This window comes from Pseudoflavonifractor intestinihominis (assembly GCF_040096055.1).
GTDB classification, from domain to species: Bacteria; Bacillota; Clostridia; order Oscillospirales; family Oscillospiraceae; genus Pseudoflavonifractor; species Pseudoflavonifractor intestinihominis.
On sequence record NZ_JBBMFK010000011.1, the window covers coordinates 1 to 57,671 of the forward strand.

The window sequence follows — 57,671 nt, forward strand, 5'->3', positions numbered from 1 at the left end:
AACCCGGCCCGGGCCATCGGCATCTACAGCCGGTGCGGCAGCCTGGAGAGCGGCAAGTGGGCCAACGTGGTGCTGCTCAACAGAGACCTGTCCATCCGCAACGTGATCTTCAAGGGCGAAGTAGTGAAATAACCGCACAGTTGTGCAAAAATAGCCGTCCCGGTTGGGGACGGCTATTTTTTTATCCGGGCGGAACAGGGCGCGGCCTGACGATTGCCGGGAACGCGCCGTTGTGGTAAGATGGTCCACAGCACAGGGGCGGCGCCATGCCGTCCCGGACAGGGAGGCATCATATGAGCCGCTTTGAAATCAGAGAGCAATTCTACCTGGACGGCGCGCCCTTCAAAATCATCTCGGGCGCCATCCACTACTTCCGGGTCCACCCGGCCTACTGGCGGGACCGGCTGGAGAAGCTGCGGGCCATGGGCTGCAACTGCGTGGAGACCTATGTGCCCTGGAACCTCCATGAGCCTGCGCCGGGACAGTTCCGCTTTGAGGGCGGGCTGGACCTGGCCGCCTTTCTGCGCACGGCCCAGGCGGTGGGACTGTACGCCATCGTCCGCCCCTCGCCCTACATCTGCGCCGAGTGGGAGTTCGGCGGTCTGCCCGCCTGGCTGCTGTCCGGGGAGGATATGCCCCTCCGGTCCTCCGAGGGCCCCTTTCTCTCCCACGTGGCCAGGTACTACAGGCGGCTCTTCCAGGAGCTGGCCCCCATGCAGATCGACCGGGGCGGGCCGGTGCTCCTGATGCAGGTGGAGAATGAGTTCGGCGTCTGGGGCAGGGAGGACCCGGCCTACCTGGAGGGCCTGGCCGGGCTGATGCGGGAGAACGGCGCCACCGTGCCCTTCATCACGGCGGACAACCTGGACGAGCACGCCCTGGACCGGGGCGGCATGGTCGGCGCGCTGTCCACCGTCAACTTCGGCTCCGGCGCAGCGGAGAAGCTGGAGGTGCTCCGGCCCCACGCCAAGGGCGGCCCGCTGATGGTCACCGAGTTCTGGGTGGGGTGGTTTGACGCCTGGGGGGACGTGCACCACACCGCCGGGGCGAAGGAGAACGCCGCCGACCTGGATGAGATCCTGCGCCGGGGCAGCGTGAACTTCTACATGTTCCACGGCGGCACCAACCCGGGGCTGTACAACGGCTCCAACTACTTTGACCACCTCACCCCCGACGTGACCTCCTACGACTACGGCTCCCCCCTCACCGAGGACGGCCGGGAGACGGAGAAATACCGGGCCTTCCAGCGGGTCATCGGGAAATACGCCCCCATCCCCCGGGTAGAGCTGACCACGGAGATCGTCCGCCGGGGCTACGGCGCTCTGGAGGCGTCGGGCCGGGTGGGCCTCTTTGACGCCCTGGACAGTCTGGGACAGCCCGTGGCGCTGGACACCCCCAGATCCATGGAGCGGCTGGGCCAGAGCTGCGGGTATATCCTCTACCGGACCACCCTGCCCGCAGGGACCCGGGCCAAGTGTCTGGAACTGACAAACGCGGCGGACCGGGCCTTGATTTTCCTGGACGGCGTGCCGGCGCTCACCCTGATGGACCGGGCGCTGGAGGGCCCCCACAGCGTGGACTGGGCGCTGGAGCGTGACACCCGCCTGGACATCCTGGTGGAGAACCTGGGCCGGGTGAACTACGGCCCCAGGATGGCCCGGCAGCGCAAGGGCATCGACGGTCCGGTGCTGCTGGACGGCGTGCCGGTGACCGATTGGCAGGCCTGGCCCCTGTCCATGGAGGGACTGAAGGGCCTGAAGTTCGGAGGCCGGGCGGCGGGCCCCGCCTTCTACCGCTTCACCTTCCGCCCGGAGGAGCGGGGGGACACCTTCCTGGACACCACGGGCTGGGGCAAGGGCTGCGCCCTGCTCAACGGGGTGAATATCGGCCGCTTCTGGGACATCGGCCCCCAGCGCAGGCTGTACATCCCCGGCCCCATGCTCAGAGAGGGGGAGAACGAGCTCATCCTCTTCGAGAGCGAGGGGAGGGCGCCCGGAACCGTGACCCTGGCGGCGGAGCCCGACCTGGGCTGAGGGGGCGGATTGCCTTTTTCCCGCCGCCGGGTTATACTGTTGCTATGACTTCGAAAAAGGAGCGTGAGGACGGTGTCCAAGACGCTGGTACTGGCAGAAAAACCCTCTGTGGGCCGGGAGCTGGCCCGGGTGCTGGGCTGCAAACACCAGGGAGAGGGCTGCCTGGAGGGGGACCGATATGTGGTCACCTGGGCCCTGGGCCATCTGGTGGAGCTGTCGCCCCCGGAGGAGTACGACAAGGCCTGGGCCAAGTGGGACATGCTCACCCTGCCCATGCTGCCCGAGAAGATGAAGACCCAGGTCATCCCCCAGACCGGCCGCCAGTTCCGGGCCGTCCAGGCCCTCATGCGCCGGGGAGACATCTCCGACCTGGTCATCGCCACCGACTCGGGCCGCGAGGGCGAGCTGGTGGCCCGGTGGATCATGGAGAAGGCGGGCTGGAAGAAGCCGGCCAAACGGCTGTGGATCTCCTCCCAGACCGACAAGGCCATCAAGGAGGGCTTCGCCCACCTGCGCCCGGCATCGGAGTACGACAACCTGTTCCGCTCCGCCCGGGCCCGCAGCGAGGCCGACTGGCTGGTGGGCCTGAACGTGACCAGGGCCCTGACCTGCAAGTTCAACGCCCAGCTCTCCGCCGGGCGGGTCCAGACCCCCACCCTGGCCCTTATCGTGGACCGGGAGCAGGAGATCCGCCGGTTCGTGCCCAAGGACTTCTTCACCCTGGTGGCCAAAACTCCCGGCTTCACTGCCACCTGGCGGGACAAGAAGGGCCAGGCCAGGATCTTTGACCGGGCGCAGGCCGAGGCTCTGGCCAAGAAGCTGGAGGGCAAGACCGGCGTGCTCACCCAGGTGAAGAAGACCTGGAAGCAGACCCCGCCGCCCCCGGCCTACGACCTGACCGAGCTCCAGCGGGACGCCAACCGGAAGTACGCCTACTCCGCCAAGGAGACGCTGTCCATCATGCAGAATCTCTACGAGATTCACAAGGTGCTCACCTACCCCCGCACCGACTCCCGCTACATCTCCGACGACGTGGTGCCCACCCTGCCGGAGCGTCTACGCAGCGTGATGGTGGACGAGTACAAGCCCCTGGCCCAGCAGATCATGCGCAATCGTCCCCTCCAGACCCGGTATCTGGTCAACAACGCCAAGGTCACCGACCACCACGCCATCATCCCCACCGAGGAGCAGCCCGACCTGTGGCGGCTCACCGGGCCGGAGCGGAACATCTACGACCTGGTGGTCCGCCGGTTCCTGGCGGTGCTGCTGCCCCCCTTCACCTACGAGGAGATCCGCCTGACCATGACGGTGGACGGGGAGACCTTCACCGCCCGGGGCAAGATCGTGAAGGACCAGGGCTGGAAGGCGGCCTACAGCCGCTTCACCCTGGAGGAGGACGAGGGCGCCGCCGAGGACGAGGACGCGGAGCAGAACCTGCCGCCCCTGAGCCAGGGGGACAAGATCAAGCTGACCGGGCTGCAGATCAACGCGGGCAAGACGGCGCCCCCCAAGCGGTACACCGAGGCCACCCTCCTCACCGCCATGGAGCACCCCCAGGCCCAGGTGAAGGACGCGGAGCAGTCCCGCATCCTGGAGGAGACCGGCGGCCTGGGCACCCCGGCCACCCGGGCGGACATCATCGAGAAGCTGTTCTCCGCCTTCTACATCGAGCGGCGGGGCAAGGAGCTCTATCCCACCTCCAAGGGTATCCAGGTGGTGGAGCTGGCCCCTTCCGACCTGCGCAGCGCCCAGCTCACCGCCAAATGGGAGAAGCGGCTGGGGGATATCGCCCAGGGCAGGGAGAAGGAGAGCGCCTTTGTGGGGGAGATGCGGTCCTACGCCTCCCGGCTGGTGAGCGAGGTCAAGGCCAGCGACGCGTCCTACCACCACGACAACCAGACCCGCACCCCATGCCCCGACTGCGGCAAGTACCTGCTCAAGGTCAAGACCAAGCGGGGGGAGATGCTGGTGTGTCCCGACCGGGAGTGCGGCTACCGCCGCAGCGTCAAGCAGATCACCAACGCCCGCTGCCCCAACTGCCATAAGAAGATGGAGCTGCGGGGCGAGGGGGAGAAGCAGATGTTCGCCTGTGTGTGCGGCTACCGGGAGAAGCTGAGCGACTTCAAGAAGCGCCGCTCGGAGAAATCAGCAGGCAAGGGGGATGTGCGCCGCTATTTGGAGCAGCAGGACCGCCGGGAGGAGCAGGGCTCCTCGGCCATGGCGGAGCAGCTGAAGAAGTGGCTGGAGCAGAACAAATAGAATACGGGGCACAGGATGAAACAGAATGGAGCCATGGGAAGACCATGGCTCCATTTTTTGAACATCGGGTTGGACCGTGTAAGAATTGGGCCATAAGGAGGGCTGATATGCTTTTTGCACAATGTCGGAAAAATAACACGCATTGATTTGGTAATGTTCAACAGGAGGGCGGCGTGCTAAGATGAGGTCAATCAAAAAAGAGAACCTTTCCATAGGGAAAACAGCAGAACAGAAAGGATGGAACTCATTATGTACGAGGAAAAAATCACCATTCAGAATCAGAGCGGCCTGCACGCCCGTCCGGCCTCCGAGCTGGTCGAGGTCAGCTCCAAGTACGCAAGCGACATTATCCTGGTCCATGAGGACGACGAGATCAATGCCAAGAGCATCATCAGCGTGCTCTCCGGCGGCATCCTGCCCGGTATGGAGGTTATGCTCCAGGTGGAGGGGAGCGATGAGCGGGAGGCGGCCCAGGCGGTCTCCGCGCTGCTGCACAATCTGCCCGACTGACGAGACAAATGGAATGGAGGAGCGCAAGTGGAATTAAAGAGCCGACAGACCTATATCCTGCGCAGTCTGCTGGATGCGGAACAGGGCCTGACCTCCTCCTACCTGCTTCAGGTACTTGGCATTGCCAAACGGACCTTTTACTATGACGTGGAGAAGATCAACGACTATCTGGCGCAGTACCGGATGGGCCGCCTGGTGATCGGCGGGCAGCGCATCCGGGCGGAGATCTCCGACCGGGCGGCCCTGGACCGCCAGCTGCGCAAGAACAGCAGTTACTTCTTCTCCGTCGCCGAGCGCCGGGCCATGGAGATCCTCTACATCGCAGTGGGCGCCCCCGTCGTCCTCACCGGCGAGGAGATGGCCGCCGTCCGGGTGCGGATGCAGAGCTACGGCCAGGCCAAGAAGCCCGGCGAGCCCAAGGATACGGTGGGCTACTGAGCGCGTAACAGGGCGTGAGCCCATCCGGTGTCCGCAGGCGGGTTTCCGCCTGCGGACATACTTAATCAGGGAGGCTGACAGATGAACGGAACCATGAAGCAGGCCATGCTGTTCGGCGTGGAGGACATCCGCATAATAGAGCAGCCCATTCCCGATCCCGGCCCGGGGGAGGTGCTGGTAAAAAACAGGATCTCCACCACCTGCGGTACGGATGTGAAAAATTTCAGGCGGGGCTACCCGCTCCTCAAGCCGCCCCACCCCTATGGACATGAGTTCTCCGGCGTGGTGGCCGCCGTGGGCGCGGGCGTGGAGCACGTGAAGGAGGGGGACCGGGTGGCCTGCCACAACACCGCCCCCTGCGGCCGCTGCTACTACTGCAAGCACGGCCAGCCCTTCATGTGCGAGACACTGACCTACTGCCGGGGGACCTACGCGGAGTATGTCAAGGTCCCGGCGCCCATTGTGGCACAGAACATGTTCGTCATTCCGGACAGCCTCTCCCACAAGGCGGCCTCCCTGATGGAGCCCTTCTCCTGCGCGGTCTACGGCATTGAGAACTGCCCCATTGCCCTGGGCGACTTTGTGGTGGTCAACGGCGCGGGACCCATCGGCCTGATGTTCGCCCGGCTGGCGGTGCTCCGGGGCGCCAAAGTGCTGGTGACTGACATGGTGCCCAGCCGCCTGGAGACGGCCCGCCGTCTGGGCGTGTGGAAGGCGCTGGATCTCACCGGCGTGGAGGACACGGTGGCCGCCGTCCGGGCGCTCACCGACCGGGAGCGGGGCGCCGACGTGGTCATTGAGGCCACCGGGCTCATTCAGGTCTGGGAGACCAGCGTGAAGATGGCCCGGAAGGGGGGCTTTGTGCTCCTCTTCGGCGGCACAAAGGCGGGCAGCGTGCTCCACGTGGACGCCACCCTGCTCCACTACTCCCAGCTCACCGTCAAGGGCGTGTACCACACCACCCCCCGCCCATGTGGCGGCGGCGCTGGAGCTGCTGAAGCTGGGGGTCATCTCGGCGGAGGATTTTATTCAGAACGAGTATCCCATGGACCAGCTGGAGGCCGCCATCCGGGAGCACGCCTCCGGCGCGGTCATCAAAAACTGTATTGTCTACGATTAAGAAGGAGGCATTCCCATGTATGGTATCAAGCTGGGCTGCGGGCATATGTACTGCGGCCAGGATGCGGTCAAGGCCCTGGCGGAGCTGACTGGGGAGCGGAAGCGGGCCTATATCGTCATGAGCGGCACCATCCAGCAGGAGCTGGGCCAGCTGAAGATGGTCACCGATGTGCTGGAGGGGGCGGGCTTCACCTGCCGGTCCTACACGGACGTGGAGCCGGAGCCCAGCTTCCAGACGGTGCTGAAGGGCGCGGCGGACATGGCCGAGTTTGCGCCCAACTGGGTCATCGGCTTTGGCGGCGGCTCCGCCATGGACGCGGCCAAGGCCATGTGGGTGTTCTACGAGAACCCGGAGTACAAGGAGCTGGAGGACGTCATGCCCCCCAACGAGATCAAGAACCTCCGGGTCAAGGCCAATCTGTGCTGCATCCCCACCTCGGCGGGCACCGGCAGCGAGGCCACCCGGGCGGCCCTCATCAAGGACACGGTAAAGAAGAAAAAATACTCCATCCGCTGCATGAAGGGCCGCCTGGTGCCCGACGTGGCGGTGCTGGACCCCATCTTTACCACCACCATGCCCAAGGGCCTGACGGCCTCCTCCGGCATGGACGCCCTGACCCACGCCATCGAGTCCTATGTGACCCCCCAGGCCAACCCCTACTCCGACGCCATGGCCATGGCCTCCTTCCGGTACGGCTATGAGAACCTGGCCGAGTGCTATGAGCACGGGGACAATCTGGAGGCCCGGGCCAACATGCTGGCCGCCTCCTGCATGGGCGGCATCGCCTTCTCCAACTGCGCCCTGGGCATCGTCCACTCCATCGCCCACACCTTCGGTGCCGAGTACGGCGTGCCCCACGGGCTGGCCAACGCCATCGTCCTGCCCTACGGCCTCCGCTTCAACATGGAGGACCCCAAGACCGCCAAGCGCTACGGAGAGCTGGCCGCCCTGGTGGGGGAGACCGACCTGCTGGAGGCGGTGATGAAGCTGCGCCGCAGGATCAACGTCCCCGAGACCATGCGCGAGGTGGTGAAGGACGAGGCGGACGTGATGGCCAAGCTGGACGCCCTGGTGGACAAGGCCTTTGCGGACGTGTGCACGCCCTTTACGCCCCGGATGCCCAGCCGGGAGGAGATGCGCAGCCTGATCCTGGAGGTCTACTACGGCGAGCGCCGGTAAGCGATCCCATAAAAAAACGGAGAAGCACAGGAAAACCTGTGCTTCTCCGTTTTTTTAAGCCTTGTCGCCGTCAGAGTCCCGGTCCCGGAACAGGAGGGAGATACACCACACGGCAGCCAGGCCGATCAGGGTGTAGATCACCCGGGAGATGGCGCTGTCGGAGCCGCCGAAGGCGAAAGCCACCAGGTCGAATCCGAAAATGCCGATGCTGCCCCAGTTGAGCCCGCCGACAATGGCCAGGATCAGGGCGATTTTATCCACAAACATTGCGAAGAGACCTCCTCAGATTGGATTCCGCGGATAGCTTCTCCCGGAAAAGGGAGGATTATACGCCGCCGCGGCAAAAAAACACTGCTGAGGCAAAATGCCGGAGACTCCAAAAAGAATTTTATTTTCCAAAATAATATAAAGTAAAATCTGGGTAAATATCCTGGAAAAGCTTTGAAAGATGCATTGAAAAAGGAAAAACACAGTGCTATATTGTCACTGGTTCCATCAGACCAAAACCAAACCGCAAAGGAAGTTGGATGAAATGCAGACAAGGAAAAAGATTCTGGCCGGTGTGCTCAGCGGCGCGCTGCTCCTGGGTGTGGGCCCTCTGGCCATGGCGGCCACTGCCAACTATAACGACGGCAGCGTCACCGGCGGCTCCGCCGAGTGGCAGGCCTGGGTGAGCGAGTGGGAGAGTGTGGCCACCGATTACACCCACGTGTCCCTGACCCCCGGCGCCAACGAGACCCAGCTCAACTTCGCCTGGTACAGCAAGACGGAGAGCGGCAAGGCGGCCACTCCTGTGGTCCACTTCGGAACAGACAAGAACAATCTGACCGCCTTCACCGGCATGTCCGCCCAGGTGGACGACAGCCTGACCGACGGCGTGGCCTATGACTACAACCACGTCACCGTCACCGGCCTGAAGGCCAACACCACCTACTACTACACGGTGGAGAAGAACGGCGTCCAGACCGAGGTCCAGGAGTACAAGACCGGCAGCTTTGACCAGGTCAAGATGCTCTACGTGGGCGACCCCCAGATCGGCGCATCCAAGGGCCAGCCCCAGAACGGCGAGGCTCTGGTAGGCGACTCCGGCGCGGCCAACACCGCCGCCCGCAACGACGCCTTCGGCTGGAACCGGACCCTGGAGATCGCCACCGAGCAGAACCCGGATGTGAACTTCATCATCTCCGCCGGCGACCAGGTCAATAAGACCGGTAAGCCCAAGGAGGAGGAGTACGCCGGCTACCTGGCTGCCGACGCCCTGGCCAGCCTGCCCGTGGCCACCGCCATCGGCAACCACGACTCCCTGAACCCCGACTACACCTACCACTTCAACAACCCCAACGCCACCGAGTACGGCCAGACCCAGGCCGGCGGCGACTACTACTACTCCTACGGCGACGGTCTGTTCATCGTGCTCAACACCAACAACTACAACGTGGCCGAGCATGAGAAGGCCATCCAGGAGGCCATTGCCTCCGACCCGGACGCTACCTGGCGTGTGGTCACCATCCACCAGGACATCTACGGCACCGGCCTGGACCACTCCGATACCGACGGCATGATCCTGCGCACCCAGCTGACCCCCATCTTTGACGAGTACGACATCGACGTGGTGCTCCAGGGCCACGACCACACCTACAGCCGCTCCAAGATGCTCTACGGCGACGGCCAGACCCACGGCACCTACGAGTTCCGCCTGAACGACGAGGGCACCGACTACGACTGGAACAACGCCTATAACACCCAGAACGACGAGAAGATCCCCCTGTACCCCGAGGAGGGCGATACCGCCGGCACCGCCGCCCACGACGCCTTCCAGGCCGACAACGGGTGCTACACCATTGAGGCCACCACCAGCAACACCGTGGTCAACCCCAAGGGCACCCTGTACATGACCGCCAACTCCGCCTCTGGCTCCAAGTTCTACGAGCTCATCAGCACCCAGCAGGACTACATCGCCGCCCGGAGCCAGAACTGGCTGCCCAGCTACTCCGTCATTGAGATGGACAGCAACTCCTTCTCCATCACCACCTACCAGATCACCGACGACGGCAAGGTGGAGGCCATTGACGACACCTTTACCATCGAGAAGAACGGCACCGGCTCCGTGGCCACCCTGAGCCAGGACGGCGAGACCTACTACCGCCTGCGTGACGTGGCCGCCTCCGTCTCCGGCACGGACAGCCAGTTCAACGTGGCCTGGGAGAACAACGGCGTGGTGGTCACCACCGGCGCCGCCTACACCGCCGCGGTGCCCGCCGCCCTGCCCACCGTCGGCTCCGCCGTCACCCTGAACCTGACCGTGAACGGCTCCGCTGTCTCCACCGGCGCTGTGCTGGCGGAGGGCAACTACTACGTCCCCGCCTCCTTCCTGGCCGCCCTGGGCGTGAGCCTGGGCGCCTGAGTCCCCCTGTTCTGAATCTTCCCCCCATATGAGCAGTGTTTTCCCGGCGGCATTGCCGCCGGGAAAATGCTGTTTATCACCCTTCGGACCGGCAGGCCGGAAAAACGTGCGTTCCGCCGGACGTCCGTGTTGAGAGAGAAAGGCTGAATGAAGTTGCATATCAAAAAGTTTTTTCTGCGCTGGGGCATCCCGCTGGTGCTGCTGGCCCTGTTCCTGCTCTTTACCGTCCGCCTCAACCAGGGCGGAAAGGTGCCGCTGGTCAGCCGGGAGGGCCAGACCTTTGAGAAGGGCGTTGTGGTGGAGATCCTCCAGGACAACCTCCAGCCCGACGGCTCCCGGGTAGGGGAGCAGCGGATGCTGGTGGAGATGACCACCGGCGTCCGAAAAGGCCAGACCCTGGAGACCACCAGCTCCTCCGGCTACCTCTTCGGCGCGGGCTGCACCGTGGGCATGAAGGTGGTGGTCATGCAGAGCGTGGCGGGGGACTCCACCATCACCAGCATCTACTCCCAGGACCGGGAGTGGGTGATCTACGCCTTTGCCGCCGCCTATCTGCTGGTGCTCTGCCTGGTGGGCGGCAAGCAGGGCCTCAAGGGCGCCCTGGGCCTGGTGTTCACCTTCTTCTGCATCATCTTCGTGTACCTGCCCCTGGTCTATCAGGGCTGGTCCCCCTTCTGGGTGGCGGTGTTCATCTGCGTGGTCACCACTCTGGTCACCATGTACCTCATCGGCGGGCCCACCAGAAAGACCCTGGTGGCCACCGGCGGCACGGTGGCGGGGGTGGTCATCGCCGGACTGGCCGCCAGCCTGTTCAGCATGGCCACCGGCATCACGGGCTGGAACGTGTCCGACATCGAGAGCCTGCTTACCCTGGCCAGCACCAGCGGCGTGCAGGTGGGCGGGCTGCTCTTCTCCGGGCTGCTCATCTCCAGCCTGGGGGCGGTGATGGACGTGGCCATGTCCATCGGCAGCGCCATCGCCGAGATCCACGCCCAGAACCCGGCCATCTCCCGGGCTGATCTGTTCAAGGCCGGCATGCACGTGGGCCGGGACATGATGGGCACCGACTCCAACACCCTGATCCTGGCCTTTGCCGGCGGCAGCGTGTCCATGCTGGTGCTGGACTACGCCTACGACCTGCCCTACCAGCAGATGATCAACTCCAACAACATCGGCATCGCCATCATGCAGGGCCTGTCGGGCAGCTTCGGCATTGTGCTGGCCGTGCCCGTCACGGTGGCGCTGGCCGTGCTGCTGTACACCTGGAGGCCTGCCAGAGCATAACAAAAAGCGGCGCACCGTATTTGACGGTGCGCCGCTTTTTCGGCGGATATTGAAATCAAATGAGTTGGATCTGCTTCCACTTGCCCTGCCAGAAGCGGACCAGGAAGAAGACGGCCCGGACCACCCAGTCGCAGAACATGGCGATCCACACGCCCAGCAGATGCAGGCCCACCATGGGGATGCCGAAGATGGCGTCCGCGCCCAGCACGTAGCTGAGGACAATGCGGCAGGCGAACATGGAGATGAGGGACACGCTCATGGTGAACATGGCGTCGCCCGCGGCCCGCAGGGCGTTGGGCAGGGTGAAGGACATGGGCCAGAAGAACAGGACGAACACGGAGTTCCACCGCAGCACCTGGGCGGCCATGGCGGCGGCGGGGGCGCTCAGGTTGAAGAGGGTGACCAGCCAGCCCGCGCCGAAGAAGAGGATGACCGCCATGGTGCCCATGGAGAGGTAGGCCATGATCATCAGCTTGCGGGTGTAGCGGACGGCCTGGTCCAGGAACTGGGCGCCCACGCACTGGCCCACCACAGTGACCATGGCCAGGCCGATGGCCTGACCGGGCACGTTGATGACGCCGGCCGCGCTGTTGGCGATGGCGTTGGCGGCCACGGCGGAGCCCACCACCGCCAGGTTGACCCCGGCGTCAAAGGAGGTGATGAGGCTGAGCACCACCAGCTTGCCCACCTGGAACAGGCCGTTCTCCAGGCCGGTGGGGATGCCGATGGTGAGGATGCGCCGCACCATGACCCAGTGGAACTCGGGGCGGAACATGTGGTGGATGCGCAGGACGCAGTCCCGGTGCTGGAGCAGGAACAGGATGATCACCGCCGCCACGATGCGGGAGGTGAGGGTGCCGATGCCGGCGCCCAGAGAGCCCATGTTGAAGCCGAAGATCAGGATGGCGTTGACGGTGATGTTGACGATGTTGACGATGAGGGAGTTGAACATGGACACCTTGGAGTTGCCCATGGAGCGGAACAGGGCCGCGCCGGCGTTGTACAGGGCCATGAAGGGGTAGGCCAGAGCGGTGGAGATAAAGTAGAGCAGGGCGGAGTCCATGACGTCGTCGTTGATGTTGCCGAAGAGCAGGAAGAGCAGATGCTCCCGGAAGATGAGGCACAGGGCCATGATCACCAGGGAGAGCACGGTCACCGCATACAGCAGCTGCTTGGCGGCGGTCCTGGCGTGCTCGGGCTCCTTGCGGCCCAGGTACTGGGACACCACCACCGCGCCGCCGGTACTGAGGGCGGCGAAGATCTGAAGCATCAGGGTGTTGATGTTGTCCACCAGGGAGACGCCGGAGACGGCGGCCTCACCGGCCGTGGTGACCATCACCGTATCCGCCATGCCCACGGACATCAAAAGAAATTGCTCGATCACCAGCGGAATGATCAGCCGTACCAGCATCTGGCGGCTAAACAGCGGTTTGTTCTGCGGGGGCTGTACTTGCTCAGTGCATTTGACTTGCGTCTGCTGCTCCATCTCCGCGCCCTTCTCCTTCCATATGTACCAAATTTCCTGATAGGGATAAACCACTATTCTACCACTCAATGGATGATTTACAAGGTGTGTTTTACACAAATTTTACCCACATTTCCTGCCGGCTGTATAAAGAACAGACAGGTTGTCCACAATAGACCTGCGCCGGACAGACGGCGCGCAAGAAATGATTACATATTGGATGGTGGTATCCTGTGTTTGGACGGAATGGAAAGCATGGCGGGCACAGCCTCCGGCGGTGGGAGCTGGCGCTGCTGCTGGGGGTTGCGGTGGCGGCACTGGCCGGTGGCGCGCTGGGGGCGGAGCAGTCCGCCCTGGCGGACAAGGTCATCCGGCTCCACGTCATCGCCAACTCAGACGACCCGGCGGACCAGGCCCTCAAGCTCCAGGTCCGGGACCGCATCCTGGCCGAGGCGGGTGATCTGTTTGACCAGGGCCTGACCCGGGCGGAGGCGGAGGCGGCCATCACGGCCCGGCTGGGCGACCTGGCGGCCGCGGGGGCGGAGACGGTGGAAGAGGCGGGGTACGATTACCCGGTCACCGCGTCTCTGGAGGAGAACGTGTGGTTTCCCACCAAGGAGTACGAGGACTTCGCCCTGCCCGCCGGGGAGTACACCGCCCTGCGCATCGTCATCGGCGAGGGCGGCGGACAGAACTGGTGGTGCGTGGTGTTCCCGCCCCTGTGCCTGGGGTCGGTCACCGAGACCACGGCCGAGACCGCCGCGTCCGCCGGCTTCAGCCAGGACGAGATCTCCCTCATCACCGGCGAGAACGAGGGGTATGTGGTCAAGTTCAAGGCCATGGAGCTGTGGGACCGGTTCTGTGCCTGGCTGGACGGACAATCAGGACAATAGAGGAGACAAGACAGCGGCGGAGCAGCGCTCCGCCGCTGTCTTTGCCGTCTATGGAGGGGCTCGCTGTCCGCCGTGAGCCGGGGGTAGATAAGTCTGGAAAAATAGTGTATGATAATAAGCGCCGAATCAACTGCCTTGCGGTTTGCGTGAGGCGGACGCTTCACAATACGTATCCATAAAACCGCAGAGGAATTTTTCCGTGAGGTATGTTTTATGACCGACTTATTTGAGAAATCCATCCACACCCTGGAGCTGCCCCGGGTGCTGGAAAAGCTGGCCGGGCAGGCGGTGACCGAGGAGGGCAAGGAGCGCTGCATGGCCCTGCGCCCCCTCACCGATGCCGACGACGTCCAGCGCCTCCAGGCTGAGACCACCGCCGCCGTGAACATGACCGCCCTGCGGGGCAGCCCGTCCCTGTCCGGGGTGAAGCCGGTGGCGGCCTCCCTCCAGCGGGCGGACATGGGCGGAGCCCTCAACACCCGGGAGCTGCTGGACATCGCCGCCGTGCTCAAGGCCGCCCGGGCCGCCCGGGACTACGCCGCCGGCGAGAACAACGGCAAGACCTGCATCGACCATCTCTTCGCCTCCCTCACCGCCAACCGGTTCCTGGAGGACAAGATCACCGGCTCCATTCTGGGGGAGAACGAGATCGCCGACTCGGCCAGCCCGGAGCTGGCCTCCATCCGGCGGCACATCCGGGCCACCTCCGCCAAGGTGCGGGACATCCTCCAGAAGCTCATCTCCTCTTCCCAGGCCAAGTACCTCCAGGAGCCCATCATCACCATGCGCTCCGACCGGTACGTGGTGCCGGTGCGCTCCGAGTGCAAGAACGACGTGCCCGGCCTGGTCCACGACGTGTCCTCCTCCGGCGGCACCTTCTTCATCGAGCCCATGGGCGTGGTGAAGGCCAACAACGAGCTGCGGGAGCTCCAGGCCGACGAGGAGAAGGAGATCGACCGCATCCTGGCTGAGCTCTCCGCCGAGTGCGCCGCCCACCGGGAGGACATTGCCCAGGACTACGACCTGCTCATCATGCTGGACGTGATCTTTGCCCGGGCCAAGCTGTCCTACCGGATGCGGGCCTGCGAGCCCAGGATCGTGGAGCGGGGCATCTGCCTGCGGCAGGCCCGGCACCCCCTGCTGGACCCCAACAAGGCGGTGGCCAACGACCTGTACCTGGGCGGGGACTTCGACACACTGGTCATCACCGGCCCTAACACCGGCGGCAAGACGGTCACCCTGAAGACCATCGGCCTGCTGACCCTGATGGCCCAGTGCGGCCTCCACATCCCGGTGGCGGACGACAGCACGGTGATGATCTTCGACCGGGTGCTGGCCGACATCGGCGACGAGCAGTCCATCGCCCAGAGCCTGTCCACCTTCTCCTCCCACATGGTGAACATCGTGGGCATCCTGAAGGAGGCGGACGACAAGACCCTCATCCTCTTCGACGAGCTGGGGGCGGGCACCGACCCGGTGGAGGGCGCGGCTCTGGCCGCCGCCATCATCGAGCAGTCCCGGGAGCTGGGGGCCCTGGTGGCCGCCACCACCCACTACGCCGAGCTGAAGGTGTACGCCATGACCACCCCGGGGGTGGAGAACGCCTCCTGCGAGTTTGACGTCAACTCCCTGGCCCCCACCTACCGGCTCCTCATCGGCATCCCGGGCAAGTCCAACGCCTTCGCCATCTCCGAGCGGCTGGGCCTGCCCAAGGAGATCATCGACAAGGCCTCCGCCCGCATCGACGCGGAGAACGTCCGCTTTGAGGACGTGATCACCCGGCTGGAGCAGCAGCGCCAGCAGATGGAGCAGGAGAAGGACCAGGCCCGGAAGCTGCGCCGGGAGATGGAGGACTCCGCCCGGGTGGCCCGGGAGTACCGGGACAAGCTGGAGAAGGAGCGGTCCAAGGCTGTGGAGAAGGCCCAGGCGGAGGCCCGGGCCATTCTGGACGAGGCGCGGAATACGGCTGACAGCGTGTTCAAGGAGCTCAACGAGATGCGCCGCCGCCAGCGGAAGGAAGAGGACTGGCAGAAGGTGAACGAGGAGCGGGCGGGGCTGCGCCAGCGGCTCAACCAGGCGGAGGACGCCCTGGGCGCCCGGCCTGAGGAGCCCGCGCCGCCGCCCACCCGTCCCGCCAAAGTGGGGGATACGGTGGAGCTGGTGAAGATGGGGGGCACCAGGGCCCAGGTACTGGCCGTCAACAAGGACGGCAGCCTCCAGCTCCAGGCCGGTATTCTGAAGATCACCGCCAAGCAGGAGGAGGTGCGTGTGGCCGAGGAGGACGGCAGCAAGAAGCAGGCCCAGCGGATCATCCACCGGGCGGAGCGGCAGCTGCGCACCGTGGGGGCCTCCTCGGAGGTGGACCTGCGGGGCATGACCACCGACGAGGCTGTGGCCGCCCTGGACCTGTTTCTGGACAACGCCATGCTGGCCAAGCTGGAGAGCGTCACCATCATCCACGGCAAGGGCACCGGCGCGGTGCGCAAGGCGGTGCGGGAGCACCTGAAGCGCAGCCGGTATGTGAAGTCCTTCCGCCCCGGACGCTATGGGGAAGGAGAGGACGGCGTAACGGTGGCGGAGCTGCGGTAAAGGCGGCGGGCGCGCCCGGATGGATGGATAAAAAACCATGTCTGCTCCAAAGGGCGTTTTTACCCCGGAGGGCGGAATGGCGGCGTCAGAACCGGAATTGTCCGCTGCTGGAGGACATTGTCCGCGCAAGAACGCATAAAAACAGTCAAAAGTCTTCTTCCGTCAATTGAGAGAGAATACCACCCGTATTTTGTGTAAAATGTCATTGACGATTTGGCACAAATTTGATATTCTATACAGGAAAGTATGCGACTTCATAAACGCATCTTAGGGGGAAACGCTTATGTATATGAAAGAGGCAGTCGTAAACAATCAGGTCGGCCTGCACGCCAGACCCGCCACATTCTTCATTCAGAAGGCCAATGAGTTCAAGAGCTCCATCTGGGTCGAGAAGGATGAGCGCCGGGTGAACGCCAAGAGCCTGCTGGGTGTACTTTCCCTCGGCGTCGTGAAGGGAACCTCCATCAACCTCATCGCCGACGGCCCCGATGAGAAAGAGGCGGTCGAAGCTCTGGTGGAGCTGATCGCGTCCAACTTCTCCGAGTAACACCGTTCCGACAAAAAGCGCCGCATACTGCGGCGCTTTTTTTATCCTCGAAAGGCGGAGAAGAACAGGCGGACGGGGAGAACGGGCATCATAAGGTATGCCATTCTGAAGAGCGGAAAGAAAAGGCCCGTGCCCTGTCTCCAAAGCACAGGCGCATTTGGGGACCCGGAAAGAATTGAGATCTGCGCGGGGCGAGTGAATCGCCCCGGCATCAAGGTTTTGCTCCGCAAAACGCTTGGACGGCGCAGCGCGCCGGGGCGCTGAGGCGCCCAGCGGCAGGGCATGAAGGAAGTCCGGCGAACAGGGAGGGCAGGAAAAATAACGTATGACATTTGAAGAGCTGAAAGAAAAAGCCCATGCCCTGCCGCTGAAGCCGGGCGTGTATATCATGCAGGACAAGCGCAACGTGGTCATCTACGTAGGCAAGGCCAAGGCCCTGAAGAACCGGGTGAGCCAGTATTTTGCCGACCTGGCCTCCCACACGGAGAAGACCCGGGCCATGGTCAGCCAGATCGACCACTTTGACGTGATCGTGGCGGACAGTGAATTCGAGGCCCTGGTGCTGGAGAGCTCCCTCATCAAGCGCCACCAGCCCCACTACAATATCCTGCTGAAGGACGACAAGGGCTACCCCTATATCCGCCTCACCGTCAACGAGGACTACCCCCGGTTCTCCCTGGCCAACAAGGCGGCGGACGACGGGGCCCGCTACTTCGGGCCCTACGGCAGCCGGGGCAGCACCCAGGGCATCATTGACGCCCTCCGGGCCGCCCTGAAGCTGCCCTCCTGCAACCGGAAGTTCCCCCGGGACATCGGCAAGGAGCGGCCCTGCCTGAACTACCACATGGGCCTGTGCGACGGCTACTGCCGCTTCGGCATGCCCCAGGAGCGGTACCGGGACGCCATCGACCAGGCCATCCGGCTGCTGGAAGGGCAGTTCAAGGAAGTAGGGGAGGAGATCCAGGCCGAGATGGAGCGGGCCGCCGAGGAGCTCAGGTTTGAGAAGGCCGCCGAGCTGCGGGACCGGTACAGGGCCATTGAGCTGCTGGGCAAGCGGCAGAAGGTGATGGCGGGCAGCCTGGCGGACACCGACGTGGTGGGCTTCCACCGGGGCACGGCCAAGAGCTGCTTTGTGGTGCTCCACTACGTGGACGGCGAGCTGGCGGCCAAGGACTGGGACCTGATGGAGACCCCCATGGAGGAGGAGATCGCCGACGTGGTGTCCGCCCTGGTGCGGCAGTACTACGGGGAGCGGAATCAGCTGCCCAGGCAGATCCTGCTGCCCTGCGAGATCGACGACGAGGTGCCTCTGGCCCGGCTGCTGTCTGAGAACGCGGGCCGCCGGGTGAACCTGGTCACCCCCCAGCGGGGCGCCAAGATGGACCTGATCCGCCTGGCCAACAAGAACGCGGAGGAGGAGGTGGCCCGCTGGACCACCAAGGAGGAGCGGACCTCCAAGCTGCTGGAGCTGCTGGCCAAGATGCTCAGGCTGGACAAGCCCCCCATGCGCATGGAGAGCTACGACATCTCCAACCAGGGGGCGGACGACATCGTGGCCTCCATGGTGGTCTACCAGAACGCCCGGCCCCTGAAGCGGGATTACCGCCGCTTCAAGCTCAAGGACATGGACGCCCCCGACGACTACGCCTCCATGGAGCAGGTGCTCACCCGCCGCTTCAGGCGCTATCTGGACGGGGACGAGAAGTTCAAAGATTTGCCCGACCTGCTCCTCATCGACGGCGGCGAGAACCACGCCAAGGTGGCGGTAAAGGTGCTGGAGGAGCTGGGGCTGTCCATCCCGGTGTTCGGCATGGTGAAGGACGACCGGCACCGCACCCGTGCCCTGGTCACGCCGGACGGACATGAGATCGGCATCCAGGCCAACCAGGCGGTGTTCTCCCTCATCGGCCAGATCCAGGAGGAGACCCACCGCTTTGCCATCGAGTTCCACCGCCAGCAGCAGAACCAGCGGGTGAAGGGCTCGGTGCTGGACAAGATCCCCGGCGTGGGGGAAAAACGCCGGGCAGACCTGCTCAAACACTTCAAAAGTGTCAAGAATATCAAGGCCGCCACCCTGGAAGAGCTGGAGGCGGCAGTGCCCAAGAACACGGCCAAGGCCGTCTACGACTACTTCCGGGGGGCTCAGGAGGAGCCCCGGCCGGAGGACCGGAAAGGATGAAATACAATGCGCGTCATCACAGGAACGGCCCGGGGCCGGCGGCTCAAGGAGCTGCCCGGCATGGAGACCCGGCCCACCACCGACAAGGTGAAGGAGTCCATTTTCAATATCGTGCAGTTTGACGTGGAGGGCCGCAGGGTGCTGGACCTCTTCGGCGGCACCGGACAGCTGGGCATCGAGGCCCTGTCCCGCGGGGCGGAGCGGTGCACCTTTGTGGACCTGCGGAAGGAGGCCGCCGCCGTCATCCGGGAGAACGTGAAGACCTGCGGCTTTGAGGCCCAGGCCCGGGTGATCCAGGGGGACAGCATGGCCTTCCTCACCAGCTGCCGGGAGAAGTTCGACCTGGTCTTTCTGGACCCGCCCTACGCCTCCGGCCTGCTGGACAAGGCCCTGGAGGCCATCTCCAAGATTGACATCATGTCAGAGAATGGTATAATAGTCTGCGAAAGTGCGGCGGAACAGGTCCTGCCTGCCCTCTCCGCCCCCTATGAGAAGGGGCGGGAGTACCGTTACGGCAAGATCAAGGTGACGCTGTACCGGCGGACCGTGTGACCCTTCCCCGCGGCAAGGAGAGATTCCAGTGAAAATAGCGGTATATCCCGGCAGCTTTGACCCCATTACACTGGGCCACCTGAACGTGATCAAGCGTGCGGCGGTCTGTTTTGATAAACTCATCGTCTGCGTGATGGTGAATTCCGAGAAGGAAAACAAGGGCCTGTTTACCCCTGCGGAGCGGGTGGAGCTCATCCACAAGGTTGTGGACCGCCTGCCCAATGTGGAAGTGGACAGCTCCACCGGCCTGCTGGCGGAGTACGCCAAGCGTGTGGGCGCCTGCGTGGTGGTCAAGGGCCTGCGGGCCGTGTCCGACTACGAGAAGGAGGTCCAGATGGCCCTCATCAACCGCAAGCTCAACCCCCGGCTGGACACCATGTTCCTGCCCTCCAGCGCCAAGTACACCTACCTGAGCTCCAGCGTGGTGAAGGAGATGGCCTACTATGGGGCGGACCTGTCCGACTTTGTCCCCCGGGAGATCATTGACGATGTGAACGAAAAGATGAAAAGCAGGAGGAACGGATAAATGGCGACTGGCGTGGAAGAACTGCTGGACATGCTCTATGAGCTGATCGACGAGGCGAAGAGCGTGCCTCTGTCCAGTGAGAAGTGTATCATCGAGCGGGACAAGGCCCTTGACCTGCTGGATGACATCAAGGCCCAGTTCCCCATGGAGCTGAACGAGGCCAAAAAGCTCATCGCGGCCCGCACCGACTATATCGCCTCCGCCAAGCGCGAGGCAGACCTGATCCGCAAGCAGGCGGAGGACCAGGCCCGGCAGATGCTCTCCGAGGAGGAGATCATGGCCCGTGCCAAGCAGAAGTCCAGCGAGATCCTGCGGCAGACCGAGGACCGTGCCAGAGAGCTGCGCAAGTCGGCCAACGACTACTGCGAGGACGCCCTGCGCCGTACGGAAGAGGCCATCGGCGAGGCCTACGAGGAGCTGAAGGCCAGCCGGAACAAGTTCCGGGCCGCCAGCGCCGCCGCCTCCGGCGCGCCCCAGCGCCCCGCCTTCGACGTGGCCGTGGAGAACGAGTAAACCCGAATTTCAGCGAAAAAACGCACTCCAATCGTTAGGCAGCACGGATACTGCGTAATGATTGGGGTGCCTTTGGTATGGAGACATTTTTCAGCCGGTTCATACTTGTGAACACGGCGCCGGAGTGGTATAATATTCCGACTGATTTCAGGAAGGGCGGATCTATCATGACGTATAAAGAAGAATTCATTACCTTTATGGTGCGCTCCGGCGTGCTGACCTTCGGCGACTTCACCACCAAGTCCGGGCGCAAGACTCCCTACTTCATCAACACCGGCAACTACAAGACCGGCGCCCAGGCCTCCAAGCTGGGCGACTACTACGCCGCCTGCATCCAGGAGAACCTGCCCGACGGCGTGGACTGCCTCTTCGGCCCCGCCTACAAGGGCATCCCTCTGGCGGTGGCGGCGGCCTCCAGCCTGTACCGCAACTACGGCCGGGACCTGCCCTACTGCTTCAACCGCAAGGAGGCCAAGGACCACGGCGAGGGCGGCTCCATGGTGGGTTACAAGCCCCAGGCCGGGGACAAGGTGGTCATCGTGGAGGACGTGGTCACCGCCGGCACCGCCGTCCGGGAGACCATCGAGCTGTTCAAGCACGTGGCCGACGTGAACCTGACCGCCCTGGTGGTGTCCGTGGACCGCATGGAGCGGGGCACCGGCGACAAGACCACCCTGGACGAGCTGCGGGATGAGCACGGCATCCGGGTGTTCCCCATCGTCACCGTCCGCGAGGTCATCTCCTTCCTCCACAACAACCCGGTGGACGGCAAGGTGTATATCGACGACGACATGAAGGCCCGTATGGAGGCCTACCTGGCCGAGTACGGCGCTCGGGCCTGAGCATCCCTTTCCCCCGCGGAGCGCATGGGGGGTATCCGGGGGGAACTGGTTCCCCCCGGAAAATGCGGCGCGACAGCGCGTTGGTTTTCCCGCAGGAAAACCCGCATTTTGGATGGAGGCTACCTGGCCGAGTACGGCGCCCGAGCCTGAGGACAGGCGCAGACCTCCGCGGGCAATTTCCCGCGGAGGTTTTTGCGCTTCTGATGACAGAGAGGAGGGAAGGACATGGCGGACCACACGGGACACAGGGACCGGCTGCGCAAGGAATTCATGGCCCGGCCGGAGTCCTTCCCCGACCACAAGGTGCTGGAGCTGCTGCTGTTCTACGTGCTGCCCCGGCAGGACACCAACCCCCTGGCCCACGACCTGCTGGACCGGTTCGGCTCCCTCCAGGGCGTGCTGGACGCCACGCCAGAGGCCCTCTCCCAGGTGAAGGGCGTGGGGGAACGGGCGGCGGTGCTCTTCCGGGCCGTCAAGGAGTTGGGCAGGCGGTACGGCGCGTCCCGCGCCAGCCTGGAGGACATTGTGGACTCCACCCGGGCCGCCCGTGAGGTGTTCGCGCCATTGTTCTACGGCGCCCGCAACGAGATGGTCTACCTCCTGTGCATGGACGGCAAGGGCAAGTGCCTGGGCTGCCCCAAGGTGGGGGAGGGGAACGTGAACGCCGCCGAAATCAACGCCCGTGTCATTGTGGAGGCCGCTCTCAACCACAACGCTTCCCGGGTCATGCTGGCTCACAACCATGTGTCCGGCCTGGCCCTGCCCTCCGACGAGGACAAGCAGACCACCCTCTACCTGAGAGAACTGCTCCGCCAGGTGGGGGTTATCCTGGTGGACCACCTGATTTTTGTGGACGACGATATGGTGTCCATGCGGGACAGCGGCTTTCTGATGGAAATACTATAATTAGTGGTTGCAATAGAACATACGTTTTGATAGAATGGATGTACGAGGTGATGGTATGCCCAAATTTGAGGTAGTCAGCGAATACAAGCCCGCGGGCGATCAGCCCCAGGCCATTGAGGCCCTGGCCAACGGCGTGGAGATGGGGCTCCAGGAGCAGACCCTGCTGGGCGTCACCGGCTCCGGCAAGACCTTTACCATGGCCAAGACCATCGAGAAGCTCCAGCGGCCCACCCTGGTGCTGGCCCACAACAAGACCCTGGCCGCCCAGCTGTGCGCCGAGTTCAAGGAGTTCTTCCCCAACAACGCGGTGGAGTATTTCGTCTCCTACTATGACTACTACCAGCCCGAGGCCTATATTCCCCACACTGACACCTTCATCGAGAAGGACGCCGCCACCAACGACGAGATCGACCGCCTGCGGCTGTCCGCCACCTGCGCCCTGCTGGAGCGGCGGGACGTGATCGTGGTGTCCTCGGTGTCCTGCATCTACGGCCTGGGCGAGCCGGAGGACTTTGCCAAGATGATGGTGTCTCTCCGGGTGGGCATGGAGATGAAGCGGGACGTGCTCCTCAAGCGGCTGGTGGAGATTCGCTACGAGCGCAACGACATCGCCTTTGAGCGGAACATGTTCCGGGTCCGGGGGGACACGGTGGAGATCTACCCCGCCTACTGGAAGGACTCCGCCATCCGGGTGGAGTTCTTCGGGGACGAGATCGACCGCATCAGCGAGGTCAACGCCGTCACCGGCACCCCCATCCGCATTCTCAACCACGTGCCCATCTGGCCCGCCACCCACTACGTCACCCCCAAGGAGAAGATGGACGCGGCCATCGGCGAGATCTACAAGGAGCTGGAGGAGCGGGTGGCCTTCTTCGAGCGGGAGAACAAGCTGGTGGAGGCCCAGCGGCTCAAGCAGCGGGTCATGTACGACATTGAGATGATGCAGGAGCTGGGCTACTGCTCCGGCATCGAGAATTACTCCCGGGTCATCGAGGGCCGCCCCGCCGGCACGCCCCCTCACACCCTGCTGGACTATTTCCCCAAGGACTTCCTCATGTTCATCGACGAGAGCCACGTGACCCTGCCCCAGGTGCGGGCCATGTACAACGGCGACCACGCCCGCAAGACCACCCTGGTGGACTACGGCTTCCGCCTGCCCTGCGCCTACGACAACCGGCCGTTGAAGTTCGACGAGTTCGAGCAGCGGATCAACCAGGTCATCTACGTCTCCGCCACCCCCGGCGAGTACGAGCGCACCCGGTCGGGCCAGGTGGTGGAGCAGGTCATCCGGCCCACCGGCCTGCTGGACCCCCGCATCGAGGTCCGCCCGGTGGAGGGGCAGATCGACGACCTCATCGGCGAGATCAACGCCCGCACCGAGCGGAAGGAGCGGGTGCTGGTCACCACCCTCACCAAGCGGATGGCCGAGGACCTGACCGCCTACCTGAAAAACGCGGGCATCAAGGTCCGCTATATGCACCACGACATCGACACCATCGAGCGGCAGGAGATCATCCGGGATCTGCGTCTGGGCGTGTTCGACGTGCTGGTGGGCATCAACCTGCTGCGCGAGGGCCTGGACCTGCCCGAGGTGAGCCTGGTGGCCATTCTGGACGCGGACAAGGAGGGCTTCCTCCGCAGCGAGACCTCCCTCATCCAGACCATCGGCCGGGCGGCCCGAAACGCCGATGGCCTGGTCATCATGTACGCCGACAAGATCACCCCCTCCATGCGGGCCGCCATCGACGAGACCGAGCGCCGCCGGGAGAAGCAGGACGCCTTCAACAAGGCCCACGGCATTGTGCCCAAGACGGTGGTCAAGTCGGTGCGCAACCTGATCGAGCTGTCCGGCGAGGTGGAGGAGACCAAGAAGTTTGACTTCAGCCAGAAGCAGATGACCAAGCAGCAGCGCCTGGAGGCCATTGCCAAGCTGGAGAAGGAGATGAAGGAGGCCTCCAAGATGCTGGAATTCGAATATGCGGCCATTCTGAGAGATAAAATCATCAAGCTGCGGGGCGAGGGCTGACCCTGCGGGAACAAGATGGGTTTAAGAGAAAGCGAGGCCGATTCATGACCGAGCAATCCCAAGAGATACTGGAGAATTTTCAGGTCCGCAAGTCCACCGGACAGAAGCGGGCCTTCCGGGCCTGGCTGCGCGGGGAGCTGGAGGGGGCGGGCTGGGCCGTCACCGAGGAGAGCGGACGTTTCTCGGGCACCAACGTCATTGCCGGGGACCCGGAGAAGGCGGAGGTGCTCTTCACCGCCCACTACGACACCCAGGCCGTGCTGCCCATCCCCAACTTTCTCACCCCACGGAATATGGGGATCTACCTCATCTACCAGCTGCTGCTGGTGGTGGGGCTGCTGGCGGCGCTGACCGCGGTCACAGTTTGCGCCGTGGCCATCAGAGCGGCCGCTGACCTGCCCCTCTGGGCCGGAACACTGCCCGGCTGGCTGCTGTGTGTGTTCTGCGTCTGGTGGGTGTTTTTCGGCCGGGCCAACCGACACACCGCCAACGACAACACCTCCGGCGTCGTCACCCTGCTGGAGGCCGCCCTCACCCTGCCGCCGGAGCTGCGGGAGAAAGCATGCTTGGTGTTCTTCGACAACGAGGAGCGGGGCATGCTGGGCTCCGCCGCCTTTGCCGGGCGGCACAGGCAGGTGAAAAAAGAGACGCTGGTGCTCAACTTCGACTGCGTGTCCGACGGCAGCTCCATCCAGTTCTATCCCACCGCCGCCCTGAAGAAGGACGAGGCCGCTCTGGCCCGGATCGAGAGGGCATTTCTTCCCCAGAATGGAAAGACGGTGGAGGTGGTGCGGGGCTTCGGCTTCTACCCCTCGGACAACGCCTCCTTCCGCCGGGCGGCGGGGGTGTGCGCCCTGAAGAGGGGGAAGCGGCTGGGCTGGTACCTGGACCGCATCCACACCGGCCGTGACACGGTCTTTCAGGAGGAGAACATCGCCCTCCTGACCGGCGGCATCCGCCGCATACTGGCAGAGGAGGAGCCTGCGCCATGAATTTCTTCGGAGAGGACCTGGGGGCAACCCTGGGCGTCCTGCTGGCCATCTACTGGCCCCTGCTGGCGGGACTGGCCGCCCTGGCCCTGCTGGCCGTGGCCACCAACAAAAAGCCGCCCAAGGCGGTGCGCGTCCTCTGCGGCATAGTGGGAGTTGTCATCCTGCTGGCCGATGTTGTACTTGCGCTCCGGATGCTGCTGGGATAGGCACAGCCGGATAACAATCGAGAACAGAGCAATTCAAAGGAGAACCAACGATTATGCTGGACCATATTTACGTCAAAGGCGCCCGGGAGAACAACCTGAAAAACATCGACGTGGAGATCCCCCGGGACAAGCTGGTGGTGCTCACCGGTCTGTCCGGCTCGGGCAAATCCTCCCTGGCCTTTGACACCATCTACGCCGAGGGACAGCGCCGCTATGTGGAGTCCCTCAGCTCCTACGCCCGGATGTTCCTGGGCCAGATGGAGAAGCCGGACGTGGACTATATCGACGGCCTGAGCCCCGCCATCTCCATCGACCAGAAGACCACCTCCAAGAACCCCCGCTCCACCGTGGGCACGGTGACCGAGATCTACGACTATCTCCGTCTGCTCTGGGCCCGGGTGGGCACCCCCCACTGCCCCAAGTGCGGCAAGGAGATCAAGCAGCAGACCATCGACCAGATCATCGACCAGGTCCTCACCCTGCCCGAGGCCACCCGCATCCAGGTGCTGGCCCCCGTCATCCGGGGCAAGAAGGGCGAGCACCAGAAGGTCTTTGAGGACGCCCGCAAGTCGGGCTATGTCCGCGTCCGGGCGGACGGGTCCATCTACGACCTGACCGAGGAGATCAAGCTGGACAAGAACAAGAAGCACAACATCGAGGTGGTGGTGGACCGGCTGGTCATCAAGCCGGACATCACCCAGCGGCTCACCGACTCGGTGGAGATCGCCTCCAACCTGGCGGGGGGCATCGTGGTCATCAACATCGTGGGGGAGGACCGGGACATCCTCTTCTCCCAGAACTACGCCTGTGAGGACTGCGGCATCTCCATCGAGGAGCTGACCCCCCGCATGTTCTCCTTCAACAACCCCTTCGGCGCCTGCCCCACCTGCACCGGCCTGGGCGCCCAGCTGAAGGTGGACCCGGACATCGTCATCCCCAACAAGGACCTGTCCATCCTGGACGGGGCCATCACCGCCTCGGGCTGGAACAACATCAAGGGGGACTCCATCTCCCGGATGTACTTCGACGCCCTGGCCAAGCAGTACAAATTCAAGCTGACCACCCCGGTGAAGGACCTGCCCGCCGAGGTGATGGACATCATTCTCTACGGCACCAAGGGGGAGAAGCTGAAGCTGACCTACGACCGGGAGCGGGGCCAGGGCACCCTGTACCAGCCCTTTGAGGGCATCTGCAACAACCTGGAGCGCCGCTACCGGGAGACCCAGTCGGACGCGGTGCGCCGGGAGCTGGAGGAGTGCATGAGCGAGCGGCCCTGCCCCGACTGCGGCGGCCGGCGGCTGCGCAAGGAGTCCCTGGCGGTGACGGTGGGGGGCATCAACATCGATGAGTTCTGCCGCAAGTCGGTGACCGACGCCCTGGACTTCATCGACCACCTGACCCTCACCGACCAGCAGATGCTCATTGCCGAGCGCATCCTCAAGGAGATCAAGAGCCGCCTGGGCTTCCTCCAGAGCGTGGGCCTCCAGTACCTGACCCTGAGCCGGTCGGCGGCCACCCTGTCCGGCGGCGAGAGCCAGCGTATCCGGCTGGCCACCCAGATCGGCTCCTCCCTCATGGGGGTGCTCTATATTCTGGACGAGCCCTCCATCGGCCTCCACCAGCGGGACAACGACATGCTGCTTGCCACCATGAAGCACCTGCGTGACCTGGGCAACACCCTGCTGGTGGTGGAGCACGACGAGGACACCATGCGGGCCGCCGACTATATCGTGGACATCGGTCCCGGCGCAGGGGTCCACGGCGGATACGTGGTGGCCGCGGGCACCGCCGAGGAGGTCATGAACACCCCCGGCTCCATCACCGGTGACTACCTGTCCGGGCGGAAGAAGATCCCCGTGCCCACCCAGCGCCGGAAGGGCAACGGCAAGGTGCTCACCATCAAGGGTGCGGCGGAGAACAACCTGCGGGACATCGACGTGTCCATCCCCCTGGGCACCTTCACCTGCGTCACCGGCGTGTCCGGCTCGGGCAAGTCCAGCCTGGTCAACGAGATTCTATACAAGAAGCTGGCCGCCGACCTGAACCGTGCCAAGCTGCGGCCGGGCAAGAACAGGGGCATTGAGGGGGAGCAGTACCTGGACAAGGTCATCGACATCGACCAGTCCCCCATCGGCCGCTCTCCCCGGTCCAACCCGGCCACCTACACCGGGCTGTTCAACGACATCCGGGACCTGTTCGCCTCCACCCAGGACGCCAAGGCCAGGGGCTACGGCCCGGGCCGGTTCTCCTTCAACGTGCGGGGCGGCCGCTGCGAGGCCTGCCAGGGCGACGGCCTCATCAAGATCGAGATGCACTTCCTGCCCGATATCTACGTGCCCTGCGAGGTGTGCAAGGGCAAGCGGTACAACCGGGAGACCCTGGAGGTGCGCTACAAGGGCAAGAACATCTATGAGGTGCTGGACATGACCGTGGAGGAGGCCCTGCCCTTCTTCGAGAACCTGCCCCGCATCTACAACAAGCTCCAGACCCTGTACGAGGTGGGCCTGAGCTATATCAAGCTGGGCCAGCCCTCCACCACCCTGTCCGGCGGCGAGGCCCAGCGGGTGAAGCTGGCCACCGAGCTGTCCAAGCGGAGCACCGGCCAGACCATCTATATTCTGGACGAGCCCACCACCGGCCTCCACACCGCCGACGTGCACAAGCTCATCGAGGTGCTCCAGAAGCTGGTGGAGGTGGGCAACACGGTGGTGGTCATTGAGCACAACCTGGACGTCATCAAGACCGCCGACTATATCATCGACCTGGGCCCCGAGGGCGGCGACGGCGGCGGCAATATCGTGGTGACCGGCACGCCGGAGGAAGTGGCGGCCTGCGAAGGGTCCTACACGGGGCAGTACCTGAAGCGTATGCTGTAATGCCGCGCCGTCGCCGCCACAACAAGCGTTTTGGCCTGCGGCCAAAATCTTGATGCCGGGCGGATTCATTCCGCCCGTGCAGATAAAAGGAGACAGGGCTCCCGCCCGGCGGAAGCCGGGTGGGAACGGCGACGGCGGCGGAAATATTGTAGTGACCGGTACGCCCGAGGAAGTGGCGGCCTGCGAGGGGTCCTACACGGGGCAGTACCTGAAGCGGATGCTGTAAAGAGAGAATGGAGATTTGCCCATGAGAATTATATTGGCCCGCCACGGCGAGACCGGCTGGAATGCGGTCGGGCGCGTCCAGGGCGCCAGCGATACGGAACTGAATGAAAAGGGAAGAAGCCAGGCGGAGGAGCTGGGCCGCCGTCTGGCCGAGAGCGGGGAGAAGATCGACATCTGCTACGCCAGCCCCAAGCGCCGGGCCTTTGAGACGGCGGAGATCGTCTGCCGCCATCTGGGGCTCACCCCCATCCCGGTGGACGACCTGAGGGAGGTGAGCTTCGGGGAATGGGAGGGCTACACCTGGCCGGAGATCGAGGAAAAGTGGCCGGAGGAATACGAGGCCTATCAGGAGGACCGGATGAAGGTGGCGCCGCCCGGCGGGGAGTCCCTGGGGGACGCCCTGCGGCGGATTCTCCCCGTGCTGGACGCCATTGCCGCCGGGCCGGGGGAGACCGCTCTGGCGGTGTGCCACAGCGCGGTGATCCGGGCGGTGCTGGGCTGGCGTGCCGGCGTGCCCTTTGACAACAAGGCCCTCTACCGCTTCAACGTGCCCAACGCACAGTGGGTGGCGGTGGACTGGGACCGGACGGCGCAGAACAGATAAAAGGAGGTCGTGCCCATGGCGCGAGATATGATCGCAGTGCTGAATCTGGGCAGCCGGGAGAACGAGCGGCTGCTGGCGGAGATCCGGTCTCTGGGGGTGGACAGCGCCCTCTACCCCCACAGCATCACCGCCGGGGAGCTGGACCAGCTGCCCAACCTGAAGGGCATCATTGTCAACGGCGGCCCCGACCACATGGTGGACGGCGCGGAGATGGAGGTGGCCCAGGAGGTGTACAACTACCAGCTGCCCGTGCTGCTGGCCGACCACATGGGGGACAGCCCCTGGCCGGAGGACGAGGCGGAGCGGATGAACGCCCTGCGGGCCTTTGTGCTGGGCATCTGCGGGGCAAATCCAGAGGAATAACATAGAAAACCGGCGCTCCAGTCTGGAGCGCCGGTTTTTTCACAGGCCGGTTATTTGGAGGCGGTCTGTCCGGTGCGGCATGTGCCGGAGGAGGCGCAGCCGCTGCAGCCGCACCCACAGCTGCCGCAGGAACTGGAGCAGCTGTGCTTGCCCTGGCGGCGGTTGTGGATGCCTCTGGCGATGATGGCCACGCAGACCGCCGCGATGATGAGACCGATGATGATATCTGCCATAGTGAACAGCTCCTTTCGGGGAGTGGCCGGGGCGGATGGCTCAGCCGTCCGCCCCAGTGATATGTAGTTACTTGGCTGCCGCGCTGACAGCACGGGCGCCCAGAGGACGGTCCTCATACTTGTTTCTGCGCAGGAGCAGGTAGATGAGTCCGGCCAGAAGGACCAGAGCCACCACGGTGCCCACGCCGAAGGACACAGCGCCGGTCAGCAGGCCGCCCAGCTGGTAGACCATGAGGGCCGCCACATAGGCGAAGCCGCACATGTAGCCGATGGCGCCCAGGGTCCACTTCCAGTTGTTCATCTCCCGCTTGATGGCGCCCATGGCGGCGAAGCAGGGGGCGCACAGCAGGTTGAAGATCATGAAGGAGTAGGCGGCAATCGGCGTGAAGGCGGCGGCCATATCCATGGTGAGGTTGCCCGGGAACAGGACGCCGAAGGTGGAGACCACCTCCTCCTTGGCGATGAGGCCGGTGACCGTGGCCACGGTGGCCTGCCAGGTGCCGAAGCCCAGGGGCGCGAAGATAAAGGCGACGGTGTGGCCCACGGCGGCCAGCAGGGAGTCGTTGTTGTCCTCCACCATCTGGAACACGCCGTCCACAAAACCGAAGCCCTGGAGGAACCAGAGGATGATGGAGGAGAGGAGGATGACGGTGCCGGCCCGCTTGATGAAGGACCAGCCCCGCTCCCAGGTCGCCCGCAGCACGTTGACGGCGGCGGGGGCGTGATAGGCGGGCAGCTCCATGACAAAGGGGGCGGGGTCGCCGGCGAAAATCCTGGTCTTTTTCAGGATAATGCCGGAGATAATCACCGCCGCTACGCCGATGAAGTAGGCGGAGGCGGCCACCCAGGCCGAGCCGCCGAACAGCGCTCCGGCGAACAGGGCGATGATGGGCATTTTGGCGCCGCAGGGGATGAAGCCGGTGGTCATAATGGTCATTCTCCGGTCCCGCTCCTGCTCAATGGTGCGGGAGGCCATAATGCCGGGGACGCCGCAGCCGGTGGCCACCAGCATGGGGATAAAGCTCTTGCCGGACAGGCCGAAGCGGCGGAAGATCCGGTCCATGATAAAGGCGACGCGGGCCATATATCCCACATCCTCCAGGATGGACAGCAGCAGGAAGAGGACCAGCATCTGAGGCACAAAGCCCAGCACCGCGCCCACGCCGCCGATGATGCCGTCCAGAATCAGGGACTGGAGCACCTCGTTGCAGCCGATGGCGGTCAGGCCGTTTTCCGCCAGGACGGGCAGGCCGGGCACCCAGGTGCCGTAGTCGCTGGGGTCGGGCTCGGCCACGGTGAGGGCGGCCTGATAGGTCTCCTCATTGACCGCAAGGGTGGTGGTCTCGCCGGACTCGTCGTCGTAGAGGTAGGCAGCGGACTCGCCCGCGTCGTGGGCCGCGATGATGGCGGAGGCCTCCTCCCAGGCGCCGGAAGCCTCGTCCCAGGCATCCGTATCGGCGGTGAAGGGGACAAACCAGCCGTCGCCGAACAGGCCGTCATTGGCCCAGTCAGTGAGGTGGGTTCCGATGGAGACGGTCCAGCCGCCCATGGAGATGGCGTATACCAGCAGCATGACGGCCACAAAGATGGGCAGGGCGGCGATGCGGTTGGTCACCACCCGGTCGATCTTGTCGGAGACGGTCAGGCTGTGGGCGGCCTTCTTCTTTTTCACCGCCTTATCCACCACGGAGCTGATGTAGGAGTAGCGCTGGTTGGTGATGATGCTCTCGGCGTCGTCATCCAGCTCGTGCTCACAGTCGGCGATATGCAGCTCCAGGTGCTTTTTCAGCTCGGGGGACAGGCCCAGCTGCTCCAGCACCTTGCCGTCCCGCTCAAAGATCTTGATGGCGTACCAGCGGAGATACCGGTCGTCCACTCTGCCCTGGATGGACTCCTCAATGTGGGCGATGGCGTGCTCCACGCTGCCGGTGAACACATGGGGCAGCTCGCCGGTCTTGTGGGTTTTGGCCAGCTCCAGGGCCTTTTCCGCGGCGGCCATGCCGCCCTCGCCCTTCAGGGCGCTCATCTCCACCACCTGGCAGCCCAGGGCGCCGGCCAGGCGGTCCAGGTCGATCTTATCCCCGTTCTTGCGGACCAGGTCGATCATGTTCACCGCCACCACCACCGGGATGCCAAGCTCGATGAGCTGGGTGGTGAGGTACAGGTTGCGCTCAATGTTGGTGCCGTCCACAATGTTGAGAATGGCGTCGGGCTTCTCATTGACCAGATAGTCCCGGGCCACCACCTCCTCCAGCGTGTAGGGGGAGAGGGAATAGATGCCGGGCAGGTCCTGAATGACCACGTCCTTGTGGCCCTTCAGCCTGCCCTCCTTCTTCTCCACGGTGACGCCGGGCCAGTTGCCCACATACTGACTGGAGCCGGTCAGGGCGTTGAACAGCGTGGTTTTGCCGCAGTTCGGGTTGCCCGCCAGCGCGATTTTGTACTCCATCTTGCTACTCCCTTTCCATTAGCATTTGCTAACTATACTGCCAAAGAACAGGCGGCTTCTGCCGCCGGCGCTGAGAAAGACACACGCATCACTGAATCTCGATCATCTCCGCGTCCGCCTTGCGCACGCTCAGCTCATAGCCCCGCACGTTCAGCTCCATGGGGTCTCCCAGGGGGGCCACCTTCCGCACATGGATGGCCACCCCCTTGGTGATGCCCATGTCCATGATGCGGCGCTTGACCGCGCCCTCGCCGTGGAGTCTGGCGACCGTGACCGTGTCGCCCACCTTTGCGTCCCTGAGTGTTCTCATATCCCTGCTCCTCTCAAATCATGATTCGGTTGGCCATGGTCCTGTCCAACGCGATCCGGCTGTCCTTGACCTGAAGGATCAGGTTGCCGGCGATCTCGCTGACCACCGTGACCGTACCGTCCACCACAAATCCCAGCTCCGCCAGATGCAGGCGGACCTCGTCCTTCCCGGTGATTTTCCGGATGGTGACCGTCTCACCGGTCTTTGCCATTGTAAGCGGCATCATAAATACGCCTCCCGGCTGAAAGATTTCCCTGATGCGGTAATTAGCTTGCGCTAACTAATTCGATGGCATGAGTTTACAACGGCTAACTGGATTTGTCAAGGGGGTACGGGGAAAAATTCCGGGAGAGGGAGCGGAGCCCGGGAGGCGGCCTTTCCTAGTCAACAAGAACGGAAATTTCAGACATTTGGCGGAAAAAGCAGATGATTTTGCCGATTGCCAACTTGCTTCGTGTGTGGTAGTATGTCAAAGGAGAATTTGCGGGGCGACGGAGTCCCACTTTCTTCCGGTGCAGAACAGTATATTGACAGGATTCGGCCGCAGGGTCTGCCCGGATATCCGCCCGACGGGGCGAAAACGAGTCAGAATCATGGACAGTCGGCGCCGAAGTGCTGATCCGCATATCATTGGCTGAGAACGAAGGCGTTCCGACCCCTCAGGGGACCGGAGCGCCTTTTTTCGATTGGACGTATAGGAAAACGATTTTTTGAGGATGAAAGGGGACGCGCACCATGACCCACCTTCACACGAAGGAAGACATCATTCGCATTGTCAGGGAGGAGGACATCGAGTTCATCCGCCTCCAGTTCACGGACATCTTCGGCCAGCTGAAGAACGTGGCCATCACCGCCTCGCAGATTGAGAAGGCCGTCAACAACCAGTGCATGTTCGACGGCTCCTCCATCGACGGCTTCGTCCGCATCGACGAGTCCGACCAGTACCTGTATCCCGACCTGCGGACCTTCCGCGTGTTCCCCTGGCGGCCCGGCCACGGCAAGGTGGCCCGGCTGATCTGCGACGTGTACAACACCGACGGCACCCCCTTTGTGGGCGACCCCCGGGACGTGCTGAAGCGGGCCATCCAGAAGGCCCGGGACATGGGCTTTGACACCTTCAACGTGGGCCCTGAGGCGGAGTTCTTCCTGTTCCAGACCGACGACGAGGGCAAGCCCACCACCAAGACCAACGACGAGGCGGGCTACTTTGACCTGGGCCCCCTGGACCACGGCGAGTCCACCCGCCGGGAGATCTGCATGGCCCTGGAGCAGATGGACTTTGAGATCGAGGCCAGCCACCACGAGTGCGCCCAGGGCCAGCACGAGATCGACTTCAAGTACGCCGAGGCCCTCCACGCCGCCGACAACATCATGACCTTCAAGCTGGCGGTCAAGACCCTGGCCCAGAAGAACGGCCTCCACGCCACCTTCATGCCCAAGCCCATCTTCGGCGTGGCCGGTTCCGGCATGCACACCAACATGTCCCTGTTCCGGGACGGCAAGAACGTGTTCTACGATCCCAACGACGAGCGGGGCCTGTCCCGTGAGGCGTACAGCTTCATCGCCGGCCTGCTGCGCCACGTCCCCGGCATGGCTGCCATCACCAACCCCCTGGTCAACTCCTACAAGCGGCTGGTGCCCGGCTATGAGGCCCCCTGCTATCTGGCCTGGTCGGCATCCAACCGCTCCGCCCTCATCCGCATCCCCGCTTCCCGCGGCCAGGCCACCCGGGTGGAGCTGCGCTCCCCCGACCCGTCCTGCAATCCCTACCTGGCCTTTGCCGTGTGCCTGACCGCCGGTCTGGACGGCATCGAGAAGGGCCTGGTGCCCCCGGCGGAGATCACCCAGAACATCTACGCCATGGACCCGGCCACCCGGGAGGCCCACGGCATCGCCAGCCTGCCCGGCTCTCTGGAGGAGGCCATCCGCCTGATGGAGGGCGACCGGCTGGTGCTGGATACCCTGGGCGAGCACGTGGCCAACAACTACATCGAGGGCAAGAAAAAAGAGTGGGATGAGTACCGCACCCGTGTGTCCTCCTGGGAGCGGGAAAAGTATATCATCAACTATTGATCCACCTCCTCGAAGGGCATGGGGGCCTTGCGGGGAACCGGTTTCCCCCAGGAGTACCGCACCCGTGCCTCCTCCCGGGAGAGAGAAGCATATCATGAACCATTGAGCAAAACAGAATCACAGCTCCGGCACTGCCGGCAAAACCGGGGGGACGGGGCGTTACAAGACGCGCCGTCCCCCCGGCGCATACTCCCCCATGAGAAGGAGCGGAGCCGAACATGGAAAAGATAATCGTATCCTTTGCAAAGGAAGAGAGCGGCCGGCGCATCCGGGAGATCCTGGAGAGCTCGGGCACCGCCTCCTGCGTGGTCTGCCGCAGCGCCGCCGAGGTGAAGCGGGTGGTGAGCAAGCAACACATCTCCGCCGTGGTCTGCGGCTACAAATTCCATGACGAGTCCGCCGAGCAGATGTTTGAGGACCTCCCCCCGTTCTGCGCCATGCTGATGGTGGCCAACCAGGGCATGCTGGACCTGTGTGAGAGCGACGACATCTTCAAGCTGGCCTCTCCGGTGTCCCGCGGGGATCTGATTGCTTCGGTGCGGCTGCTGCTCCAGGTGGGCCACCGGCTGGAGAAGATGACCCGGCCCCACCGCAGCGAGGAGGAGAAGGCGGTGGTGGAGCAGGCCAAGGCGGCCCTGATGGCCAGCCGGGGCTTTACCGAGGAGGAGGCCCACCGCTACCTGCAGAAGCGGAGCATGGACAGCGGTTCCCGCCTGCTGGAGACCGCCCGGCGGGTTCTCAGCGAGGACTGCGGCGCATAGGGATAAGGGGTACGGCCCCGCTCCGGGGGGACCGCCCCCGCAGGGTGTCCCGCCGGAAATCCGGCGGGGCGGCGGGGGAGAGAGCCATGCGCTTTACCAAAATGCAGGGTCTGGGCAATGATTACGTGTATCTCAACTGTACCGGCGGAGTGCCGGACAATCTGCCTGAGCTGGCGGTCCGGCTGTCCGACCGGCACTTCGGCGTGGGCGCGGACGGGCTGATCTGCATCTGCCCGTCGGAGCGGGCGGACTTCGGCATGCGGATCTTCAATGCCGACGGCTCGGAAGGGGCCATGTGCGGCAACGGCATCCGCTGTCTGGGCAAGTATGTGTACGACAAGGGACTGACCCGAAAGACCTCCCTCCTGACGGTGGAGACCGCCTCGGGGGTGCGCTACCTGGAGCTGTTTCTCCGGGACGGAAAAGTACAGTCGGTGCTGGTGGACATGGGGCGGCCGGAGCTGTCGCCGCCGGTGAAGCTGATGGCGGCGGGGAGAACATGGCAGGCGGTCCCCGTGTCGGTGGGCAACCCCCACGCGGTGGTGTTCTGCGGCGGGGTGGACGCCCTGGACCTGGCCAGGATCGGGCCTGCGCTGGAGTACCACCCCGCCTTCCCGGACCGGGTGAACGTGGAGTTCGTCCAGCCGGACGACCGGGGAGGCCTGAAGGCGCGGGTGTGGGAGCGGGGGAGCGGCGAGACCCTGGCCTGCGGCACCGGCGCCTGCGCCGCCCTGACCGCCGCCGCCCAGGCCGGACTGGTGTCCTGCCACACCACGGTCCGCCTGCCCGGCGGAGAGCTGGAAGTCCGCTGGGCGGAGGAGAACGGCCACCTCTACATGACCGGCCCGGCGGTGACCGTCTTTGAAGGAGAAATTTCCCAGGAACAGTAAAATTACCGTTGTGTCCGGGGGAAAAAAGGGATATAATAGTGCCTGCTAAGCTGATGTAATGCGTTACAGCAGAAAATTTCCGCCCGGAGACCCCGGGGCGGAGCAGATACGGAGGATGCATATGACCACCATTAACCGCAACTACCTGAAGCTGCCCGGCAGCTACCTGTTTTCCGAGATCGCCCGCCGCGTGTCGGTGTACGCCGACGCCAACCCGGACAAGAAGCTGATCCGCCTGGGCATCGGCGACGTGACCCGCCCCCTGGTGCCCGCCGTCACTGCCGCCATGCACGCCGCTGTGGACGAGATGGCCACGGTGGAGGGCTTCCACGGCTACGGCCCTGAGCAGGGCTACGACTTCCTCCGGGAGGCCATTGCCGTCCACGACTACCACGCCCGGGGCGTGGAGATCGACCCCTCTGAGATCTTCGTCTCTGACGGCGCCAAGAGCGACTGCGGCAACATCGGCGACATCTTCGGCACCGACAATGTGGTGGCCGTGTGCGACCCGGTGTACCCCGTGTATGTGGACACCAACGCCATGGCCGGCCGGGCCGGGGACTTCAGCGAGGAGAGCGGCAAGTGGAGCCGCCTGGTCTACATGCCCTGCGTGGCGGAGAACGGGTTCTCTCCCGCCATCCCCGCGGAGAAGGCCGACCTGGTCTACCTCTGCTTCCCCAACAACCCCACCGGCGCCGTGGCCACCCGCGCCCAGCTCCAGGCCTGGGTGGACTGGGCCAACGCCAACGGCAGCGTGATCCTCTTCGACTCCGCCTACGAGGCCTTCATCTCCGACCCGGAGATCCCCCACAGCATCTTTGAGATCCCCGGCGCCAAGACCTGCGCCATCGAGTTCCGCTCCTTCTCCAAGACCGCCGGCTTCACCGGCACCCGCTGCGCCTACACCGTGGTGCCCAAGGCCCTGGAGCGGGACGGCGCCAGCCTGAACGCCCTGTGGAACCGCCGCCAGTGCACCAAGTTCAACGGCGTGCCCTATGTGGTCCAGCGGGGCGCGGCGGCCATCTACACCCCCGAGGGCCACGCCCAGGTCATGGAGAACATCGACTTCTACAAGCGCAACGCCAAGGTGATCTTCGACGGCCTGAAGGCCGCGGGCCTGACCGTGTCCGGCGGCGAGAACTCCCCCTACGTCTGGGCCAAGACCCCCGACGGCATGGGCTCCTGGGAGTTCTTCGACAAGCTGCTCCACCAGGCCAACGTGGTCACCACCCCCGGCGCCGGCTTCGGCCCCAGCGGCGAGGGCTACATCCGCCTCACCGCCTTCGGCGGCGCGGACGCCACCGTGGAGGCCGTGGAGCGCATCCGCAAGGTGCTCTGATTCAGAAAACGGAAGAGGGGACGGCGCAGAGGTCGCGCCGTCCCCTCTTTGCAGAATAAGCCCCCGGACCGCTCTGCGGCCCGGGGGCTTGCCTGTGTTCAGATGTTCTTGTTCTGGGGGATGTCGGGCAGGGAGTCGAAGCCCTTCTGGAGGTCGGCGTCGGTGGGCACGTAGTCGGTCATCTTGCCGCTGAGGTAGTTCTCATAGGCGGTCATGTCGAAGAAGCCGGTGCCGGTCAGGCCGAAGAGGATGCTCTTCTCCTCGCCGGTCTCCTTGCATTTGAGCGCCTCATCCATGGCGCCCTTGATGGCGTGGGCCGACTCGGGGGCGGGGAGGATGGTCTCGTGCTTGGCGAAGAACACCGCCGCCTCAAAGACCTGGGTCTGCTGATAGCTCACCGCCTCCATGTACCCGTCGTGGTAGAGCTTGGACAGGATGGGGCTCATGCCGTGGTAGCGCAGGCCGCCGGCGTGGTTGGGGGCGGGGATGAAGCCGCTGCCCAGGGTGTACATCCGGGCCAGGGGCGTGACCTTGCCGGTGTCGCAGAAGTCGTAGGCGTACTTGCCCCGGGTGAAGGAGGGACAGGAGGCGGGCTCCACCGCCACGATGCGGGGGTTCTTTACGCCCCGGATTTTGTCGGCCATGAAGGGGGCGATGAGGCCGCCCAGGTTGGAGCCGCCGCCGGCACAGCCCACCACGATGTCGGGATACTCGCCCAGCTGCTCCAGGGCCAGCTTGCTCTCCAGGCCGATGATGGACTGGTGGAGGAGCACCTGGTTGAGCACGCTGCCCAGAACATACCGCTTGTCGCCGCCGGTGACGGCGGCCTCCACCGCCTCGGAGATGGCGCAGCCCAGGGAGCCGGTGGTGCCTGGGTTCTCAGCCAGAATCTTCCGGCCCACCTCGGTGGTCATGGAGGGGGAGGGCACCACCGAGGCGCCGAACACGTTCATCATGGCCTTGCGGAAGGGCTTCTGCTCGTAGGAGCACTTGACCATATACACGTCGCAGGACAGGTTGAAGTAGGCGCAGGCCACGCTGAGGGCGGTGCCCCACTGGCCGGCTCCGGTCTCAGTGGTGACGCCGGACAGGCCCTGCTGCTTGGCGTAGTAGGCCTGGGGCACGGCGGAGTTGAGCTTGTGGGAGCCGGAGGTGTTGTTGCCCTCGTACTTGTAGTAGATCCTGGCGGGGGTGCCCAGGGCCTTCTCCAGGTCGTAGGCCCGGATGATGGGGGAGGGGCGGTACATCTTGTAGATGTCCAGCACCGGCTCGGGGATGTCGATGAACTCGTGGGTGCAGTCCAGCTCCTGCTGGGCCAGCTCGGCGCAGAAGATGGGGGCCAGGTCGGCCTCGGTCACCGGCTGGAGGGTGCCGGAGTGGAGCATGGGGTCGGGCTGGTCCTTCATGACAGAGCGCAGATTGAACCATTTCTGAGGCATCTGGTCTTCGGTGAGGTACAGCTTGTGGGGGATCTTAGTCATGGTAATCGCTCCTTCTCAGTGTTTTTTGCTGGGGCTGTTCTGGAAGAAGGCAACAAAAAAGACCCTCGTCCCAGAACTTCTGTTCTCTGGGACAAAGGCCGAAGACCTCTGCGGTACCACCCGGATTGACATACGGTGCGCCGTATGCCCGCTCACTTTCCCGCGTCCCAAAACGCAGGCTCCCCTGATAACGGGTGGAGTCCCCGTCGCGCTACTGAGGCCGCGGCCCGTTCGCTGTGCCCTCGGAAGTCCATTCACCCGGCGTCCGCCTGCCGCGCTCCCACCGTCCGCGGCTCTCTGGGAGGCTTTCCCTCCGGGCTACTTCTCTTCGTCATCAGTTTATCGATTTGATTTGCTAAATTATAAGCATAAAATCAGACAAATGTCAAGTATAAAATTGCAGGGCGGGCGGAGAAATTTTCCGCCCGCCCGTACGCATGTCAGTTGTCGTCGGTATGCTGCCGGACCGGCACCGCCGTGCCGGCCAGATGCCGGATGGTGAGGGCGGCGGCCAGGAGCAGGTCGAACAGGCCGATGACCACCACAAAGAGGAGGGTGGTGGACCCGGTGGGATTCCAGGCTGCGTCCCATACACCATAGAAGGGGGCCAGCCTGAACCAGAAGTCGAAGCAGCCCAGCACCAGGCCGGGGATAGCCAGGTTGGCCAGACCGCACACCGCGCTGCGCAGATCCCGCCGCCGGATCATCCAGAACAGGTTGAGCAGGACGCAGACCCCGATGCCGCCGAAGAGGGTGGGGGCCACGCCGGGCAGGCCGTACTGGAGGCCGGACACCAGATACTTGAGGTAGTCATAGCTTCCAAACTGAGGGGTGTCCTCGCCCAGGTCGGGCAGGGGCGGCCGCTGGTAAAGCCCCTGCTCCACCGCGTCCCACAGGAAGCGGATCAGCAGGAGAGTGGCAGCCACAGTCACAAGGGTGGTCAGCAGGGTGACGGCCATCTCCAGCCTGTCCGGACGGTCGGGCTGCCGGTCGCCCCAACGGCGGATGGCCAGGTTGGCAGCGGAGAGCACGCAGGCAAAGACAATGGAGAGGTTGATGGTGCTGGATTTGAGGACAAACAGGTTTTCACCCTTGGAGTTGAACACGCTGCTGCCCGCCATGGCGTCCAATGTCAGGCTGGACAGCAGGAACAGCGCGGTGAGGGCGAAGAGCAGGAGATAGGGGGAGAGGGTGCGGCTGTCAGTGAGGCCGGACATGGCGCGGTACTGCCGCCGGGAGGCGGAGAACTGCCCGGAGGCCAGGAACAGGAGCACCGCGCCCGCGATGCCCAGCAGGGCGGCGGCCCCGGGGGCCAGCCAGGGGAAGAGGGCGCCCTCGCTGAGGCTGTTGCCGGAGAAGGCGTACTTGACCACAAAGGCCAGCACGGCCAGCAGCCAGGCCAGCAGGGCGCTGCGGGCGGCCTTCTCCCGGACGTTGTCCATCAGGAGCGGATAGAGGGACTGCTCGGGGACGCGGATGGGCTCGGGGGCCTCCGTGGGGGTCTGGGGCTGTCGCTCGCCGGCCATCAGCTCGTCGGCGGTGACGCCCAGGACGGCCCCCAGGGCGGGGAACAGAGTGACCTCGGGGTAGCTCTCGCCCCGCTCCCATTTGCTGACGGCCTTGTCGCTGACGCCCAGCAGAGAGGCCAGCTCTTTCTGGGTCATGCCTTTCTCCCGGCGGAGGGAGGCGATAAAGCTGCCGGTTCGGATACTGTCCATATGTGGCACCTCCTTCTTTCTGTCTCCAGCATAGCCGAGCGGGGGAGATTTGGCAACCGCTTTGTGGTGGGAGGAGGTAAACCAGCGGTAGAATCCCGGTGTTTCCAAGGCTTTGCGGGTTTGAAAAAGGGAGGGAAGGGCGAAAAAAGAAAAAATAATGTCCTTCTTAAGAATTCCTTGAATCTTTTCTGATAGACTGGGTGCCAACGAAGAAAAGAGAGAAGGTAAGCCCCATGAGCAGCTATCTGGAGGCCATCCGGCAGGCGGCCATTCTGTTCCCCATTCTGGCGGTGCTGTTCACCGTCCCCTACGTCGCGTTCAACTACCACAAGTACGGCTCCGTGCTCAGCGTGCGCATCCTGGTGGTGTACTCCTTTGTGCTCTACCTCCTGTGCGTGTACTGCCTGGTGATCCTGCCCCTGCCCAGCGGCGAGGCGGCGTCCGCGCTCCATGGACACAAGGCCCAGCTGATCCCCTTTGCCTTTGTGGGGGACATCCTCCGCACCTCCCACGTTGTCTGGAACCGGCCGGAGACCTGGGCATCTCTGTTCACCTGCGGGGCCTTCCTGACCACGGCCTTCAACCTCCTGATGACCATGCCCTTCGGCATGTACCTGCGGTACTACTTCCGCTGCGGCTGGAAGAAGACGCTGGTGCTCTCGGCGCTGCTGTCCCTGTTCTTTGAGCTGACGCAGCTCACCGGGCTCTACTTCATCTACCCGGGCAGCTACCGCATCTTTGACGTGGACGACTTGATGGTCAACACCTGCGGCAGCATGATCGGGTATCTGCTGGCTGGGCTGGCGGCCAAAATATTGCCTACCCGGGAGAGGATGGACCGGGCCAGTTTTGCCCGGGGGCGGCGGGTGTCCTTCCTGCGGCGGCTGGTGGCCCTGCTGTATGACGGCATCGTCCTGGCGGTGGCTGTGGTGCTGGCCAATCTGGTGTCCACAGCATTCCACTGGCAGGTGTATCTGCCCGAACCGGCGGCGGAGCTGTTCTGCCTGGCCTATTTCGCCCTCTGCCCCCTGCTGCTGGGCGGGAGCACGGTGGGGCACCGTCTGACCAGGATGAAGCTGGTCACAGCGGCGGGACAGCCGCCCAAGCGGTACCAGTATCTGCTCCGCTACGGCCTTCTGCTGGCCGGGGTTCGCTGGAGTCTCCCGGTGCTCCGGTGGCTGCTGGACCGGCTGGAGGCCTGGGGGCTGGTGCCGGAGCTGGCGGGGCTGATGCTGGGCGGCGCCGTGGTGGCGGGGTATGTGGCGTTCCTGTTCCTGGCCCTGACCCAGGTGATGGGCGGCAGGCCGGCGTTTTACGAGCGCTGGTCCAAGACCCGCCTTGTGAGCACGGTGCCGGAGGAGGAGCAGTCCTCCGGGACATAAAGAAACGGCGGCAGCGCATTTCTCATGCGCTGCCGCCGTTGCGGTCTGTTATTCGGTTACAACCTCGCCGGTGAGCACCTGATGGGCGTCCACGGTGAGCTGGCCGTCCTTGCAGTCCACGGTGAGGGTGTCGCCGGGGGCCACCTGGTCGGCAATGATCTTGCGGCCGATGAGGGTCTCCACCGTGTGCTGCACGAAGCGGCGCAGGGGACGGGCGCCGTACACGGGGTCGTAGGAGCTGTCGATGACGAAGTCCTTGGCGGCCTGGGTCAGCTCCACAGTGAGCTGCTTGTCGGCCAGACGGCGGTTCAGATCGGCCACCAGCAGGTCGATGATGTGGGTGATGTTGGCCTTGGTCAGGGGCTTGTAGAACACGATCTCGTCCAGCCGGTTGAGGAACTCGGGCCGGAAGGACCGCTTCAGCAGGTCGTTGACCTGGTCCCGGGCGGTCTGGCTGATCTCGCCGTTGGCGTCGATGCCGTCCAGCAGGAACTGGCTGCCCAGGTTGGAGGTGAGGATGATGATGGTGTTCTTGAAGTCCACGGTGCGGCCCTGGCTGTCGGTGATCCGGCCGTCGTCCAGCACCTGGAGGAGCACGTTGAACACGTCGGGATGGGCCTTCTCCACCTCGTCGAAGAGGACCACGGAGTAGGGGTGACGGCGGACGGCCTCGGTCAGCTGGCCGCCCTCCTCATAGCCCACATATCCCGGAGGCGCGCCGATGAGCCGGGAGACCGAGAACTTCTCCATGTACTCGCTCATGTCGATACGCACCATGTTCTTCTCGCTGTCGAACAGGGCCTCGGCCAGGGTCTTGGCCAGCTCGGTCTTGCCCACGCCGGTGGGGCCCAGGAACAGGAAGGAGCCGATGGGCTTGTTGGGGTCGGCGATGCCGGCGCGGCTGCGCAGGATGGCCTCGGACACCAGGCGGACGGCCTCGTCCTGGCCGATGACCCGCTTGTGGAGGATGTCCTCCAGGTGGAGCAGCTTCTCCCGCTCGCCCTCCATCAGCTTGGCCACGGGGATGCCGGTCCAGCGCTCGATGATGCGGGCGATCTCCTCCTCGGTGACCTTGTCCCGCAGGAGGGAGTTCTCCTTGCCCTGCTGGGCCAGGGCCTCCTCGGCCTCCAGCTGCTTGCGCAGCTCGGGGATGCGGCCGTACTGCAGCTCGGCGGCCTTGTTCAGGTCGTAGGACCGCTGGGCCTTCTCCAGCTGGGCGTTGGCCTGCTCCAGCTCCTCGCGGAGCTTCTGGACCTTGCCGATGGCGTTCTTCTCGTTCTCCCACTGGGCCTTCTTGGCCTTGAACTCCTCCCGCATGTCGGAGAGTTCCTTCTGGATCTCGGCCAGGTGCTCCTGGGAGATCTTGTCGGTCTCCTTCTTCAGGGCGGCCTCCTCGATCTCGTGCTGGATGATCTTCCGCTGGACCACATCCAGCTCAGTGGGCATGGAGTCGATCTCGGTGCGGATCATGGCGCAGGCCTCGTCGATGAGGTCGATGGCTTTGTCGGGCAGGAACCGGTCGGTGATGTAGCGGTTGGACAGGGTGGCGGCGGCGATGATGGCGCTGTCGGTGATCTTCACGCCGTGGTACACCTCGTACCGCTCCTTCAGGCCGCGGAGGATGGCGATGGTGTCCTCCACGCTGGGCTCGTTGACCATGACGGGCTGGAACCGGCGCTCCAGGGCGGCGTCCTTCTCAATGTACTGGCGGTACTCGTTGAGGGTGGTGGCGCCGATACAGTGGAGCTCGCCCCGGGCCAGCAGGGGCTTGAGCAGGTTGCCGGCGTCCATGGCGCCCTCGGTCTTGCCCGCGCCCACGATGGTGTGCAGCTCATCGATGAAGAGGATGATCTTGCCCTCGCTCTTCTTCACCTCGTTGAGGACGGCCTTCAGCCGCTCCTCAAACTCGCCCCGGTACTTGGCGCCGGCGATGAGGGCGCCCATGTCCAGGGCGAAGATGGTCTTGTCCTTCAGGGAGCCGGGCACATCGCCCTTGACGATCCGCTGGGCCAGGCCCTCGGCGATGGCGGTCTTGCCCACGCCGGGCTCGCCGATGAGGACAGGGTTGTTCTTGGTCTTACGGCTGAGGATACGGATCACGTTTCGGATCTCGTCGTCACGGCCGATGACCGGGTCCAGCTTGTTCTGGCGGGCCCGCTCCACCAGGTCGGAGCCGTATTTCTTCAGGGCGTCATAGGTCTCCTCCGGGTTGTCGCTGGTGACCCGCTGGTTGCCCCGGATGGAGGAGAGGGCCTGCAGGATGCCCTCGCGGGTGATGCGGTAGGTCTGGAAGAGGTGCTTCAGGCTGCTGTTGGCGCACTCCACCAGGGCCAGCAGCAGGTGCTCCACGGAGACGTACTCGTCCTTCATGGACCCGGCCACCGACTCGGCGGCGTTCAGGGTCTTGTCCACGTCCTGGGCCACATAGATCTTGCCCTGCTCCCGGCCGGAGCCGGACACACGGGGCAGCTTCTGGACCTCGTTCTTCACAGCCGCGGCAAAGGAGGGGACGGTCAGTCCCATCTTGGTCAGCAGCTGGGGGATCAGGCCGTTTTCGGTCTCCAGCAGGGCCAGCATCAGGTGGGCCTGCTCGATCTGCTGGTTGCTGTACTCAGTGGCGATGGCCTGGGCCTCCTGGATGGCCTCCAGGGATTTCTGGGTATATTTGTTGGCGTTCATATGGAAAGTCACATCCTCTCAGGGTGTAAAACGGATTCTGAATGGGCGGCGGAGCGATGCGCCCGCATCCCGCCACTAATCTACTATCTTTTCGCCGCAAAGTCCATACCTTTTTTCCAGACTGCGGCAGAAGGGAGAAGCGAAAGGGAGCCGGTCAGCCAAAGCTGACCGGCTCCCGGGGCTTGCCGTTACTCGATGGCGATTCTCCGCGCCTCGGGGACCACGGGCTGGGCCTTGGGCAGGTTCAGCTCCAGCACCCCGTTGTTGTAGGCGGCGGTGATGCCGGCTTCGTCGATACCGGTGATGTCGAAGGAACGGGAGAAGGAACCGTAGCGGCGCTCACGGCGCAGGTAGTTGCCCTTCTCGTCCTTCTTGTCGCTGTCCTCCTTGTGCTCGGCGGTGATGGTGAGGATACCGTCCTTCACATCCAGGGTGATGTCCTCCTTGTTGAAGCCGGGGAGCTCGGCCTCCAGCACGTACTTGTCGTTGACCTCGCGGATGTCGGTGCGGAAGGCGGGCAGGGAGGTGTTGCTGCTGCGGAAGAAGTCGCGGGCGAAGTTATCAAACGTATCGAACATATTGTCATTGCTGCGCTCAAAAGGAAGCATGCCAAACATAGAAATCTCTCCTTTGGATTTAGACTGAAGATGTTGTTTTCGGGAACGGTCGGACTCTGGCAGTCGAACTATTATTCTGCTAATCACGGGGACCACGCATACTGCAAAACCCCTTTCAGAGAGCTGGACTTTGTTCCGGTCAACCACTCGATCTCTTTTTCTGACCCTAAGTATACTGCCGGTCTGTGAACAAATATACAATAAATTATGTCCAAATTGTAAACATTAGCACTCTTGATATGAGAGTGCTAAAACAAAAGCACGGCAGAACGGCGAGTGCTGAGCGGGGAGAACGGGGAGAGAAGAAAAGGGGGAAAAAAGGAGGAAATACCTCTTTACGGCGGGGGAAGTATCCACTATAATGGGCCGGAATGAGTCTGTCTCACAGACACAGAGGGGAGAGATAGCATGCGGCATCGAAACGATCTGGGAAAGGACCCTGTGGGGCCTCTGATCCTGCGCCTGGCCATCCCCACCATGCTGGCCCAGCTGGTGAGCGTGCTGTACAGCATTGTGGACCGGATGTACATCGGCAATATCCCGGATATCGGCACCGTGGCCCTGGCGGGCGTGGGGGTGTGCGGGCCCATTGTGACCCTGCTGTCCTCCTTTGCCACCCTGGTGGGCCTGGGCGGCTCTCCCAACCTGGCCATGCGCATGGGGGAGGGCAACCGGGAGGAGGCCCAGCGGGTGCTCAACAACGGCTTTCTCATGCTGCTGGTGCTCTCCGGGGTGCTCACGGCCCTGTTTCTGCTGCTGCGGGAGCCGCTGCTCATGTGCTTCGGCGCCAGCGAGGCCACGTTCCCCTACGCCAACACCTACCTGACCATCTACACCGCCGGCACCTTCTTCGCCCTCATGGCCACGGGTATGAACAGCTTCCTTATCTGCCAGGGCCGCTCCGGCCTGGGCATGGCCACCGTGCTGGTGGGCGCGGTGATGAACATCGTGCTGGACCCGGTGTTCATCTACCTGCTGGGGCTGGACGTGGCGGGCGCGGCCATCGCCACCGTCATCTCCCAGATGTGCTCCTGCGGCCTGGTGCTCTTCTTCCTGCGGCGCAGGTCCATGCCGGTGCGGCTGGGGTGGGGCGGCTTCCGGTGGCGGGTCATTGTGCGCATCGCCAGCTTCGGCCTGACGCCCTTCCTGATCATCGCCACGGACAGCGTGCTCCTCATCGTCCTCAACGCCATGCTCCAGCGGTACGGCGGGCCGGGGGAGGGGGACATCCTGGTCACCTGCGGCACCATTGTCCAGAGCTATATGTGTATCATCACCATGCCCATGGGTGGCATCACCGGCGGCTGTCAGAGCGTGGTCAGCTTCAACTACGGCGCCGGGCAGCCCGAGCGGATCAAAAAGGCCATCGGGTGCATCTGCGCCCTGTGCCTGGCCTTTACCACCCTGATGACCCTGTTTACCCACACCCTGTCGCCGCTGTTTGTCCGGCTCTTCACGGCGGACGCCTCCCTGATGGCCCGGACGGTGGCCTATATCAAGGTGTACACCTTTGGCATCATCCCTCTGGCGGTGCAGTACACCCTGGTGGACGAGACCACCGCCATGGGCCATCTGCGGCTGGCCCTGTTCTGCTCCCTGTTCCGCAAGGCCACCTTCCTCACCGGGACGGTGCTCTTCCCCATTCTGCTGACCGCCGACGCGGCCTTCTACGCCGAGCCGGTGTGCGACGTGTTCTGCGCCGTTGTGACCACGGTGCTGTTCCTTGTGTTTTTCCCCAGAATGATCGCCGGACGGATGGCGGATCTGCGTCAAATGGAGGGAAAAACAGCCAAGAGTTGATTTGCCTGCTAGAATATGTTAGAATATTGATAGACATCCGGTCGCGAATTTTTCTTCTGTGCCCGGAGCGGCACGAAGCAAATCAAACGGCAGGAATGGAGGACGAGCGCGGTGGAAGACACGGAGCGCGGGCGTGAGGAGCTGCTGGACTATCTGGCGGCCCGGAGCGGCTGCGCGTATCTCTCCGATCTGCGCATTCCCTCGGCGGCGGTCCGGCTGGAGCAGGTGCTCCGAAAGGCGCCGTGGGGCACGTGGCCCGGGGAGGCGTGGCAGGAGGCCGTCAGCTATATTACCGGCGAGGGCAGCGGAGCCGGTGAAGCGGAGGCGCGGGATATTCTCATCGCCTGGTGCAGGAACTGCGAGAGCCGGTCCAGGGAACGCTGAGCGGTGAAAGAGGAAAAAAGACAGCGCTCTGAGCACGGGACAGCCGTGTTCAGAGCGCTGTTTTGTTGTCCGGGATGTCAGCGCCGGAAGGAAGAAAACTGGCGCCTGCCCTGGGGCAGCAGGACGGTGAAGACCGTGCCCTCCGCGTCGCTGCTGGCCACGGAGATCTGCCCCCTGTGGGACTGGACGATGGCCTTGGCGATGGCCAGCCCCAGGCCGTAGCCGCCGGCATCCCGGGTGCGGGCGCTGTCGGAGCGGTAGAAGCGCTCAAAGAGGTGCTCCAGGTGCTCCGGCGGGATGGCGGGCCCGGTGTTGCGCACGGTGAGCTTCAGCCGGTCGGCGGCGCGGCAGAGTACCACCGACACGGCGCCGTCGCTGCCGGCGTACTTGCAGGCGTTGTCCAGCAGGATGTAGACCAGCCGCCGGAGCTGGCCCTCGTCCCCGTGGACCCACAGTCCGGGGTGTATGTCGCTCTCCAGGGTCACGCCCGCCTCAAAGGCCACCGACTCGAAGGGCAGCAGGCAGCCCTCGGTCAGCTCGCTCATATCCACCGGCAGCCGGGCGGAGGGCAGCCGGGCGGCGTCGCTCTTGGCCAGGAAGAGCATGTCCTCCACCAGACCCTTCATCCGCCTGGCCTCCTCCTGGATGTACTCGATCCACTTGGCCTGGCCGGCCACCGTGTCCTCCCGGTGGGAGAGCAGGATGCCCGAGTTGGCCAGGATGACGGTGAGGGGGGTCTTCAGCTCGTGGGAGGCGTCGGCCACGAATTGGCGCTGCTGCTCCCAGGCTTTTTCCACCGGCCGGGTGGCCAGCTTGGAGAGAAACAGGCTGATGAGGAAAAAGCCCAGCAGGGCCCCCATCCCCACCAGCAGGGAGGTGAGGAGCAGGCCACGCAGGTTTTCCCGCTCCCAGCTCCGGTCGGCAAAGGCGATGCGGGTCTCGCCCTCGGGGCTTGTCTCCACCAGGTACCGCAGCCCCAGCTTGGTCAGAATGCCCTCATGGGTGCCCGAGTCCAGCGCCTGGGAGACCGCCTCCTCCAGCACCTGGTCGGACACGGACACGCTGTCCTGGGCGTACACGGCGTCCACCTGGTTGTCCTCGGTGAGGGAGACGCAGAAGACCGGGATCATCATCACCTGCTGGAAGGTGCCGCCGCCCCGGTCGGCCCACTTGTCGGGGACCATGTCGCTGGAGGGGGAGAACTCAAAGCGGGGCGGGTCCCGGTCGTCCCCCCACTCCAGGGACATGCGCATGGCGGCCAGGCTCTGGCCGGCCAGCCGCTGGGAGGTGGAGCCCATCAGCACGGCGAACACCACGATGAGCACCAGGCTCACCAGGGCCATGTTGGTGAGAATAAATTTTGTTCTCAGCTTGCGGATCAAAATTCCATCACGCTCCCGACGGAGAAAGATAGCCGCCCGGCCTCAGCACGGTCAGGCCGCCGGATACTCCAGAAAGTACCCCACCTTCCGCATGGTGCGGATCTGGACGGCGGAGTCCAGGAAGGCCAGCTTCTTCCGCAGGAAGGACACGTAGACCTCCACATTGTTGTCCTCCGCGTCGGACTCCAGGCCCCACACCCGGGCGATGATGTCGTCCTTGGGCACCACGGCGGAGGCGTTGGCCAGCAGCAGCTTCATCACCTCGAACTCCTTGAAGCCCAGCCGCACCGACTTCTCCCCCCGGCTCAGGCACCGGGTGGACAGCGTCAGGGTCAGGTCGGCCACCGACATGGTCTCCCCCAGCACCTCGCCCTGGCGGCGGGTGAGGGCCCGGATGCGGGCCATCAGCTCCTCCGGGTCAAAGGGTTTGGTCATGTAGTCGTCGGCGCCGCAGTCCAGGCCGGTGACCTTGTCGGACGTCTCATCCTTGGCGGTGAGCATCAGGACAGGGGTGGAGTTGTGGGCGGCGCGGAGCCGCCGCACCACCTCAAAGCCGTTGAGGCCGGGGAGCATCACGTCCAGCACGATCACGTCGTACTGGCTGGTGAGGGCGTAGTCCAGGCCGTCGGAGCCGGTATACACCACGTCGGTCTGATAGCGCTGCTCGGCCATGATCTGGGACAGGGCTTCCGCCAGCCGCACCTCGTCCTCCACAATTAAAATCCGCATAGGGGTTCACACCTTTCTCCCGCTGAAAAACCGGCAGCGGGTACTGTTGTCCGGCAGACAGCACCATTGTAGAGCGGCAACCTTTAGTTTACCTGAAATTATATCAGGGACGAAGGAAAAATCCACGCTCCGGCGAAACATTTACAGAGTGTTCATATTTCAGGCCGGGCGGGGCCCGGTTCCCACCGGGCATTTTGAAATTCTGGAAAACTTTAAGAAAAACTTTATTGCTACACCCCGTCCGGGGATGGTAGAATATCATCTGCGCGGACGGCGCCGCGGAAGGCCGTCCGGTATCAACGGAAAAGCAGGTGATTTGATTTTGGATATCATGCAGTGGCTGACCAGCGTGCCTGTGGGCGAGTTCGTATTCACGGTCCTGGTCTCCATGATCCCCATCGTAGAGCTGCGGGGGGCCATCCCCTTCGGCGTAGCCACCCTGGGCCTGCCCTATGGGGCGGCCTTTGTGGCGGCCATTATCGGCAATATGATCCCCGTCCCCTTTATCGTGGTATACATCCGGCGGATCTTTCTGTGGATGCGCCGCCATCTGCCCCGGCTCAACAGCCTGGTGGACAGGATGGAGAAGAAGGCCCACCTGAAGGGGCAGAAGGTGACCCGGTACAAGTACCTGGGCCTGATGATCTTTGTGGCCATCCCGCTGCCCGGCACGGGGGCGTGGACCGGCGCTCTGGCGGCGGCATTCCTGGACATGCCCCTGCGCAAGGCCCTGCCCAGCATCTTTGCCGGCGTGCTGCTGGCCGGGTGCATCATGAGCCTGCTCACCGCCTTCGGCATCAACGTGTTCTCCTCCGTTCTGGCCTGAACGGAGGGAAAAACGGCCCGTTTCCTGAACGCCCCTCACCTGCGCCGCATAGGATATGGCGGAGGTGAGGGGCGTTGTTCTATATGATCGGAAAGGCTGTGCTGGCCCTCTTGGCGGCGGCGGGGCTGCTGGCCATCGGCTGGCTGCTGCTGGGGGCCGCTGTGGCTCCGGTGGGGCGGGGGAGCGTGTACGCCGTGGTGCCCGCCAGCGGGGACGGGGAGCGGCTGGAGCAGGACCTGGCCGGGCTGCGCTGGCTGAGGAAGGGGGGCATGGCCCGGTTCACAGTGGTCATCGCCGACTGCGGCCTGAGTGGACAGGGCCGGCGGCTGGCCGAGCTGCTGGCCGGCCGGGACAGGGGCGTGATTCTCTGCGCCATAGATGACCTTCCCGCTTGCCTTGGGGGAGAAAAACAGGTATAGTATAACATATGTACGAATAAGACGGGATAGGGGAAGAGACGCCATGGAAGAAGAACAGCTCAACTGTATCGAGGGCACCGTAGAGGCCGTCATCTACCAGAACGAGGAGAACGGCTACACGGTCCTCCGGCTGGACGCGGGGGACCAGGGGGGCATCACCGTGGTGGGGTGCATCCCTGGGGCCGCGCCGGGGGAGAGCATCACCGTCCGGGGCAGCTGGATGCGCCACGCCTCCTACGGCGAGCAGTTCAAGGCCGAGACGGTGGACCGGCGGATGCCCGCGGGCGAGCGGGCCATCTTCGACTATCTGGCCTCGGGGGCGGTGCGGGGAATCGGCGCGGCCACGGCCAGGAAGATCGTGGAGGAGTTCGGCGGCGAGGCCCTCACCGTGCTGGAGGAGCACCCGGAGCAGCTGACCAAGATCCACGGCATCACCCGCAAGCGGGCCCTGGCCATGGGGGAGAACTTCCGCCTTCAGCTGGGCATGCGCCGCCTGCTGGAGTTCCTGGGGGACCACCAGCTGCCCCTCCAGCTGGCCATGCCCCTCTACCGGCGGTACGGGGACCGGACCCTGGAGGTACTGCGGGCCAACCCCTACCTGCTGGTGGACGAGGAGCTGGGGGTCCGGTTCGACCAGGCCGACGAGCTGGCCCTGGACCAGGGCATGGAGGGGGACGACCCCCAGCGGCTGGAGGCCGGGCTGCTCTTTGAGCTGAGCCACAACCTGAACAACGGCCACACCTTCCTGCCCCGGCGGAAGCTGCTGGCCGCCACGGCCCAGCTGCTGGGCCTGGAGGACCTGGAGACCCTGGGGGACGGGCTGGAGGCCCTCATGGAGCGGGGCGAGGTCATCCAGGAGGAGACGGCGGGGGAGGAGGCGGTCTACCTCTTCGACCTGTACGAGGCGGAGTGCTTCGTGGCCCAGCGGCTGGCTGAGATGAGCCGGGAGGAGCTGCTGCCTCCGGAGGACATGGACCGGGTCATCGACCGCATCCAGCGGGACCAGGGCATCACCTACGCGCCCCAGCAGCGCTCCGCCGTGGAGCTGGCGGCCCGGTCCCAGGTGATGCTGCTCACCGGCGGCCCGGGCACCGGCAAGACCACCTCTCTCCGGGGAGTGCTGGCCCTCTTCGACCACATGGGGCTGGACACCGCCCTGGCCGCCCCCACCGGCCGGGCGGCCAAGCGGCTGGGGGAGCTGTGCGGCATGGAGGCCTACACCATCCACCGCCTGCTGGAGACCCAGTTCGACCCGGGCACCGGCAAGCTGGTGTTCGCCCACGACGAGTCCGAGCCCCTGAAGGCGGACGCGGTGATCGTGGACGAGACCTCCATGGTGGACATCACCCTCATGCGGGCCCTGCTGTCCGCCCTGCGGGGGGAGTGCCGCCTGGTGCTGGTGGGGGACCCGGACCAGCTGCCCTCGGTGGGGCCGGGCAACGTGCTCTCCGACCTGATCCGCAGCGGGCGGGTGCCCACGGTGCGGCTCACCGAGATCTTCCGCCAGGCCGCCCAGAGCGCCATCGTCATGAACGCCCACAGCGTCAACCGGGGCGAGCTGCCCGACCTGCACAACAGCGCCGCCAAGGACTTCTTCTTCCTCCGCCGCACCGACCCGGTGCGGGTGGCGGACACCATCGTGGAGCTGTGCAAGACCCGGCTGCCCGAGAAGATGGGCATCCCCGCCGACCAGATCCAGGTGCTCTCGCCCACCCGGCGGCACACCACCGGCACCGCCTCCCTCAACCGGAGCATCCAGGAGGCGGTGAACCCGGCCCAGCCCGGCAAGGGGGAGCGCCGCTTCGGGGAGTACATCTTCCGGGAGGGGGACCGGGTGATGCAGGTGCGCAACAACTACGATATCATGTGGCGGGGCAAGGACAACACCGACACGGGCATGGGCATCTTCAACGGGGACATCGGGGTCATCGTCAAGGTGGACAACCGGGACGAGGTCATCACCGTGGACTTTGAGGGCCGGACGGTGGAGTACACGCCGGACATGCTCTCCGAGCTGGAGCCGGCCTACGCCGTCACGGTACATAAGGCCCAGGGCAGCGAGTACCGGGCGGTGATCCTGGCCGCCCTGGACGGCGCGCCCATGCTGCTCACCCGGGGCGTGCTCTACACCGCCATCACCCGGGCCAGGGAGCTGTTCATCATCGTGGGGGACGAGGGGAAGGTGGCCCAGATGGTGGCCAACAACCGCCAGCAGCGGCGGTATTCCGGCCTCCGGGCCAGGCTGGCCGCCGTGGAATAGGAAGCTTCAGATTTAGTGCATGCAATTGCATGCACTAAGCAGTAAAACGAATCAAAGAAACATACCATATACGCAGAATGCACGCACTTGGCGTGCGTATGGGGTGTGTGGTATGATGAAGAAAGAAATCAAGAACATCGGCCTTCGGGTAAGTCCGGAGGTCCACCAGAAGCTGCGCTATATCGCCGAATATGAGGGCCGGACGCTGAACGGACAGGTCTACTATCTGATGCAGACCTGTATCCGTGATTTTGAGAAGGAACATGGGCCGATCCGGCCGGAGGATCTGAAATGAAGGCGGGGCAGATTTTGATGGACCTGCTGTTCCCGCCCCGGTGCGTGTTCTGCGGCCGGGTGCTGGGCAGCGGCGAGCGGGAGATTTGCGCCCAGTGCCAGCGCACTCTGCCCTGGCTGACGGAAGAGGCGGCGGAGCAGACGGGGGAGTTCTTTGACAAGTGCGTCTCGCCCCTGCGCTATGAGAACTTTGTGCGGGACTCCATCCACCGCTACAAGTTCAAAGGCATGAGCCGGTACGCGGGCATTTACGGCATCCTGGTGGCCCAGTGCGTCCGGGACCATCTGGCGGGGGCGTACGACCTGATCTCCTGGGTGCCCCTGTCGGACAAGCGGAAGAAGGAGCGGGGCTACGACCAGGCCTTTCTGCTGGCCCAGTCGGCGGCGGTGAACCTGGACGACGTGGCGGTGGAGACCCTGCGCAAGCTGCGGGACACCGAGGCCCAGTCCGGCCTGGAGCACGACGAGAGCCGCCGGGCCAACGTGCTGGGGGCCTACACCTGCACCGAGCCCGAGCTGGTGGAGGGGAAGCGGATCCTGCTCATCGACGATGTGATCACCACCGGCTCCACCATCTCCGAGTGCGCCCGTACGCTGCTGACCGCCGGCGCGGAAAAGGTGGTGTGCGCCACCCTGGCCAGGGCCCGCTCCGGCCGGTGACTGGTCAATGTGCCCTATGGGAGAGAAAAAATTCCAATCCGGGCCAGGAAAATGTGAAAAATCTATAAAATTTGGGAAAAGCGTTGAAATAACACATCCGCCACATTATAATGTAGAGGATTAAGATATGGGATTTTGGTCCAAACTAAAAGAAATGCTAAAAAAGCTTAGAGGTGCGGGTATGTTCAGTAAGGATATCGGAATCGACCTGGGAACAGCGTCGATCCTCGTTTATGTAAAAGGCAAGGGCGTGGTGCTGCGGGAGCCCTCCGTGGTGGCCATGGACAAGGATACGGGCAAGCTTCTGAAGGTGGGCACCGAGGCGCAGCAGATGCTGGGCCGTACCCCCGGCAATATCGTGGCCATCCGTCCCCTCCGTGAGGGCGTTATCTCCGACTTCGACATGACCGAGCGGATGCTCAAGGAGTTCATCCGCAAGGCCGCCGCCTTCCGCTTCTTCAAGCCCCGCGTGGTCATCTGCGTGCCCTCCGGCATCACCGAGGTGGAGGAGCGGGCCGTCATCGACGCGGGCATCCAGGCCGGCGCCCGCCGGGTGTACCTCATCGAGGAGCCCCTGGCCGCCGCCATCGGCGCGGGCATCGACATCACCAAGCCCGACGGCCATATGATCGTGGACATCGGCGGCGGCACCACCGACATCGCCGTCATCTCCCTGGGCGGCATCGTGGAGTCCACCTCCATCAAGATCGCCGGCGACCAGTTTGACGAGGCCATTGTCAAGTACATCCGCCGCAAGCACAACGTGCTCATCGGCGACCGGACCGCCGAGGAGATCAAGATGCAGATCGGCTGCGTGTTCCCCCGGCCCGAGGAGCAGAGCTACGAGGTCAAGGGCCGCTGCCTGATGACCGGTCTGCCCCGCACCTTCACCGTCACCTCCAGCGAGATGATCGAGGCCTTCGAGGAGGTCTCCACCCGCATCCTGGAGGCGGTCCACGGCGTGCTGGAGCGCACGCCCCCCGAGCTGGTGGCCGATATCTCCACCAACGGCATCGTCATGACCGGCGGCGGCAGCCTGGTGTGGGGCTTTGACAAGCTGATCGAGTCCCACACCGGCATCGAGACCCACGTGGCCGACGACGCCATATCCTGCGTGGCCTTCGGCACCGGCAAGAGCCTGGACTCCGTGAGCGACATGCAGGACGGCACCATAAACCTGTCCCGCCGCAAGCAGATGAACTGAACAGATGCGCCCTTCTGGGCGAGACAAACGCCGGAATGCAGCCGCATTCCGGCGTTTGTGCACATTTTGGGGCGGTATGTCTTTTCTGACTTCTGGCTATTCTAATCGGCACCGGTTTCTGCTATAATAATGTTTAATGGACCGGCCGCCCTGCGGTCTGTTCATGCGGCCTGTGCCGCCTGTTAAAGCTGAGATATTTTGCCGGTGTTTTGGCCGGTATTGCCTATAAACTCAATTATTGGAGGTCAAAATGGACATTTTTTCTGCTGTGCGCATGGTGCTGGAGCGGGAGTGCCCGGAGCTGGAGCTGCGCACTGAGGAGCCCATGGCCCGGCACACCACCTTCCGGGTGGGCGGTCCTGCCAGGCTGATGGCATTTCCCAAAGATAAAAAAGAGATCAAGGCGGCTGTCCGTGCCGCTGATCAGATGGGGGTCGTCCCCTTTTTCCTGGGCAACGGCAGCAATCTGCTGGTGGCCGACAAAGGCGTAGAGGCCTTTGTCATCAAGACCGGCGGACTGGACCAGGTCCGGGAGGTCAACCGCCGCCTGCGGGCCGAGTGCGGCATCCCCCTGTCCCGGCTGGCCATGGCCGCCCTGGGCCGGGGGCTGACCGGCCTGGAGTTCGCCCACGGCATCCCCGGCAGCCTGGGGGGCGCTGTGGTGATGAACGCCGGGGCCTACGGCGGGGAGATGGTCCAGGTCCTCACCGCCGTCACCTACCTGGACGAGACCGGCCAGGAGCATACCGTGCCCGCGGAGCAGTGCCAGCTCACCTACCGCCACAGCGTGTTCACCGACCACCCGGCGTGGCTGGTGCTGGAGGCGGAGATGGAGCTGGAGCAGGGTGACGCCGAGGAGATCAGGGCAAAAATGGAGGACCTGGCCCAGCGGCGCAAGAGCAAGCAGCCCCTGGAGTACCCCAGCGCGGGGAGCACCTTCAAGCGGCCGGCGGGCCACTTTGCCGCCGCCCTCATCGAGCAGTGCGGCCTGAAGGGCCTGACCGTGGGGGGCGCCCAGGTGTCGGAGAAGCACGCCGGGTTCGTCATCAACCGGGGCGGCGCCACCTGCGCCGACATCCTGAAGCTGACCGACCAGATCAAAGAGACCGTCCTCCGGGAGACCGGGGTGGCCCTGGAGCTGGAGGTCCGGACCCTGGGCTGCGTGTAACAGAAAGAAAACCATTGGCAGAGGTGTGGAGTTATGGAATTTGTGATCATTTCCGGCCTGTCCGGCGCGGGAAAGAGTAAGGCGGCCTCCTTTATGGAGGATATGGGGTTCTATGTGGTGGACAACATGCCGGCGGCGCTGATCCCCAAGTTCGCCGAGCTGTGCATGGCCAGCCCGGGGAAGTACGAGCGGGTGGTGCTGGTCACCGACATCCGGGGCGGCCAGACCTTTGACGGGCTGTTCGACGCCCTGGACGCCCTCCACAGCATGGGCTGCCAGTACAAGATTCTCTTTGTGGAGGCCACCACCGAGACCATCATCAAGCGCTACAAGGAGACCCGCCGCATCCACCCCCTGCTCCGGCCCGGCGAGAGCCTGGCCGAGGCGGTGGGCCAGGAGCGGAAGGATCTGGAGCCGGTGCGCCGCCGGGCGGAGTACATCATCGACACCTCCGCCCTCTCCACCTCCAAGCTGCGGGGCGAGGTGCTCCGCCTCTTCGGCGGGGACAGCGCTGTGCCCGCCATGGGCGTCAACGTCATCTCCTTCGGCTTCAAGTACGGCATTCCCCTGGAGGCCGACCTGGTGTTTGACGTGCGCTTTCTCCCCAACCCCTACTACATCGCCGAACTGCGGCACCAGACCGGGCTGGATAAGCCGGTGTATGACTTTGTGTTCGGCTACCAGGAGACCCGGGACTTTATGACCCACCTGGAGAATCTCATCAGCTTCCTGCTCCCCAAGTACGTGGAGGAGGGGAAGACCATGCTGGTCATCGGCATCGGCTGTACCGGCGGCCAGCACCGGAGCGTGGCCATCACCAGAGCCCTGGCCGACTTCATCCGCCAGAAGGGCTACCAGGCCACGGACAACCACAGGGACATGACAAGAGCGTAGGAGGTGCGTCTGATCTATGACCGAGCCTTATTCCGCCGACCGCCGGTGGGAGTATGAGCCGCGGATCGTCGCCATCGGCGGCGGCACCGGCCTGTCCACCATGCTGCGGGGCCTGAAGAGCTACACCCACAATCTGACCGCCATCGTCACCGTGGCAGACGACGGCGGCGGGTCCGGCGTGCTGCGCC

At 64.2% G+C, this 57,671-nt stretch carries 53 protein-coding genes and 1 pseudogene (1 of these 54 running past the window's edge); 42 read left to right on the forward strand and 12 right to left on the reverse strand.

Annotation, left to right across the window (positions count from 1 at the left end):
- From WMO64_RS07880 to WMO64_RS07915, 8 genes and pseudogenes are all read left to right on the forward strand, one after another.
- A partial coding sequence (locus tag WMO64_RS07880; RefSeq protein ID WP_349231679.1) for an amidohydrolase family protein occupies window positions 1–132 on the forward strand: 132 nt, incomplete at its 5' end.
- Between the two features lie 161 nt (window positions 133–293).
- Window positions 294–2,033 carry a glycoside hydrolase family 35 protein gene (locus WMO64_RS07885; protein ID WP_349231627.1) on the forward strand — a complete coding sequence of 580 codons (1,740 nt, stop codon included), beginning with the start codon at window positions 294–296 and terminating at the stop codon, window positions 2,031–2,033.
- 72 nt (window positions 2,034–2,105) lie between these two features.
- Window positions 2,106–4,292, forward strand: a complete 2,187-nt coding sequence (locus WMO64_RS07890) for a DNA topoisomerase III (RefSeq protein ID WP_349231628.1) — start codon at window positions 2,106–2,108, stop codon at window positions 4,290–4,292.
- A 249-nt stretch (window positions 4,293–4,541) separates the two neighbouring features.
- Window positions 4,542–4,802 (forward strand): HPr family phosphocarrier protein, encoded by a 261-nt coding sequence (locus WMO64_RS07895; RefSeq protein ID WP_294520026.1) that lies wholly within the window; start codon window positions 4,542–4,544, stop codon window positions 4,800–4,802.
- Between the two features lie 27 nt (window positions 4,803–4,829).
- Window positions 4,830–5,240 carry a hypothetical protein gene (locus tag WMO64_RS07900; protein ID WP_349231629.1) on the forward strand — a complete coding sequence of 137 codons (411 nt, stop codon included), beginning with the start codon at window positions 4,830–4,832 and terminating at the stop codon, window positions 5,238–5,240.
- Window positions 5,241–5,345: 105 nt separating this feature from the next.
- A pseudogene (locus tag WMO64_RS07905) lies at window positions 5,346–6,137 on the forward strand (alcohol dehydrogenase catalytic domain-containing protein); the annotation flags it as partial.
- A 76-nt stretch (window positions 6,138–6,213) separates the two neighbouring features.
- Window positions 6,214–6,360, forward strand: coding sequence for a hypothetical protein (locus WMO64_RS07910; protein WP_349231630.1), 147 nt, complete (start codon window positions 6,214–6,216; stop codon window positions 6,358–6,360).
- A gap of 15 nt (window positions 6,361–6,375) precedes the next feature.
- Entirely contained in the window at window positions 6,376–7,539 is a 1,164-nt protein-coding gene (locus WMO64_RS07915) for an iron-containing alcohol dehydrogenase (protein ID WP_349231631.1), read from the forward strand.
- Between the two features lie 54 nt (window positions 7,540–7,593).
- Here the strand turns inward: WMO64_RS07915 and WMO64_RS07920 are convergent, their stop codons facing one another.
- Entirely contained in the window at window positions 7,594–7,806 is a 213-nt protein-coding gene (locus WMO64_RS07920; protein WP_349231632.1) for a DUF378 domain-containing protein, read from the reverse strand.
- A gap of 265 nt (window positions 7,807–8,071) precedes the next feature.
- On the opposite strand from WMO64_RS07920, the gene WMO64_RS07925 reads away from it, so the two are divergent.
- Together WMO64_RS07925 and WMO64_RS07930 are read left to right on the forward strand one after the other, a co-directional pair.
- Window positions 8,072–9,943: a purple acid phosphatase family protein gene (locus WMO64_RS07925; RefSeq protein WP_349231633.1), complete on the forward strand. Its 1,872-nt coding sequence runs from the start codon at window positions 8,072–8,074 to the stop codon at window positions 9,941–9,943.
- Between the two features lie 147 nt (window positions 9,944–10,090).
- Window positions 10,091–11,227 carry a YibE/F family protein gene (locus WMO64_RS07930; RefSeq protein WP_349231634.1) on the forward strand — a complete coding sequence of 379 codons (1,137 nt, stop codon included), beginning with the start codon at window positions 10,091–10,093 and terminating at the stop codon, window positions 11,225–11,227.
- Between the two features lie 55 nt (window positions 11,228–11,282).
- Here the strand turns inward: WMO64_RS07930 and WMO64_RS07935 are convergent, their stop codons facing one another.
- Entirely contained in the window at window positions 11,283–12,713 is a 1,431-nt protein-coding gene (locus tag WMO64_RS07935; protein ID WP_294520067.1) for an MATE family efflux transporter, read from the reverse strand.
- Between the two features lie 212 nt (window positions 12,714–12,925).
- Between WMO64_RS07935 and WMO64_RS07940 the strand changes: the two genes are divergently transcribed.
- From WMO64_RS07940 to WMO64_RS08015, 16 genes are all read left to right on the forward strand, one after another.
- A complete protein-coding gene (locus WMO64_RS07940) occupies window positions 12,926–13,585 on the forward strand; it encodes a stage II sporulation protein R (RefSeq protein ID WP_349231635.1) in 660 nt (219 codons plus the stop codon).
- A gap of 213 nt (window positions 13,586–13,798) precedes the next feature.
- Window positions 13,799–16,174 carry an endonuclease MutS2 gene (locus WMO64_RS07945; protein ID WP_349231636.1) on the forward strand — a complete coding sequence of 792 codons (2,376 nt, stop codon included), beginning with the start codon at window positions 13,799–13,801 and terminating at the stop codon, window positions 16,172–16,174.
- A gap of 283 nt (window positions 16,175–16,457) precedes the next feature.
- Complete coding sequence (locus tag WMO64_RS07950) at window positions 16,458–16,721, forward strand: HPr family phosphocarrier protein (RefSeq protein ID WP_294520074.1); 264 nt, start codon at window positions 16,458–16,460, stop codon at window positions 16,719–16,721.
- A 325-nt stretch (window positions 16,722–17,046) separates the two neighbouring features.
- The gene (gene uvrC, locus WMO64_RS07955) at window positions 17,047–18,900 is read left to right on the forward strand and encodes an excinuclease ABC subunit UvrC (RefSeq protein WP_349231637.1); all 1,854 of its coding nucleotides are present in this window, start codon (window positions 17,047–17,049) and stop codon (window positions 18,898–18,900) included.
- Window positions 18,901–18,906: 6 nt separating this feature from the next.
- Entirely contained in the window at window positions 18,907–19,452 is a 546-nt protein-coding gene (gene rsmD, locus WMO64_RS07960; RefSeq protein ID WP_294520080.1) for a 16S rRNA (guanine(966)-N(2))-methyltransferase RsmD, read from the forward strand.
- A gap of 28 nt (window positions 19,453–19,480) precedes the next feature.
- Window positions 19,481–19,978, forward strand: a complete 498-nt coding sequence (gene coaD / locus WMO64_RS07965) for a pantetheine-phosphate adenylyltransferase (RefSeq protein ID WP_294520084.1) — start codon at window positions 19,481–19,483, stop codon at window positions 19,976–19,978.
- Entirely contained in the window at window positions 19,979–20,491 is a 513-nt protein-coding gene (locus WMO64_RS07970) for a hypothetical protein (protein ID WP_294520087.1), read from the forward strand.
- Between the two features lie 164 nt (window positions 20,492–20,655).
- Window positions 20,656–21,333 (forward strand): orotate phosphoribosyltransferase, encoded by a 678-nt coding sequence (gene pyrE / locus WMO64_RS07975; protein ID WP_349231680.1) that lies wholly within the window; start codon window positions 20,656–20,658, stop codon window positions 21,331–21,333.
- A 225-nt stretch (window positions 21,334–21,558) separates the two neighbouring features.
- Entirely contained in the window at window positions 21,559–22,239 is a 681-nt protein-coding gene (locus WMO64_RS07980) for a JAB domain-containing protein (protein ID WP_294520093.1), read from the forward strand.
- 55 nt (window positions 22,240–22,294) lie between these two features.
- The gene (uvrB, locus tag WMO64_RS07985; RefSeq protein WP_349231638.1) at window positions 22,295–24,265 is read left to right on the forward strand and encodes an excinuclease ABC subunit UvrB; all 1,971 of its coding nucleotides are present in this window, start codon (window positions 22,295–22,297) and stop codon (window positions 24,263–24,265) included.
- A 44-nt stretch (window positions 24,266–24,309) separates the two neighbouring features.
- Window positions 24,310–25,257: a M28 family peptidase gene (locus WMO64_RS07990; RefSeq protein ID WP_349231639.1), complete on the forward strand. Its 948-nt coding sequence runs from the start codon at window positions 24,310–24,312 to the stop codon at window positions 25,255–25,257.
- On the forward strand, window positions 25,254–25,463 hold the full coding sequence (locus WMO64_RS07995) for a hypothetical protein (RefSeq protein ID WP_349231640.1): 210 nt from the start codon (window positions 25,254–25,256) through the stop codon (window positions 25,461–25,463). Before WMO64_RS07990 ends, WMO64_RS07995 begins: the two co-directional genes overlap by 4 nt.
- Before the next feature lie 53 nt (window positions 25,464–25,516).
- Complete coding sequence (uvrA, locus tag WMO64_RS08000; protein WP_349231641.1) at window positions 25,517–28,339, forward strand: excinuclease ABC subunit UvrA; 2,823 nt, start codon at window positions 25,517–25,519, stop codon at window positions 28,337–28,339.
- Window positions 28,340–28,415: 76 nt separating this feature from the next.
- Window positions 28,416–28,565, forward strand: a complete 150-nt coding sequence (locus WMO64_RS08005; protein WP_294520109.1) for a hypothetical protein — start codon at window positions 28,416–28,418, stop codon at window positions 28,563–28,565.
- A gap of 21 nt (window positions 28,566–28,586) precedes the next feature.
- Complete coding sequence (locus WMO64_RS08010) at window positions 28,587–29,168, forward strand: histidine phosphatase family protein (RefSeq protein WP_294520112.1); 582 nt, start codon at window positions 28,587–28,589, stop codon at window positions 29,166–29,168.
- A gap of 15 nt (window positions 29,169–29,183) precedes the next feature.
- Window positions 29,184–29,531, forward strand: coding sequence for a glutamine amidotransferase-related protein (locus WMO64_RS08015; RefSeq protein WP_294520115.1), 348 nt, complete (start codon window positions 29,184–29,186; stop codon window positions 29,529–29,531).
- Between the two features lie 50 nt (window positions 29,532–29,581).
- On the opposite strand, the gene WMO64_RS08020 is transcribed toward WMO64_RS08015, so the two are convergent.
- From WMO64_RS08020 to WMO64_RS08035, 4 genes are all read right to left on the reverse strand, one after another.
- Entirely contained in the window at window positions 29,582–29,764 is a 183-nt protein-coding gene (locus WMO64_RS08020) for a FeoB-associated Cys-rich membrane protein (RefSeq protein WP_349231642.1), read from the reverse strand.
- Between the two features lie 67 nt (window positions 29,765–29,831).
- On the reverse strand, window positions 29,832–32,213 hold the full coding sequence (gene feoB / locus WMO64_RS08025; protein WP_349231643.1) for a ferrous iron transport protein B: 2,382 nt from the start codon (window positions 32,211–32,213) through the stop codon (window positions 29,832–29,834).
- 88 nt (window positions 32,214–32,301) lie between these two features.
- Window positions 32,302–32,523: a FeoA family protein gene (locus WMO64_RS08030; RefSeq protein WP_349231644.1), complete on the reverse strand. Its 222-nt coding sequence runs from the start codon at window positions 32,521–32,523 to the stop codon at window positions 32,302–32,304.
- 13 nt (window positions 32,524–32,536) lie between these two features.
- Complete coding sequence (locus WMO64_RS08035) at window positions 32,537–32,749, reverse strand: FeoA family protein (protein ID WP_294520154.1); 213 nt, start codon at window positions 32,747–32,749, stop codon at window positions 32,537–32,539.
- Between the two features lie 509 nt (window positions 32,750–33,258).
- Between WMO64_RS08035 and glnA the strand changes: the two genes are divergently transcribed.
- From glnA to WMO64_RS08055, 4 genes are all read left to right on the forward strand, one after another.
- A complete protein-coding gene (glnA, locus tag WMO64_RS08040; RefSeq protein ID WP_349231645.1) occupies window positions 33,259–34,596 on the forward strand; it encodes a type I glutamate--ammonia ligase in 1,338 nt (445 codons plus the stop codon).
- 218 nt (window positions 34,597–34,814) lie between these two features.
- Window positions 34,815–35,357 (forward strand): ANTAR domain-containing response regulator, encoded by a 543-nt coding sequence (locus tag WMO64_RS08045; RefSeq protein WP_349231646.1) that lies wholly within the window; start codon window positions 34,815–34,817, stop codon window positions 35,355–35,357.
- An 86-nt stretch (window positions 35,358–35,443) separates the two neighbouring features.
- Window positions 35,444–36,247: a diaminopimelate epimerase gene (gene dapF / locus WMO64_RS08050; RefSeq protein ID WP_349231647.1), complete on the forward strand. Its 804-nt coding sequence runs from the start codon at window positions 35,444–35,446 to the stop codon at window positions 36,245–36,247.
- Between the two features lie 121 nt (window positions 36,248–36,368).
- Window positions 36,369–37,586, forward strand: coding sequence for an LL-diaminopimelate aminotransferase (locus WMO64_RS08055; protein ID WP_349231648.1), 1,218 nt, complete (start codon window positions 36,369–36,371; stop codon window positions 37,584–37,586).
- 98 nt (window positions 37,587–37,684) lie between these two features.
- On the opposite strand, the gene WMO64_RS08060 is transcribed toward WMO64_RS08055, so the two are convergent.
- Complete coding sequence (locus WMO64_RS08060; RefSeq protein WP_349231650.1) at window positions 37,685–39,067, reverse strand: TrpB-like pyridoxal phosphate-dependent enzyme; 1,383 nt, start codon at window positions 39,065–39,067, stop codon at window positions 37,685–37,687.
- Window positions 39,068–39,507: 440 nt separating this feature from the next.
- Window positions 39,508–40,785 carry a helix-turn-helix domain-containing protein gene (locus WMO64_RS08065; RefSeq protein ID WP_349231651.1) on the reverse strand — a complete coding sequence of 426 codons (1,278 nt, stop codon included), beginning with the start codon at window positions 40,783–40,785 and terminating at the stop codon, window positions 39,508–39,510.
- A gap of 233 nt (window positions 40,786–41,018) precedes the next feature.
- Between WMO64_RS08065 and WMO64_RS08070 the strand changes: the two genes are divergently transcribed.
- Window positions 41,019–42,167: a VanZ family protein gene (locus tag WMO64_RS08070; RefSeq protein WP_349231652.1), complete on the forward strand. Its 1,149-nt coding sequence runs from the start codon at window positions 41,019–41,021 to the stop codon at window positions 42,165–42,167.
- Window positions 42,168–42,215: 48 nt separating this feature from the next.
- Here WMO64_RS08070 and clpB read toward each other — a convergent pair whose 3' ends face one another.
- Both clpB and WMO64_RS08080 read right to left on the reverse strand, forming a co-directional pair.
- On the reverse strand, window positions 42,216–44,846 hold the full coding sequence (gene clpB, locus WMO64_RS08075; RefSeq protein WP_349231653.1) for an ATP-dependent chaperone ClpB: 2,631 nt from the start codon (window positions 44,844–44,846) through the stop codon (window positions 42,216–42,218).
- Between the two features lie 188 nt (window positions 44,847–45,034).
- Window positions 45,035–45,463: an Hsp20/alpha crystallin family protein gene (locus WMO64_RS08080; RefSeq protein WP_294517831.1), complete on the reverse strand. Its 429-nt coding sequence runs from the start codon at window positions 45,461–45,463 to the stop codon at window positions 45,035–45,037.
- A gap of 408 nt (window positions 45,464–45,871) precedes the next feature.
- Here WMO64_RS08080 and WMO64_RS08085 point away from each other — a divergent pair, with 408 nt between their 5' ends.
- Window positions 45,872–47,263, forward strand: a complete 1,392-nt coding sequence (locus WMO64_RS08085; RefSeq protein ID WP_349231654.1) for an MATE family efflux transporter — start codon at window positions 45,872–45,874, stop codon at window positions 47,261–47,263.
- 111 nt (window positions 47,264–47,374) lie between these two features.
- Window positions 47,375–47,647, forward strand: coding sequence for a hypothetical protein (locus WMO64_RS08090; protein WP_349231655.1), 273 nt, complete (start codon window positions 47,375–47,377; stop codon window positions 47,645–47,647).
- A 77-nt stretch (window positions 47,648–47,724) separates the two neighbouring features.
- Here WMO64_RS08090 and WMO64_RS08095 read toward each other — a convergent pair whose 3' ends face one another.
- Entirely contained in the window at window positions 47,725–49,029 is a 1,305-nt protein-coding gene (locus WMO64_RS08095) for a sensor histidine kinase (RefSeq protein ID WP_349231656.1), read from the reverse strand.
- Between the two features lie 51 nt (window positions 49,030–49,080).
- A complete protein-coding gene (locus WMO64_RS08100; RefSeq protein WP_294517823.1) occupies window positions 49,081–49,758 on the reverse strand; it encodes a response regulator transcription factor in 678 nt (225 codons plus the stop codon).
- A gap of 331 nt (window positions 49,759–50,089) precedes the next feature.
- Between WMO64_RS08100 and WMO64_RS08105 the strand changes: the two genes are divergently transcribed.
- The 9 genes from WMO64_RS08105 to WMO64_RS08145 all read left to right on the forward strand — a co-directional run.
- The gene (locus WMO64_RS08105) at window positions 50,090–50,584 is read left to right on the forward strand and encodes a COG2426 family protein (RefSeq protein ID WP_294517846.1); all 495 of its coding nucleotides are present in this window, start codon (window positions 50,090–50,092) and stop codon (window positions 50,582–50,584) included.
- A gap of 83 nt (window positions 50,585–50,667) precedes the next feature.
- The gene (locus WMO64_RS08110) at window positions 50,668–51,003 is read left to right on the forward strand and encodes a hypothetical protein (protein ID WP_349231657.1); all 336 of its coding nucleotides are present in this window, start codon (window positions 50,668–50,670) and stop codon (window positions 51,001–51,003) included.
- 43 nt (window positions 51,004–51,046) lie between these two features.
- Window positions 51,047–53,263, forward strand: coding sequence for an SF1B family DNA helicase RecD2 (gene recD2, locus WMO64_RS08115; RefSeq protein ID WP_294517819.1), 2,217 nt, complete (start codon window positions 51,047–51,049; stop codon window positions 53,261–53,263).
- 112 nt (window positions 53,264–53,375) lie between these two features.
- Window positions 53,376–53,558: a type II toxin-antitoxin system antitoxin gene (locus tag WMO64_RS08120; protein ID WP_294517816.1), complete on the forward strand. Its 183-nt coding sequence runs from the start codon at window positions 53,376–53,378 to the stop codon at window positions 53,556–53,558.
- Window positions 53,555–54,217, forward strand: a complete 663-nt coding sequence (locus WMO64_RS08125) for a ComF family protein (protein WP_349231658.1) — start codon at window positions 53,555–53,557, stop codon at window positions 54,215–54,217. The genes WMO64_RS08120 and WMO64_RS08125 overlap by 4 nt, the downstream gene beginning before the upstream one ends.
- A 181-nt stretch (window positions 54,218–54,398) precedes the next feature.
- Window positions 54,399–55,421, forward strand: a complete 1,023-nt coding sequence (locus WMO64_RS08130) for a rod shape-determining protein (protein WP_294517812.1) — start codon at window positions 54,399–54,401, stop codon at window positions 55,419–55,421.
- Between the two features lie 250 nt (window positions 55,422–55,671).
- Window positions 55,672–56,589 carry a UDP-N-acetylmuramate dehydrogenase gene (gene murB / locus WMO64_RS08135; RefSeq protein ID WP_294517810.1) on the forward strand — a complete coding sequence of 306 codons (918 nt, stop codon included), beginning with the start codon at window positions 55,672–55,674 and terminating at the stop codon, window positions 56,587–56,589.
- A 33-nt stretch (window positions 56,590–56,622) separates the two neighbouring features.
- Window positions 56,623–57,483, forward strand: a complete 861-nt coding sequence (rapZ, locus tag WMO64_RS08140) for an RNase adapter RapZ (protein ID WP_294517808.1) — start codon at window positions 56,623–56,625, stop codon at window positions 57,481–57,483.
- A gap of 16 nt (window positions 57,484–57,499) precedes the next feature.
- On the forward strand, window positions 57,500–57,671 hold the start of the coding sequence (locus tag WMO64_RS08145) for a gluconeogenesis factor YvcK family protein (protein ID WP_294517806.1). 848 nt of this gene lie beyond the right edge of the window; only the first 172 of its 1,020 coding nucleotides appear in the window; its start codon is at window positions 57,500–57,502; its stop codon lies beyond the right edge, outside the window.

Coding starts and splice junctions, on each gene's coding strand:
- murB (WP_294517810.1), top strand. CDS start 55,672: ATGGACATTTTTTCTGCTGTGCGCATGGTGCTGGAGCGGGAGTGCCCG.
- WMO64_RS07935 (WP_294520067.1), bottom strand. CDS start 12,713: ATGGAGCAGCAGACGCAAGTCAAATGCACTGAGCAAGTACAGCCCCCG.
- WMO64_RS07920 (WP_349231632.1), bottom strand. CDS start 7,806: ATGTTTGTGGATAAAATCGCCCTGATCCTGGCCATTGTCGGCGGGCTC.
- WMO64_RS08010 (WP_294520112.1), top strand. CDS start 28,587: ATGAGAATTATATTGGCCCGCCACGGCGAGACCGGCTGGAATGCGGTC.
- dapF (WP_349231647.1), top strand. CDS start 35,444: ATGCGCTTTACCAAAATGCAGGGTCTGGGCAATGATTACGTGTATCTC.
- recD2 (WP_294517819.1), top strand. CDS start 51,047: ATGGAAGAAGAACAGCTCAACTGTATCGAGGGCACCGTAGAGGCCGTC.
- WMO64_RS07895 (WP_294520026.1), top strand. CDS start 4,542: ATGTACGAGGAAAAAATCACCATTCAGAATCAGAGCGGCCTGCACGCC.
- WMO64_RS08130 (WP_294517812.1), top strand. CDS start 54,399: ATGTTCAGTAAGGATATCGGAATCGACCTGGGAACAGCGTCGATCCTC.
- WMO64_RS07950 (WP_294520074.1), top strand. CDS start 16,458: ATGTATATGAAAGAGGCAGTCGTAAACAATCAGGTCGGCCTGCACGCC.
- uvrB (WP_349231638.1), top strand. CDS start 22,295: ATGCCCAAATTTGAGGTAGTCAGCGAATACAAGCCCGCGGGCGATCAG.
- WMO64_RS07925 (WP_349231633.1), top strand. CDS start 8,072: ATGCAGACAAGGAAAAAGATTCTGGCCGGTGTGCTCAGCGGCGCGCTG.
- uvrA (WP_349231641.1), top strand. CDS start 25,517: ATGCTGGACCATATTTACGTCAAAGGCGCCCGGGAGAACAACCTGAAA.
- WMO64_RS07970 (WP_294520087.1), top strand. CDS start 19,979: ATGGCGACTGGCGTGGAAGAACTGCTGGACATGCTCTATGAGCTGATC.
- WMO64_RS08070 (WP_349231652.1), top strand. CDS start 41,019: ATGAGCAGCTATCTGGAGGCCATCCGGCAGGCGGCCATTCTGTTCCCC.
- clpB (WP_349231653.1), bottom strand. CDS start 44,846: ATGAACGCCAACAAATATACCCAGAAATCCCTGGAGGCCATCCAGGAG.
- WMO64_RS08045 (WP_349231646.1), top strand. CDS start 34,815: ATGGAAAAGATAATCGTATCCTTTGCAAAGGAAGAGAGCGGCCGGCGC.
- WMO64_RS07930 (WP_349231634.1), top strand. CDS start 10,091: ATGAAGTTGCATATCAAAAAGTTTTTTCTGCGCTGGGGCATCCCGCTG.
- WMO64_RS08065 (WP_349231651.1), bottom strand. CDS start 40,785: ATGGACAGTATCCGAACCGGCAGCTTTATCGCCTCCCTCCGCCGGGAG.
- WMO64_RS07980 (WP_294520093.1), top strand. CDS start 21,559: ATGGCGGACCACACGGGACACAGGGACCGGCTGCGCAAGGAATTCATG.
- WMO64_RS08030 (WP_349231644.1), bottom strand. CDS start 32,523: ATGAGAACACTCAGGGACGCAAAGGTGGGCGACACGGTCACGGTCGCC.
- WMO64_RS08015 (WP_294520115.1), top strand. CDS start 29,184: ATGGCGCGAGATATGATCGCAGTGCTGAATCTGGGCAGCCGGGAGAAC.
- WMO64_RS08035 (WP_294520154.1), bottom strand. CDS start 32,749: ATGATGCCGCTTACAATGGCAAAGACCGGTGAGACGGTCACCATCCGG.
- WMO64_RS07990 (WP_349231639.1), top strand. CDS start 24,310: ATGACCGAGCAATCCCAAGAGATACTGGAGAATTTTCAGGTCCGCAAG.
- rapZ (WP_294517808.1), top strand. CDS start 56,623: ATGGAATTTGTGATCATTTCCGGCCTGTCCGGCGCGGGAAAGAGTAAG.
- WMO64_RS08105 (WP_294517846.1), top strand. CDS start 50,090: ATGCAGTGGCTGACCAGCGTGCCTGTGGGCGAGTTCGTATTCACGGTC.
- WMO64_RS08100 (WP_294517823.1), bottom strand. CDS start 49,758: ATGCGGATTTTAATTGTGGAGGACGAGGTGCGGCTGGCGGAAGCCCTG.
- uvrC (WP_349231637.1), top strand. CDS start 17,047: ATGACATTTGAAGAGCTGAAAGAAAAAGCCCATGCCCTGCCGCTGAAG.
- WMO64_RS07885 (WP_349231627.1), top strand. CDS start 294: ATGAGCCGCTTTGAAATCAGAGAGCAATTCTACCTGGACGGCGCGCCC.
- WMO64_RS08080 (WP_294517831.1), bottom strand. CDS start 45,463: ATGTTTGGCATGCTTCCTTTTGAGCGCAGCAATGACAATATGTTCGAT.
- rsmD (WP_294520080.1), top strand. CDS start 18,907: ATGCGCGTCATCACAGGAACGGCCCGGGGCCGGCGGCTCAAGGAGCTG.
- WMO64_RS08085 (WP_349231654.1), top strand. CDS start 45,872: ATGCGGCATCGAAACGATCTGGGAAAGGACCCTGTGGGGCCTCTGATC.
- WMO64_RS08110 (WP_349231657.1), top strand. CDS start 50,668: ATGATCGGAAAGGCTGTGCTGGCCCTCTTGGCGGCGGCGGGGCTGCTG.
- glnA (WP_349231645.1), top strand. CDS start 33,259: ATGACCCACCTTCACACGAAGGAAGACATCATTCGCATTGTCAGGGAG.
- WMO64_RS07945 (WP_349231636.1), top strand. CDS start 13,799: ATGACCGACTTATTTGAGAAATCCATCCACACCCTGGAGCTGCCCCGG.
- WMO64_RS07995 (WP_349231640.1), top strand. CDS start 25,254: ATGAATTTCTTCGGAGAGGACCTGGGGGCAACCCTGGGCGTCCTGCTG.
- WMO64_RS07915 (WP_349231631.1), top strand. CDS start 6,376: ATGTATGGTATCAAGCTGGGCTGCGGGCATATGTACTGCGGCCAGGAT.
- WMO64_RS08120 (WP_294517816.1), top strand. CDS start 53,376: ATGATGAAGAAAGAAATCAAGAACATCGGCCTTCGGGTAAGTCCGGAG.
- WMO64_RS08060 (WP_349231650.1), bottom strand. CDS start 39,067: ATGACTAAGATCCCCCACAAGCTGTACCTCACCGAAGACCAGATGCCT.
- feoB (WP_349231643.1), bottom strand. CDS start 32,213: ATGGAGTACAAAATCGCGCTGGCGGGCAACCCGAACTGCGGCAAAACC.
- WMO64_RS08020 (WP_349231642.1), bottom strand. CDS start 29,764: ATGGCAGATATCATCATCGGTCTCATCATCGCGGCGGTCTGCGTGGCC.
- WMO64_RS08125 (WP_349231658.1), top strand. CDS start 53,555: ATGAAGGCGGGGCAGATTTTGATGGACCTGCTGTTCCCGCCCCGGTGC.
- WMO64_RS08055 (WP_349231648.1), top strand. CDS start 36,369: ATGACCACCATTAACCGCAACTACCTGAAGCTGCCCGGCAGCTACCTG.